Annotated in this window: 59 protein-coding genes and 1 riboswitch (1 of these 60 running past the window's edge); of the genes, 27 read left to right on the top strand and 32 right to left on the bottom strand. The window is 72.4% G+C overall.

The features are described from left to right. On the bottom strand, positions 1-805 hold the 5' portion of the coding sequence (locus ACIQMJ_RS30720) for a polyprenyl synthetase family protein (protein WP_499764492.1). Its footprint begins 278 nt before the window's first position; the window shows 805 of its 1083 coding nt (coding positions 1-805); it begins with the start codon at positions 803-805; its stop codon lies off the left edge, out of view. 424 nt (positions 806-1229) lie between these two features. On the opposite strand from ACIQMJ_RS30720, the gene ACIQMJ_RS30715 reads away from it, so the two are divergent. Next, positions 1230-1364 carry a hypothetical protein gene (locus ACIQMJ_RS30715; protein ID WP_499764491.1) on the top strand — a complete coding sequence of 45 codons (135 nt, stop codon included), beginning with the start codon at positions 1230-1232 and terminating at the stop codon, positions 1362-1364. Positions 1365-1379: 15 nt separating this feature from the next. Here the strand turns inward: ACIQMJ_RS30715 and lipB are convergent, their stop codons facing one another. The 6 genes from lipB to ACIQMJ_RS30685 are packed head-to-tail and all read right to left on the bottom strand — an operon-like array spanning position 1380 to position 5315. Continuing rightward, positions 1380-2060, bottom strand: coding sequence for a lipoyl(octanoyl) transferase LipB (gene lipB, locus ACIQMJ_RS30710; RefSeq protein ID WP_499764490.1), 681 nt, complete (start codon positions 2058-2060; stop codon positions 1380-1382). 9 nt (positions 2061-2069) lie between these two features. Next, positions 2070-2504 (bottom strand): 3-hydroxyacyl-ACP dehydratase FabZ family protein, encoded by a 435-nt coding sequence (locus ACIQMJ_RS30705; protein ID WP_499764489.1) that lies wholly within the window; start codon positions 2502-2504, stop codon positions 2070-2072. Then, on the bottom strand, positions 2504-2851 hold the full coding sequence (locus ACIQMJ_RS30700) for an ApeI family dehydratase (protein WP_499764488.1): 348 nt from the start codon (positions 2849-2851) through the stop codon (positions 2504-2506). The genes ACIQMJ_RS30705 and ACIQMJ_RS30700 overlap by 1 nt, the downstream gene beginning before the upstream one ends. A 49-nt stretch (positions 2852-2900) precedes the next feature. Beyond that, positions 2901-3863: a beta-ketoacyl-ACP synthase III gene (locus ACIQMJ_RS30695; RefSeq protein ID WP_499764487.1), complete on the bottom strand. Its 963-nt coding sequence runs from the start codon at positions 3861-3863 to the stop codon at positions 2901-2903. A gap of 10 nt (positions 3864-3873) precedes the next feature. Next, a complete protein-coding gene (locus ACIQMJ_RS30690) occupies positions 3874-5085 on the bottom strand; it encodes a beta-ketoacyl-[acyl-carrier-protein] synthase family protein (protein ID WP_499764486.1) in 1212 nt (403 codons plus the stop codon). Next, positions 5082-5315, bottom strand: a complete 234-nt coding sequence (locus ACIQMJ_RS30685; RefSeq protein ID WP_499764485.1) for an acyl carrier protein — start codon at positions 5313-5315, stop codon at positions 5082-5084. Before ACIQMJ_RS30685 ends, ACIQMJ_RS30690 begins: the two co-directional genes overlap by 4 nt. A gap of 108 nt (positions 5316-5423) precedes the next feature. Here ACIQMJ_RS30685 and ACIQMJ_RS30680 point away from each other — a divergent pair, with 108 nt between their 5' ends. Next, positions 5424-6104, top strand: coding sequence for an SDR family oxidoreductase (locus ACIQMJ_RS30680; RefSeq protein WP_499764484.1), 681 nt, complete (start codon positions 5424-5426; stop codon positions 6102-6104). 22 nt (positions 6105-6126) lie between these two features. Further along, positions 6127-6750, top strand: coding sequence for a DUF4230 domain-containing protein (locus tag ACIQMJ_RS30675; protein WP_499764483.1), 624 nt, complete (start codon positions 6127-6129; stop codon positions 6748-6750). Here the strand turns inward: ACIQMJ_RS30675 and ACIQMJ_RS30670 are convergent. Then, a complete protein-coding gene (locus ACIQMJ_RS30670) occupies positions 6734-7399 on the bottom strand; it encodes a TetR/AcrR family transcriptional regulator (RefSeq protein WP_499764482.1) in 666 nt (221 codons plus the stop codon). The genes ACIQMJ_RS30675 and ACIQMJ_RS30670 overlap by 17 nt on opposite strands. A gap of 99 nt (positions 7400-7498) precedes the next feature. Between ACIQMJ_RS30670 and ACIQMJ_RS30665 the strand changes: the two genes are divergently transcribed. Then, entirely contained in the window at positions 7499-8077 is a 579-nt protein-coding gene (locus tag ACIQMJ_RS30665; RefSeq protein ID WP_499764481.1) for a DUF4386 domain-containing protein, read from the top strand. A gap of 2 nt (positions 8078-8079) precedes the next feature. Continuing rightward, positions 8080-8982 (top strand): RluA family pseudouridine synthase, encoded by a 903-nt coding sequence (locus tag ACIQMJ_RS30660; protein WP_499764480.1) that lies wholly within the window; start codon positions 8080-8082, stop codon positions 8980-8982. Here the strand turns inward: ACIQMJ_RS30660 and ACIQMJ_RS30655 are convergent. Together ACIQMJ_RS30655 and ACIQMJ_RS30650 are read right to left on the bottom strand one after the other, a co-directional pair. Then, complete coding sequence (locus ACIQMJ_RS30655; protein ID WP_499764479.1) at positions 8979-9545, bottom strand: DUF305 domain-containing protein; 567 nt, start codon at positions 9543-9545, stop codon at positions 8979-8981. The two genes, ACIQMJ_RS30660 and ACIQMJ_RS30655, sit on opposite strands and share 4 nt — an antisense overlap. 85 nt (positions 9546-9630) lie before the next feature. Further along, on the bottom strand, positions 9631-10374 hold the full coding sequence (locus tag ACIQMJ_RS30650; protein ID WP_499764478.1) for a lytic polysaccharide monooxygenase: 744 nt from the start codon (positions 10372-10374) through the stop codon (positions 9631-9633). 270 nt (positions 10375-10644) lie between these two features. Here ACIQMJ_RS30650 and ACIQMJ_RS30645 point away from each other — a divergent pair, with 270 nt between their 5' ends. Beyond that, a complete protein-coding gene (locus ACIQMJ_RS30645) occupies positions 10645-11214 on the top strand; it encodes an alpha/beta fold hydrolase (protein WP_499764477.1) in 570 nt (189 codons plus the stop codon). Positions 11215-11254: 40 nt separating this feature from the next. Here the strand turns inward: ACIQMJ_RS30645 and ACIQMJ_RS30640 are convergent, their stop codons facing one another. Beyond that, entirely contained in the window at positions 11255-12325 is a 1071-nt protein-coding gene (locus ACIQMJ_RS30640) for a glycoside hydrolase family 19 protein (protein ID WP_499764476.1), read from the bottom strand. Positions 12326-12489: 164 nt separating this feature from the next. On the opposite strand from ACIQMJ_RS30640, the gene ACIQMJ_RS30635 reads away from it, so the two are divergent. The 3 genes from ACIQMJ_RS30635 to ACIQMJ_RS30625 all read left to right on the top strand — a co-directional run bounded on the left by ACIQMJ_RS30635 (position 12490) and on the right by ACIQMJ_RS30625 (position 14659). Next, entirely contained in the window at positions 12490-13272 is a 783-nt protein-coding gene (locus tag ACIQMJ_RS30635; RefSeq protein WP_499764475.1) for an AraC family transcriptional regulator, read from the top strand. Between the two features lie 116 nt (positions 13273-13388). Continuing rightward, positions 13389-14024 carry a hypothetical protein gene (locus ACIQMJ_RS30630; RefSeq protein WP_499764474.1) on the top strand — a complete coding sequence of 212 codons (636 nt, stop codon included), beginning with the start codon at positions 13389-13391 and terminating at the stop codon, positions 14022-14024. 125 nt (positions 14025-14149) lie between these two features. Next, the gene (locus ACIQMJ_RS30625; RefSeq protein WP_499764473.1) at positions 14150-14659 is read left to right on the top strand and encodes a carboxymuconolactone decarboxylase family protein; all 510 of its coding nucleotides are present in this window, start codon (positions 14150-14152) and stop codon (positions 14657-14659) included. On the opposite strand, the gene ACIQMJ_RS30620 is transcribed toward ACIQMJ_RS30625, so the two are convergent. Beyond that, entirely contained in the window at positions 14652-16154 is a 1503-nt protein-coding gene (locus ACIQMJ_RS30620) for an alpha/beta fold hydrolase (RefSeq protein ID WP_499764472.1), read from the bottom strand. The genes ACIQMJ_RS30625 and ACIQMJ_RS30620 overlap by 8 nt on opposite strands. Then, a complete protein-coding gene (locus tag ACIQMJ_RS30615) occupies positions 16151-17017 on the bottom strand; it encodes an LLM class flavin-dependent oxidoreductase (RefSeq protein WP_499764471.1) in 867 nt (288 codons plus the stop codon). Before ACIQMJ_RS30615 ends, ACIQMJ_RS30620 begins: the two co-directional genes overlap by 4 nt. 303 nt (positions 17018-17320) lie before the next feature. Here ACIQMJ_RS30615 and ACIQMJ_RS30610 point away from each other — a divergent pair, with 303 nt between their 5' ends. Next, positions 17321-20149, top strand: coding sequence for a glycoside hydrolase family 9 protein (locus ACIQMJ_RS30610; RefSeq protein ID WP_499764470.1), 2829 nt, complete (start codon positions 17321-17323; stop codon positions 20147-20149). 412 nt (positions 20150-20561) lie between these two features. On the opposite strand, the gene ACIQMJ_RS30605 is transcribed toward ACIQMJ_RS30610, so the two are convergent. Then, complete coding sequence (locus tag ACIQMJ_RS30605; protein ID WP_499764469.1) at positions 20562-21233, bottom strand: alpha/beta fold hydrolase; 672 nt, start codon at positions 21231-21233, stop codon at positions 20562-20564. Positions 21234-21275: 42 nt separating this feature from the next. Between ACIQMJ_RS30605 and ACIQMJ_RS30600 the strand changes: the two genes are divergently transcribed. After that, positions 21276-22232 (top strand): helix-turn-helix transcriptional regulator, encoded by a 957-nt coding sequence (locus ACIQMJ_RS30600; protein WP_499764468.1) that lies wholly within the window; start codon positions 21276-21278, stop codon positions 22230-22232. Here ACIQMJ_RS30600 and ACIQMJ_RS30595 read toward each other — a convergent pair. Further along, positions 22186-22893 (bottom strand): SDR family oxidoreductase, encoded by a 708-nt coding sequence (locus ACIQMJ_RS30595; protein WP_499764467.1) that lies wholly within the window; start codon positions 22891-22893, stop codon positions 22186-22188. The two genes, ACIQMJ_RS30600 and ACIQMJ_RS30595, sit on opposite strands and share 47 nt — an antisense overlap. 98 nt (positions 22894-22991) lie before the next feature. Here ACIQMJ_RS30595 and ACIQMJ_RS30590 point away from each other — a divergent pair, with 98 nt between their 5' ends. Beyond that, complete coding sequence (locus ACIQMJ_RS30590; protein WP_499764466.1) at positions 22992-24032, top strand: serine hydrolase; 1041 nt, start codon at positions 22992-22994, stop codon at positions 24030-24032. Between the two features lie 53 nt (positions 24033-24085). Here the strand turns inward: ACIQMJ_RS30590 and ACIQMJ_RS30585 are convergent, their stop codons facing one another. Further along, the gene (locus ACIQMJ_RS30585; RefSeq protein WP_499764465.1) at positions 24086-24271 is read right to left on the bottom strand and encodes a DUF397 domain-containing protein; all 186 of its coding nucleotides are present in this window, start codon (positions 24269-24271) and stop codon (positions 24086-24088) included. Positions 24272-24294: 23 nt separating this feature from the next. Next, positions 24295-25107, bottom strand: a complete 813-nt coding sequence (locus ACIQMJ_RS30580; RefSeq protein WP_499764464.1) for a helix-turn-helix domain-containing protein — start codon at positions 25105-25107, stop codon at positions 24295-24297. A 200-nt stretch (positions 25108-25307) separates the two neighbouring features. Between ACIQMJ_RS30580 and ACIQMJ_RS30575 the strand changes: the two genes are divergently transcribed. Continuing rightward, on the top strand, positions 25308-25574 hold the full coding sequence (locus ACIQMJ_RS30575) for a hypothetical protein (RefSeq protein ID WP_499764463.1): 267 nt from the start codon (positions 25308-25310) through the stop codon (positions 25572-25574). A 34-nt stretch (positions 25575-25608) separates the two neighbouring features. Here the strand turns inward: ACIQMJ_RS30575 and ACIQMJ_RS30570 are convergent, their stop codons facing one another. Further along, a complete protein-coding gene (locus tag ACIQMJ_RS30570; protein ID WP_499764462.1) occupies positions 25609-26433 on the bottom strand; it encodes a PP2C family protein-serine/threonine phosphatase in 825 nt (274 codons plus the stop codon). Positions 26434-26620: 187 nt separating this feature from the next. Here ACIQMJ_RS30570 and ACIQMJ_RS30565 point away from each other — a divergent pair, with 187 nt between their 5' ends. Then, positions 26621-27928 (top strand): Dyp-type peroxidase, encoded by a 1308-nt coding sequence (locus tag ACIQMJ_RS30565; RefSeq protein WP_499764461.1) that lies wholly within the window; start codon positions 26621-26623, stop codon positions 27926-27928. Positions 27929-28402: 474 nt separating this feature from the next. Next, entirely contained in the window at positions 28403-29053 is a 651-nt protein-coding gene (gntA, locus tag ACIQMJ_RS30560; RefSeq protein WP_499764460.1) for a guanitoxin biosynthesis heme-dependent pre-guanitoxin N-hydroxylase GntA, read from the top strand. 36 nt (positions 29054-29089) lie between these two features. Here gntA and ACIQMJ_RS30555 read toward each other — a convergent pair whose 3' ends face one another. The 3 genes from ACIQMJ_RS30555 to ACIQMJ_RS30545 are packed head-to-tail and all read right to left on the bottom strand — an operon-like array spanning position 29090 to position 32174. Next, on the bottom strand, positions 29090-29923 hold the full coding sequence (locus tag ACIQMJ_RS30555; RefSeq protein ID WP_499764459.1) for a sugar phosphate isomerase/epimerase family protein: 834 nt from the start codon (positions 29921-29923) through the stop codon (positions 29090-29092). Beyond that, positions 29920-31038 carry a dihydrodipicolinate synthase family protein gene (locus ACIQMJ_RS30550; protein WP_499764458.1) on the bottom strand — a complete coding sequence of 373 codons (1119 nt, stop codon included), beginning with the start codon at positions 31036-31038 and terminating at the stop codon, positions 29920-29922. Before ACIQMJ_RS30550 ends, ACIQMJ_RS30555 begins: the two co-directional genes overlap by 4 nt. Next, positions 31035-32174 carry a Gfo/Idh/MocA family protein gene (locus ACIQMJ_RS30545; protein ID WP_499764457.1) on the bottom strand — a complete coding sequence of 380 codons (1140 nt, stop codon included), beginning with the start codon at positions 32172-32174 and terminating at the stop codon, positions 31035-31037. The genes ACIQMJ_RS30550 and ACIQMJ_RS30545 overlap by 4 nt, the downstream gene beginning before the upstream one ends. Before the next feature lie 118 nt (positions 32175-32292). Here ACIQMJ_RS30545 and ACIQMJ_RS30540 point away from each other — a divergent pair, with 118 nt between their 5' ends. From ACIQMJ_RS30540 to ACIQMJ_RS30525, 4 genes are all read left to right on the top strand, one after another. After that, positions 32293-33333, top strand: coding sequence for a LacI family DNA-binding transcriptional regulator (locus ACIQMJ_RS30540; protein ID WP_499764456.1), 1041 nt, complete (start codon positions 32293-32295; stop codon positions 33331-33333). 151 nt (positions 33334-33484) lie between these two features. Further along, the gene (locus ACIQMJ_RS30535) at positions 33485-34810 is read left to right on the top strand and encodes a hemolysin family protein (RefSeq protein ID WP_499764455.1); all 1326 of its coding nucleotides are present in this window, start codon (positions 33485-33487) and stop codon (positions 34808-34810) included. Further along, positions 34807-35841, top strand: coding sequence for a hemolysin family protein (locus ACIQMJ_RS30530; protein ID WP_499764454.1), 1035 nt, complete (start codon positions 34807-34809; stop codon positions 35839-35841). Before ACIQMJ_RS30535 ends, ACIQMJ_RS30530 begins: the two co-directional genes overlap by 4 nt. Positions 35842-35894: 53 nt before the next feature. After that, positions 35895-36338 (top strand): nuclear transport factor 2 family protein, encoded by a 444-nt coding sequence (locus ACIQMJ_RS30525; RefSeq protein WP_499764453.1) that lies wholly within the window; start codon positions 35895-35897, stop codon positions 36336-36338. On the opposite strand, the gene ACIQMJ_RS30520 is transcribed toward ACIQMJ_RS30525, so the two are convergent. Beyond that, the gene (locus tag ACIQMJ_RS30520) at positions 36307-36957 is read right to left on the bottom strand and encodes an LmbU family transcriptional regulator (RefSeq protein WP_499764452.1); all 651 of its coding nucleotides are present in this window, start codon (positions 36955-36957) and stop codon (positions 36307-36309) included. The two genes, ACIQMJ_RS30525 and ACIQMJ_RS30520, sit on opposite strands and share 32 nt — an antisense overlap. 157 nt (positions 36958-37114) lie before the next feature. Between ACIQMJ_RS30520 and ACIQMJ_RS30515 the strand changes: the two genes are divergently transcribed. Genes ACIQMJ_RS30515 through ACIQMJ_RS30505 form a run of 3 tightly spaced genes read left to right on the top strand, consistent with a single transcriptional unit; the run spans position 37115 to position 38913 of the window. Continuing rightward, positions 37115-37684, top strand: coding sequence for an RNA polymerase sigma factor (locus ACIQMJ_RS30515; RefSeq protein WP_499764451.1), 570 nt, complete (start codon positions 37115-37117; stop codon positions 37682-37684). After that, on the top strand, positions 37677-38603 hold the full coding sequence (locus ACIQMJ_RS30510) for a CU044_5270 family protein (protein ID WP_499764450.1): 927 nt from the start codon (positions 37677-37679) through the stop codon (positions 38601-38603). Before ACIQMJ_RS30515 ends, ACIQMJ_RS30510 begins: the two co-directional genes overlap by 8 nt. 37 nt (positions 38604-38640) lie before the next feature. Next, the gene (locus ACIQMJ_RS30505; RefSeq protein WP_499764449.1) at positions 38641-38913 is read left to right on the top strand and encodes a hypothetical protein; all 273 of its coding nucleotides are present in this window, start codon (positions 38641-38643) and stop codon (positions 38911-38913) included. 220 nt (positions 38914-39133) lie between these two features. On the opposite strand, the gene ACIQMJ_RS30500 is transcribed toward ACIQMJ_RS30505, so the two are convergent. Further along, positions 39134-40339 carry an MFS transporter gene (locus ACIQMJ_RS30500; RefSeq protein WP_499764448.1) on the bottom strand — a complete coding sequence of 402 codons (1206 nt, stop codon included), beginning with the start codon at positions 40337-40339 and terminating at the stop codon, positions 39134-39136. A 59-nt stretch (positions 40340-40398) separates the two neighbouring features. On the opposite strand from ACIQMJ_RS30500, the gene ACIQMJ_RS30495 reads away from it, so the two are divergent. From ACIQMJ_RS30495 to ACIQMJ_RS30480, 4 genes are all read left to right on the top strand, one after another. Beyond that, positions 40399-41313: an ArsR/SmtB family transcription factor gene (locus tag ACIQMJ_RS30495; protein WP_499764447.1), complete on the top strand. Its 915-nt coding sequence runs from the start codon at positions 40399-40401 to the stop codon at positions 41311-41313. A gap of 4 nt (positions 41314-41317) precedes the next feature. Next, positions 41318-42211 (top strand): 3-methyladenine DNA glycosylase, encoded by an 894-nt coding sequence (locus tag ACIQMJ_RS30490; protein WP_499764446.1) that lies wholly within the window; start codon positions 41318-41320, stop codon positions 42209-42211. A gap of 98 nt (positions 42212-42309) precedes the next feature. Then, complete coding sequence (locus ACIQMJ_RS30485) at positions 42310-44091, top strand: substrate-binding domain-containing protein (RefSeq protein WP_499764445.1); 1782 nt, start codon at positions 42310-42312, stop codon at positions 44089-44091. A 369-nt stretch (positions 44092-44460) separates the two neighbouring features. Next, positions 44461-44991: a hypothetical protein gene (locus ACIQMJ_RS30480; RefSeq protein WP_499764444.1), complete on the top strand. Its 531-nt coding sequence runs from the start codon at positions 44461-44463 to the stop codon at positions 44989-44991. Positions 44992-45033: 42 nt separating this feature from the next. Here ACIQMJ_RS30480 and ACIQMJ_RS30475 read toward each other — a convergent pair whose 3' ends face one another. Next, positions 45034-45993, bottom strand: a complete 960-nt coding sequence (locus ACIQMJ_RS30475; RefSeq protein ID WP_499764443.1) for a helix-turn-helix transcriptional regulator — start codon at positions 45991-45993, stop codon at positions 45034-45036. A 53-nt stretch (positions 45994-46046) separates the two neighbouring features. Between ACIQMJ_RS30475 and ACIQMJ_RS30470 the strand changes: the two genes are divergently transcribed. Continuing rightward, entirely contained in the window at positions 46047-46448 is a 402-nt protein-coding gene (locus ACIQMJ_RS30470) for a DUF3224 domain-containing protein (protein WP_499764442.1), read from the top strand. A gap of 68 nt (positions 46449-46516) precedes the next feature. Here the strand turns inward: ACIQMJ_RS30470 and gcvP are convergent, their stop codons facing one another. The 8 genes from gcvP to ACIQMJ_RS30430 all read right to left on the bottom strand — a co-directional run bounded on the left by gcvP (position 46517) and on the right by ACIQMJ_RS30430 (position 54630). Continuing rightward, complete coding sequence (gcvP, locus tag ACIQMJ_RS30465; protein ID WP_499764441.1) at positions 46517-49405, bottom strand: aminomethyl-transferring glycine dehydrogenase; 2889 nt, start codon at positions 49403-49405, stop codon at positions 46517-46519. A 155-nt stretch (positions 49406-49560) separates the two neighbouring features. Further along, positions 49561-49651: riboswitch (glycine riboswitch) on the bottom strand. Positions 49652-49742: 91 nt separating this feature from the next. Then, positions 49743-50309: a MerR family transcriptional regulator gene (locus tag ACIQMJ_RS30460; protein WP_499764440.1), complete on the bottom strand. Its 567-nt coding sequence runs from the start codon at positions 50307-50309 to the stop codon at positions 49743-49745. 1094 nt (positions 50310-51403) lie between these two features. Beyond that, on the bottom strand, positions 51404-51877 hold the full coding sequence (locus ACIQMJ_RS30455; protein ID WP_053720858.1) for a bifunctional nuclease family protein: 474 nt from the start codon (positions 51875-51877) through the stop codon (positions 51404-51406). 125 nt (positions 51878-52002) lie between these two features. Further along, positions 52003-52695 carry a transcriptional regulator FtsR gene (gene ftsR / locus ACIQMJ_RS30450; protein WP_499764439.1) on the bottom strand — a complete coding sequence of 231 codons (693 nt, stop codon included), beginning with the start codon at positions 52693-52695 and terminating at the stop codon, positions 52003-52005. Positions 52696-52709: 14 nt separating this feature from the next. Continuing rightward, positions 52710-53171: a glycogen accumulation regulator GarA gene (gene garA / locus ACIQMJ_RS30445; protein ID WP_033427969.1), complete on the bottom strand. Its 462-nt coding sequence runs from the start codon at positions 53169-53171 to the stop codon at positions 52710-52712. 113 nt (positions 53172-53284) lie between these two features. Continuing rightward, a complete protein-coding gene (gene gcvH, locus ACIQMJ_RS30440; RefSeq protein ID WP_387499723.1) occupies positions 53285-53668 on the bottom strand; it encodes a glycine cleavage system protein GcvH in 384 nt (127 codons plus the stop codon). A 61-nt stretch (positions 53669-53729) separates the two neighbouring features. Beyond that, positions 53730-54317: a cardiolipin synthase ClsA gene (gene clsA, locus ACIQMJ_RS30435; protein WP_499764438.1), complete on the bottom strand. Its 588-nt coding sequence runs from the start codon at positions 54315-54317 to the stop codon at positions 53730-53732. 70 nt (positions 54318-54387) lie between these two features. Continuing rightward, a complete protein-coding gene (locus ACIQMJ_RS30430; RefSeq protein ID WP_499764437.1) occupies positions 54388-54630 on the bottom strand; it encodes a hypothetical protein in 243 nt (80 codons plus the stop codon). Positions 54631-54870: the final 240 nt, after the last annotated feature.

The following is a 54870-nucleotide window of genomic DNA, read 5'->3' as shown; positions in this document are numbered from 1 at the left end:
CGCCGCGCAGGTCGTCCAGGTCGGGTTTGCCGGTCACCTTGGGGTCGCCGAACATCCCGAGCAGGTCGTCCCGCAGCTGGTAAGCCTCGCCGACCGGCCGGCCGTAGGCCCCGCACGCCCGCATCAGCGCCGCGTCGCCGCCGGCCAGCGCCACGCCGATGCGCAGCGGCAGTTCGACCGTGTACCGGGCGGTCTTGAGCCGGATGGTCCGCCACGCCGACCGCACCGGGTCCGCCGCGGACCGCGGGTCGCCGCCCAGGTCCAGCAGCTGCCCGGCGATCAGCTCGGTGCGCATGGTGTGCACCAGCGACCGGACCGCGCGCCACCGCCGCTGGTCCACTTCCGTCCGGTCGAGCAGCTCGTCGGTCCACGTGAAGCACAGGTCGCCCGCCAGGATGCCCAGGTTCGCGCCGAACCGCTCGGCGGCGTGCCCGTCGTCGTGGCCCCGGCCCGCGAACCGCGCACCGAGCGCCCGGTGCACGGTGGGACGGCCGCGACGCCGCTCGGAGCGGTCCATGATGTCGTCGTGCACCAGCGCGAAGGTGTGGAACATCTCCAGCGCGGCGCCGGCCCAGGCCACCGCGCGGTCGTCGGGCGAGCCGCCCGCGGCGACGAAGCCGCAGTGGCAGAACAAGGGGCGCAATCGCTTGCCACCGGCCACGAACTCCCGCAGCACGTCCACCAGCGGAGGCAGGCAGGGGTCCGGCGCGGTGCGCGCCTTCTCCGCGAGGAATCGGTCGAGCGTCGCGTCCACCTCCGCGCGGACCTCGGCGAGGTCGCCGCGCACGGCGTCGATGACTGTCATGGAACCTCCACAGGCGCGAACAGGACCGGTTCCGGCGAGGACGCGGGGAGCGGGGACGCGGTGGGTGCACACGGTGACGTTCCGGCGGTCGGACGTGGTCACTTCCCGGCCGTCCGAAGCTAACACCGGTGGGGCGGGACCGGCGGCCGACGGCGGTCGCGGACCCCGTTCGGGGACGGTCGTACCGGTCCGACCTGCGCTTCTCACCCGCACATCCGCCCGTTGACGGGGGCGGAGGGGCACTCGGCGACGCTGAGGCACAGCGCTCCCCCGATTCGCGGGAACGACACGCACACGTCCGTGTGGCGCCGGGGGACCCGTTCGCGTGAAACGCGCCGGCGCGCTTGTACCGGTCGGTTCGGGTGCGGCACGTTCGCCCCATCCCCCGCCGCCGCAAGGACTTCCGCACCGCATGGAGTGGCCGATGACCGACACCACCACCCTGCCCAGGGCCGTCCGGGCACCCGCGCCGGTGATCGCCGGACCGGCCGGTGAGTTCCTCGGCTACTGGGACGAGTGGAAGTGCGATGACAACAACACCCTGTGGGTGAACAAGTGACCGAGCAGTCGGCCGTCACCGGCGATCGGCCGCGAACACCCTCGTCAGGTGACGTTCGACCACCGGCGCCACCTCGGCCGGCCCGACCCGACGGCCGAGCTCGGCGGACAGGGAGGTGACGCCCGCGTCCTCGATGCCGCACGGCACGATCGCGTCGAACGCGGTCAGGTCGGGGTCGCAGTTGAGCCCGAACCCGTGCAGGCTGGTGCACCGCTCGATGCGCACGCCGATCGCGGCGATCTTGCGGTGCTGCCCGTGCGCGCGGGCGGCGGACGGGGGCACGTCCGGTGCGGGCGGCCGGTCGCCGAGCACCCACACGCCGCTGCGCCCGGCGAGGCGGGCCGTCTCGACGCCGAACTCGGCGCACGTCCCGATCAGCGCGTCCTCCAGCCGGCGGACGTGGCCGACCGAGTCGAGCGGCACCGGCAGCTTGACCACGGGGTAGCCGACGAGCTGACCGGGACCGTGCCAGGTGATCTCACCGCCGCGGTCCACGGTCAGCACGGGCACGTCGTCGGCCGGGAACGCGGTGGCCTTGGTGCGCTTGCCCGCCGTGTACACGGGCAGGTGCTCCTGGAGCACGCAGACGTCGCCGATCTCGTCCGCGACCCGCAACGCGTGCAGCCGCCGCTGCTCGGCGTACGCCTCCTCGTACGACACCGCGTCCGGCCCGAAACCGCCGTGCAGGAACCGCACCACGACCCCCTACGAGTTCCGGAGTTCGGCGACGGCGCGCGAGGTCGTGACGACCCGACCGACGGTCATCACGACGTGGCCCTCGACCTCCGACCGACCGGTGAACGCCACCGTGGCACCGCGGGCGTCCAGGACCCGGACCGCGTGCCGCACCACGCATCCCGGCGGGACGGGCCGGTGGAACTCCACGTCCGCCATCGCGCCGAACAGGACCAGCCGGTCGGGGTCGGGTGCCTCCCACGTCGACAGCAGCACCGCGGCCTGGCACCAGGACTCCAGCAGCAACGTCGGCGGGAAGTCGTCGGGCGCGCGGTGCCAGCGCTCGTTGGCGCTGACCGCTTTGAGGGCGGTGAGCGACTCGCCGGGCGTCACCTCGACCACCCGGTCCACCAGCAGCATCGGGTGCCGGTGGGGCAGTACGCGCAGGATGTCGGACGGCAACATCACGGCTCCTCGTAGCGCAGCTTGATCCGGGCCACCACGCCGTCCGCGTCGCTGACCACCGCGGCGCACCGGGCGTCGTCCCAGGTCAGGGCGATGGTGAGGGCGGTGCCGGGGAACGTGGGGCGCAGGAACCGGGTGGACTCGATGGCGGCCAGCCGCGCTGCGCCGGGCGCGGTGGCGACGGCGGCGCGGTGCGCGAACTCGACCACGGCCACGCCGGGCAGGACGGGCAGGTCCGGGAAGTGGCCCGCGAACACGGGGTCGTCCGCGGCGACCTCCACGCGCGCGACGGCCGTCGCACCGGACCGCTCCACGACCTCGACGGGGGACGACGGAAAACTGCTCACGGAACCTCCACTGGAGACGAGCGGTGGCGGGCGACGTCGGGGTGCCAGGTCACCGGTCCTCCCCCAGCACACCGAAGTCCGCGGTCACATCCGGCCACACGAGGGTGGTCGCACCCCAGGTCAGGCCGCCCCCGAAGGCCGCGGTCAGGACGCGGTCGCCCGCCTTGAGCCGGCCGTGCGCGGCGGCGTCGGCGAGCAGCACGGGGATCGAGGCGGCGGCCGTGTTGCCGACCGCCTCCAGGTCCGCCAGCACCTTCGACTCGGGCAGGCCGAGGCGGCGGGCGACGGCGTCGCAGATGCGCCGGTTGGCCTGGTGCGGCGCGAGGTGGTCGACGTCGGCCAGGTCGAGGCCGGCGCGGGCCAGGGCGTCCAGCGACACGTCCGCCATCCGCTCGACCGCAGCCCGGAACACCTCCTTGCCGCTCATCCGGAAGTAGCGCTCGCCCGCCGGCACCTGGATGAGGTCCGCGCCCGTGCCGTCGCTGCCCAGCACGCACGGCCCGATCCCGCCCTCGCCCTCACCCACCACCACCGCGCCCGCGCCGTCGCCGAAGATCACCGCCGTGCCGCGGTCGTCCGGGTCGAGGATGGTGGAGAACGCCTCGGCCGCGACCAGCAGCACGGTCCGCGCCGTGCCGCTCGCGATCAGTCCGACGGCGTTGGCCAGGCCGTACAGGAACCCGGTGCACACCGCCGCCACGTCGTGCGCGGGCACGCCGACCATGCCCAGCCGGGCGGCCACGGCGGGCGCGATCGCCGGGCACGACCGGTCCGGCGTGGTCGTGGCCACGATGACGGCGTCCACAGCGGACCTGCCGGCCGAGCGCAGCGCCCGCGCGCCCGCGTCCACCGCCAGGTCCGACGTGGCCGTGCCCGGTTCCACCCACCTCCGCGCGCCGATGCCGGTGCGCGACCGGATCCACTCGTCGGAGGTGTCCAGCCGGGTCGCCAGGTCGTCGTTGGTCACGACCCGCGCCGGCACGCTCGCGCCCACGCCGACGATCACCGACATCGCCCCTCCTTCACGCCTTCGCGATGGCCAGCACCGCGTTCTGGCCGCCGAAGCCGAACGAGTTGCTCAGCGCCAGGTCGATCCCCCGCTCCACCGCGGCGGTCGCCACGTCCAGGTCCAGCCGCGGGTCGAGGGTCGTCAGGTTGGCGGTCGGCGGCACGATGCCCCGCTCCACCGCCAGCACGGTGAACACCGCCTCCGCCGCACCGGCCGCGCCCAGCATGTGCCCGGTCACGCCCTTGGTCGACGTCACCAGCGGCCCCGACGGCAGCAGCCCGGCCAGCACCCGACCTTCCACCAGGTCGTTGAGCTGCGTGGACGTGCCGTGCGCGTTGACGTGCCCGACGTCCCCCGGTGCCGCTCCCGCGTCCGCCAGCGCCGCCCGCGTCGCCGCGATCACGCCCCGCCCGTCGGGGTGGGGGTTGGTGATGTGGTGCGCGTCGGCGGACGCGCCGTACCCGACGACCCGCGCCCGGACCCGCCGCCCGTCGGCCCGCGCGTCCTCGGCGCGCCGCAGCACCAGCACCGCCGCGCCCTCGCCCGCGACGAACCCGTCCCGGTCCGCGTCGAACGGCCGCGACGCCGTCGCCGGGTCGTCCCGCCGCGACAGCGCTCCCATCCGCGCGAAACCCGCCATGGTCAACGGGTTGAGCAGCGCGTCGACCCCGCCCGCCAGCACCACGTCGCAGCGCCGGGCGGCGAGCAGGTCGCACGCGACGCCGATCGCGGTGGCCCCGGACGCGCACGCGGTCGACACCACGAGGTTCGGGCCGCGCAGGCCGAACTCCATCGCGAGCTGACCGGTCACCATGTTCGGCAGGTGCATCGGCAGCACCAGCGGTGACACCCCGGTCGGGCCGTCGGCCAGCAGCACGCCGTGCTGCCGCTCGAACGTCTCACCGCCACCCGCCGACGTGCCGATCACCACGCCGACCCGGGCCGCGTCCCACGCCGTGACGTCGTCCTCGGCGACCGCCTCCCGTGCCGCGACCAGCGCCAACGCCGAGAACCGGTCGAGCCGGACGGCCCGCCGCGCGCCCAGCAGCGCGTCGGCGTCGAAGTCGGGGACCCGGCACGAGATGGTCACCTCGTGGCCCGCCAGCACGGGGTCGTGCGCGGCGGTGGAGCGGCCCGCGAGCACCGCCGCCCAGCCGGCGTCCACGCCCACCCCGCCCGGTGTGACCAGGCCGAGCCCGGTGACGGCGACGTCCAGGCCGGTCACCCGTCCGTCCCGGCGCGCTCCTCCATCAGCGCCACGATGTCGCCGACGGTCTCCATGTCGAACAGCTCGTCGTCGCTGATGTGCAGGCCGTGCTCCTTGCCGAGCACCATCGACAGCTCCACGAACGCCAGCGAGTCCAGGTCGAGGTCTTCCTTGGTGGCGTCCGGGGTGACCTGCTCCGGCGCGACCTTCAACGTGTCGACGAGGATGTTCCTCAACGTCTCGTACACAGCGGTCTCCCCTCGTTCACCCGGCTCCTGCCCACCATCGAACCTCATCGCCGGGACCGGCGGTCAACCAGGGAGAATGTGCGGGGGCACTCGACTGGGGAGGCGGGCATGGCGGACGCGCCGGTGGCGGTCGTGACGGGCGGGAACCGGGGCATCGGGCTGGAGGTGTGCCGCCAGCTCGCGTCGCTCGGGCACGTGGTGGTGCTGACCGCGCGGGACGCGGCCAAGGCCCGGTCGGCGGCCGAGCGGCTGGGCGTGGAGCACCACCGGTTGGACGTGACCGACGACGCTTCGGTGGCGGAGCTGGCCGGGCACCTGACCGGTCGGCACGGGCGGGTGGACGTGCTGGTGAACAACGCGGCGATCCACTACGACACCTGGCAGCGCGCGTCGTCGGCCGATCTGGGGGTCGTGCGGGAGGCCATGGAGACCAACTTCTACGGGCCGTGGCGGGTGGTGCTGGGGCTGCTCCCGCTGCTGCGCGCGGCGCGGAGCCCGCGGGTGGTGAACGTGTCGAGCGAGGCCGGGTCGCTGGCGTCGATGGGCGGCGGGACGCCCGCTTACGGCACGTCGAAGGCGGCGCTGAACGCGTTGACCTTGATGTTGGCGGCCGAACTGCCCGCGATGAAGGTCAACGCGGTGTGCCCCGGCTGGGTCGCCACCGACATGGGCGGCCCGGGCGGGCGGCCGGTGCGGCAGGGCGCGGCGAGCGTGGTGTGGGCGGCGACGCTGCCCGAGGACGGGCCGACCGGCGGGTTCTTCCGCGACGGCGCGCGGGTTCCCTGGTAGCGGTTGCGGGTACACCGCCGCTATGAAGTGGCGCATCGGTGTGGCGGCGGCGGTGCTGGTGGCGGTCGGGGTGCTGGTCGCGGCGGTGTTGGTGGTGCCCCGGTTCTTCGCGGGCACGGACACGATCGACCGCAGCCAGCCGGCGTTGTTGCAGTCGTTGCGGGACCTGAGCCAGTACCACGCCTCGGCGGGCGACTTCCAGGTGGTGCTCGACATCGAGCGGGACGTCCGCTACGTGCCGTCGGCGCTGGCCGGGCAGCGGACGTTGTTCGTCGCGGCCGGGACCGTGAACGCCTACGTCGACTTCGGCGGGTTGGCCGAGGACGCGCTGGCGGTGTCGCCGACGAACGCCTCCGGCGAGGCGCGGAAGGTGCGGCTGGAGCTGCCGCGGGCGGTGCTGGACAAGCCGAACCTGGACCAGGGGCGGTGTTACGTGTTCGCGCAGGAGCGCGGGCTGTTCGACCGGTTGGCCTCGCTGGTGGAGACCCAGGACCAGCAGCCGTTCTACGTGGCGGCGGAGCAGAAGATCGCGGACGCGGCGCGCGAGTCCGGCCTGGTGCAGCGGGCGGAGGACAACACGCGCAAGATGCTCACCGGCATGTTCGGCGCGCTGGGCTACGAGGTCGAGTTCACGAGCCTGGACTGAGGTCGCGCTCCAGCCAGCCGGCCATGGCGTCGAGGATCACGCCCAGCCCGAACGCGAACTCGTCGGCGAAGTCGAAGCCGGGCCGCAGCACGTGCTCGGTCGCCATCTCCACGAGGTGCGGGTACTCGCCCTCCGCGAAGCGCCGCATGATGTCCGAGGTCACGTCCGTGGCGGAATCGGGGCCGTGGAACGGGAGCGCGGCCTCCTGCACGGCGAACCCGTACACGTAGCTGTCCATCAGGGCGTGGGCGTGCGCGGTGAGGGCGACGGTGAAGCCGGCGCGGCGCAGGGTGCCGATGGTCGCGTCGTGGTGCCGCAGCGTCGCGGGGCCGGGCGCGGTCCGCGACTCCAGCAGCCCGACCGCCCAGGGGTGGCGCCCGAGCACCTCCCGCGCGGAGTTCGCCCGCTTGACCATCTCCGGCCGCCAGTCGCCGCCGGGCGTGGGCAGCTCCATCCGGCTGAAGACCAGGTCCACGATGCCGTCGAGGATCTCCTCCTTGTTCGCCACGTGGTGGTACACCGACATCGGCTTGACCTCCAGCGCGTCGGCGAGCGACCGCATGGTCAACGCCCCGATGCCGCCCGCGTCGGCGATCGCGACGGCGGCGCGCAGCACGCGGTCCCGGCTGAGCGGTGCGCCCTTCGGCACGGCTGACCTCCGGCGGTGACAGGTTCGTACTTTGTACGGTACCGTCCGCCTTACTAAGTAAGGCTGGTGCGGTCCTGATCGCGGTCGAAGGGGAGATCCATGTCGTCGAGAGCCATCGCCCGGTCGGTGGGCGCGTTGTTCCTGGTGGCGTTCGTCGCGTACGGCGTCGGCAACGCCCTGGTCGACGCGGGCACGACAGCCGTCGGAGCGCTGCTCATGCTCGTGAACTCGGCCGTGGTGGTCGGCATCGGCGTGCTGGCGTTCCCGGTGCTGAGGCCGCACAGCGAGCTCACCGCGCACGCGTACCTGGTGGGCCGGGCGGTGGAAGCCGCGCTGCTGGCCGTCGGCGTCGTCTTCCTGCTGCTGCCGGCACCGATCGCGGCGGGCAACCACTACAGCTACCAGGTCGCGATGATGTCGGTGGCGACGGCGGGCGTGCTGTTCTGCCGGGTGCTGCTGCGCGCCCGCCTGGTCCCCCGCTGGCTGGCGGCGTGGGGCGGGATCGGCTACGCCGTGTTCCTGCTGGGCGCGGTCCTCGAAGTGCTCGGCCACCGCGTCGGCGTGGCGCTGTCGGTGCCGGGCGGCCTGTTCGAGGTCGCGTTCGGCGTGCTGCTGGTCGTCAAGGGCTTCGCCACGCCCGAGAGCCCGGCACCGAGGGCCGCGGCGTACGCTGCGTGACGATGAGGCGCAAGCTCCGGCCGCCGCTCGACCAGCGCCACGGCCTCGACCCGGCACGGCTGCGGCTGCCCGACGAAGGGCCGTGGACGACCGTGCGCGACCACCTGGTCGAGCGCCTGCCCCGGGTCGCGCCCGAGCGGATCGACCTGATGCTCGCCGAGGGCCGCGTCTACGACCTCACCGGGCCCATCGCGCCCGACGCGGCGTTCACCCCCGGCGGTTCGGTGTGGTTCCACCGCGACCTGCCCGACGAGGTGGCGGTGCCGTTCGAGATCCGGGTGGTGCACCGGGACGACGCGATCGTGGTGGTCGACAAGCCGCACTTCCTGGCCACCATCCCGCGGGGCAAGCACGTGGTCGAGACGGCGCTGGTCCGGCTGCGCCGCGACCTCGGGCTGCCGCACCTGAGCCCGGCCCACCGGCTGGACCGCGTCACGGCCGGGCTGGTCATGTTCGTGGTCGAACCGGCCCTGCGCGGCAAGTACCAGACGATGTTCGCCGACCGGGCGGTGCGCAAGGAGTACGAGGCCATCGCGCCGCACGACCCCGCGCTGACCCTGCCGACCCGCGTGTCCAGCCGGATCGTCAAGGTCAAGGGCGTCATCACCGCGCAGGAGGTGCCCGGACCGCCCAACGCCGAGACGCTGGTCGAGCTGGTCGAGCACCGCGACGGGTGGGGCCGGTACCGGCTCGTGCCGCTCACCGGCCGCACCCACCAGCTCCGGCTGCACATGGCCTCGCTCGGCGTGCCGATCCGCCACGACGACTTCTACCCGGTGCTGCGGGAGAAGCCGTTGGACGACTTCACCGATCCGTTGCAGCTGCTGGCGAAGGTGCTCGAGTTCACCGACCCGGTGACGGGCGAGCACCGTCGCTTCACCAGCACCCTCTCGCTCGACCTCTAGTCCAGGTAGCCGAGCATCTGCGCGATCTGCGCGGTGCGGGAGTTGAAGATCCGCTCGGCCAGGTCCTTCGCCTGCGGGTTCACCCCGCCCTCCCGCTCCAGCTTCGCCATCGCCACCGCGTTGTGCTGGTGGGCGATGAGCAGGTTCAGGAACGCCTTCTCGAACTCGCCGGGCGCGGTCGCGGCGAGCTCCGCGATGGCCTCCGGGCTGGTCGAGTGGTCGCCGCCGTGACCGGCGTGCAGCTGCGGGTTGTCGCCCGCCGACTCGGGCTGCTCCCACTCCGCGAGCCACTTCGTCATGGAGTCCACTTCGGACAGCTGGGTGACCTCGATGGCCGCCGCCAACGTCTTCACGTCGGCGCGCACCGGCCGGTCCTCGGCCAGCTTCACGATCTCCAGGCCGGCCCGGTGGTGCGGCACGGCCATCTGCAGGAACATCACGTCGGTCTCGTTGAACTCGTCGGTCTCCACCACGGTCGACACCGGCGGTGGCGGGACCGCCGCGGTGGAGCCGCAACCGGCCAGCGCGAGCAGACCGGCCACCAGGGCTGCGAGACGTCGCAAGGGTCGTCCTCCTTGGCCGGGCGGCCCGCCCGCGCCGTCACAGGGTCGGCGCGGACGGGCCGCACATCCGGTCCCCGTCAGGGGGTCAGAGCCGCTGCCACAGCGACGCGGTGTTCGGCGGTTCCCAGCCCACGAGGGACGTGTGGGCCTGGATGCAGCGGTAGCTGACGCCGCCGTAGGTCACCGTCGAGCCGACCGAGTACGCGGTGTTGGGCGCCCACGTGCCGCCCACCGGGGGCTGGGACGTGGTCGTCGTGGGCCGCGTGGTGGTGGTCGGCGGGGTGGTCGTGGTGGTCGGCGTGCCGCCACCGGAGCCCACCTGGAGGTCGACGCACGAGTAGAACGCCATGGGCGTGTCGGCGATGTTCCACACGGCCAGCAGCTTGATCCGGCCGGTGCGCCCGCCCAGGCTCACGTTGTGCGTCACGGTGGCCGCGGGCTGCCGGCCGCCGTCGTTGAACTCCGCGATCTTCGTGCCACCGACGAAGTACTGCCACGTGGTGGTGGAGTGCCGGGCGGTGAGCGTCCAGTTGAACGTCACGTTGTTGCCCACCGAGGTGGTGGGCCAGGCGCGGCTGTCGTCGTTGAGCTGGGCGAACTGGCTCAACCCGGCGTGGCAGTTGTACTGGCCCTTGGGGCCCTCCACGCTCTGCGGCTCGTAGACGATGGGCCCGCAGTTCGACATCCGCCCCTGCGCGCACATCGCCTGCCGGCTGGGCGGCGAGGAGATGTAGCCGTGCGCGCTCGCCGTTCCCGCCGACATGACGACGAAGAACGGGGTGATGCCCACGGCGGCCAGCGCCACCGCGAGCTTGCGTTTCAGGCTCATGTGTCCAGCTCCTTCGGAGGAGGTCCCGGGTCGGGATCTCCAAGGCAGGGTCCATTTCCGCGGCGGCCGGAACACGCGGTGCGTGACGATCCGGGGACCGTCCGTCACACACCGCGACGTGGTCTAGACCATAATCGTGAACGTCATCCGGGTCAAGGATCTGAACCGACTGGTCCAGCCGGCCGTTGGCCTGACTGTGAACGCACACCACGGCGACTCAATTGGCCCCGTGGGCGCACTCCGGCGCGCGGTTGACCGACACTGGTCCGCATGGAGCACGACGTCATCGCGGAGGACGGTCGCGTGGTGCGGGCGGTCGAGCTGGGTCACGGCGACCCGCCGCCGGTGCTGTGCCACGGCGGCGATGCGCCGCGGGAGGCGTTCGACGGGCTCGCCGCGCTGCCGGCCGACCGGGTGCGGGTGATCCGCTGGGACCGCGACGACCCAGGGGGTCCGATGACCCGCGCGATCAGCGACCTCGACGCCGTCCGGGCCCACTTCGGGTTGTCGGGGATGGCCCTGCTCGGCCACTCCGGGGGCGCGGACGTGGCGCTGCACTACGCGTTGGCGCACCCGGACCGGGTCTCGTCGCCGGTGTACGTCTCCGGGGCCGGGCTCGACCGCGCCCGGGGCGGGCCGGCGGCGCGCGGCCGGGGGCTGGCCGCGCCGACGCTGATCGTGGAGGGCGGGGCGGACGCACGACCGCGGTGGGGGGTGGACTCGCCGGCCGAGGCGCTGCCGGACGTGGCGCGGGTGGTGCTGCCCGGCGCGGGCCACGTGCCGTGGGTCGAGTCGCCGGGGTCGTTCGGGTGGGCGGTGCTCGCGCACCTGGCGCGGTGAGCCGGGACGGGGGCCGGCGGCGACCCCCGTCCCGACGCGGTCAGCAGTAGAGGTTGCTGCCCGCGGGCACGCCGAGGATGCCGACGAACCGCTGGTAGGCGTCGACGCGGCTCTGGACCTGCGCCGGGTTGCGCCCGCCGCACTCGAGCGACCCGTTGATGCTGCGGATCGTCTCGCCGAAGCCGTAGCCGTTGACCATCGCGTTGTGCGGGGTCATCGTGCCGGGACCGGACTGGGTGTTCCAGTACCAGAGGGCGGTCTTCCAGGCCACCGAGGCGTCGTTCTGCACCAGCCACGGGTTGGTCAGCAGCGGCAGGCCCAGCGCGTCACCGGCGGCCTTGTAGTTGAAGTTCCAGCTGAGCTGGATGGGACCGCGGCCGTAGTAGGCCGCCTGACCGGCGGGGCAGCCGTAGGGCTGGCCCGGGTCGCAGTAGTGCGGGTAGTTCGCCTGGTTCTGCTCCACGATGTGGACCAGGCCGCCGGTCTCGTGGTTGGCGTTGGCCAGGAACGCCGCCGCCTCCTGCTTGCGGACGGTGTCCGAGCCGGTCTTGGCGAAACCGGGGTACGCGCTCAGCGCCGCGGTGAGGCCCGAGTAGGTGTAGAAGGGGTTCCGGTTCGGGAACATCTGCTGGAACTGCGCCTCGCTGACCACGAAGCCGCCGGTCGCGGGCGGGGTGGTCGTGGTGGTCGGCGGGTTCGTGCCGCAGGTGTAGGGCTCCCAGTACCAGGTGCTGATGGTCGGGTCGTAGCCCGGGTTGTCGTGCTCGGCGATGTAGTAGAGGCCGTTGGTGTACTTGACGATGCTGCCCGCGGCGTAGAACTGGCCCTGCACCCAGTTGGGGTGGTCGCAGGTCGTGGGCGGCGGGGTCGTGCCGCCGCACGTGCCCTGGTCGGCCCAGACCGCGGCGGAACCGGGGGTCTCGTTCTGGGTCCACCACTGGGCTCGCCAGTTCTTGCTGTTGTAGGACGCCGTCATGCCGCCGGTGTAGACGGCCGACGGACTCCAGGCGGACGCGCAGGCGGCAGCGGCGGCGGTGTTGGCCACCGCGACGGTCAGTGCCGCCCCGACCACGACAGCGGCGATCGCCGCCACTACGCGGATTCTCGACACGTGATCACTCTTTCCCGTTGGATGCGCCCATCGGACGTGACGGGGGCCACTCAACCGGAAATGGTCTACACCAGTCAAGAGCACGGCTCGGTTTCCCGCCGCGAATCGACCGGTGAGCTGGCCGTTTTCGTGAGAGCGCGATCATCGCCGGGGAGTGCGGTTCAATGAGCGGCGTGCAGTGGGCGCGGTACTGGCGTGCGGCGGATCAGCCGGTCGAGGCGATGCACGCCCACTTCACGTCGCACCGCTACCACCGGCACAGCCACGACGCCTACTCGTTCGGCGTAACCGAGCAGGGCGCGCAGGCGTTCCGGTGCCGGGGCGGCTCGCACCTCAGCGCGGCGGGCACGGTGCTCGCCTTCAACCCGGACGAGGCGCACGACGGCCGCACCGCCACCGAGGACGGCGTCACCTACCGGATCGTCCACATCGGACCGTCACTGGTCGCCGAACTGCTGCCGCGCCTGCCGCTGTTCCGCGACCCGGTGGCGCACGCGCCGGAGCTCGCCGACGCGCTGCGCCGCCTGCACACCGCCCTGCAGGACGGCAGCCTCGCCCGGGACGAGCACCTGATGCACGCCGTGCGCGCGATGGCGGCCCACGTGATGCCGCTGCCCGCCGCGACCGGACGGTGGGGCAACGCCTCGGCCGCCCGCGACCTGATCGAGGCCCACTACGCCGACGACCTCACCACCGGCGAGCTGACCGCCGCGACGGGGCTGAGCCGGTTCGCGCTCTACCGCGCGTTCCGCGCCGAGTTCGGCCTGTCCCCCAGCGACTACCAGCGCCAGCGCCGCCTGCGCGCGGCCAGGCGGTTGCTCGCCGACGGCCGCACGGCGGCGGAGACGGCGGCGCTGACCGGTTTCGCCGACCAGGCGCACCTGACGCGCTGGTTCCGCCGCTGCTACGGCATCACCCCGGCCACCTACGCCCGATCTGTGACTTGAGTCACATGGAGGAACGCCTGTCGGCATCGGCCGTCCTCTGATCGTTGACGCGATCGCGTCGGGGGGAAACCGGTGCCACGAGGTGTCCTCGTGGTGCCCGGAAACAGGGGGAAACCATGGTGCTGAAGGCTTTCGTGCCCGCGCTCGCACTCGTCGCGGCGGTTCCGGCGACGGCCTGGGCGGGGCCCGCGGCCGGCACGGGTGACGTGACGGGCGGGGCGGACCTGAACGGCGACGGCCACGTGGACCGGGTCGCGGTCCGGCAGGTCCCGGACGTCCCGACCGCGCAGGAGCTCGTCGCCGTCGTCCGCGGCGTCCGGTTCACCGCCCGGATGCCGTTGCACAGCACGATCGGCGCGGGTCCGCTGCGCGTCGTGGACCTGGACGGCGACGGCCGCAACGAGGTGGTGGTGACCGGGTCGTTCGGCGCCAACACCGAGCTCTTCACGGTGTGGGAGCTGCGGAACGGCGGTCTGCGGGCCGTCACCACGCCCGACGGCGCCCCGCTCGCGCTCGCCGAGGGCGGCGGCGTGAGCGCGCTCAGCCGGTACGGCTGCGAGGTGGTCGACGGGCAGCGGCGCCTCGTGACCGTCAGCGGTGAGGTGGTGTGGTCGAGCGACCCGTGGGTGTACGACGGCGAGCGCGTCACCCACGCGGTCCGGGACGGCGTCGCCACGGCCACCTCCACCACGCCGGTGCTCGCCGAGCGGGACGCCCCGGCCTACCGGGTCGACCCGGCGGCCTGCGCCTGACGCGGACGGCCGCCGCCGCACGGGGGAATCGACGCGGCGATCTGGACGAGCGCTTCGCATAACGGTGTTGTGTTTTCGTCCGATCGCCGCTCGACCCGGTCCCGCGCCGTCGGGACACTGATCCCATGCCGCACATCGAGTTGGACGACGCCCTGCCCGGGATCGCCGGGCTGATGAACTACCGCCCGGAGACGGGCCGACCGCTCACCGAGCTCACCGAGGTGCTGTTACGGGGACCGAGCACCCTGTCCCGCGGCGAGCGCGAGCTGATCGCCACCCACGTCTCCGAGTTGAACCAGTGCAAGTTCCGCGCGGGCTCGCACGCCGCCTTCGCCGCCGCGCAGCTGCCCGAGGACTACCGGCACACGGCCAAGCTGATGGCGTTGATCGACATCGCGACGGCGGTCACCGAGAGCGGGCGCGCGGTGACGGCCGAGTTGATCGCCAAGGCGAAGGAGAACGGCGCCACCGACCTGGAGGTGCACGACACCGTGCTGATCGCCGCGATGTTCTGCGCGGCCAACCGCTACGTCGACGGGTTGGCCACGTGGGCGCCCGACGACCCGGAGGCGTACCAGCGGATGGCCGACAAGATCGTGCCCAACGGGTACCCCTCGATCATCGGCCTCAGCTGACCGCGCCGGAACTCGAAGCGGCCGGCCCGCGCCGGAACTCCGCCCACCACAGGGCTCCCGCGCGGTCGACCCGCACGGCGCGGAGGTCGTCGGCGGCGTACGACTCGACCTCCGCGCGCACCAACGGCCACGGCGGCCCGGTCTCGGGCTCGTCGTCCTCGCGGCCGTGGGCCAGCAGGACGAGCGTGCCGCCGGGCGCGACGAACCGGCGCACGTGCGCGATGGCCGTCGGCCGCACGCCGGCGGGGAGCGTCTGGGCGATCAGCACCTCCACCACCACGTCGAACGCGCCGGCCCAGTCGGCGGGCGGGTCCAGCAGGTCGGCGACCTCGAACCGCGCGGCCGGGAACCGCTGCCGCGCCTGCGCCACGGCGGTCGGCGAGATGTCGAAGCCGAGGGTGTCGAAGCCCAGCCCGGCCAGGAACCCGGCGTCCTGCCCATATCCCGCGCCGACGACGAGCGCGCGCTTGCCCGTGCCGTCCACGTCGGCGAAGCGTTCGAGGATCAGCCGGTGCGGCTCTTCGCGGTGCCACGGCACGTCCACCTCACCGCGCGACGCGGCGGCGTAGAGCTGCTCGAACGCCGTGCCCGAGTCCGTCGACCCGAGCCGCCGGATGCGTGACAGCACCTCGTCCCGCGACGGCTTGGCGACAGCGGAGTGCTCGATGATCGCCGGGACCACCACGTCCCACACGCCGGGCGGCAACTCGTGCCCGGTGTCCTCCAGCAGCACCAACCGCGCGCCGGGCACCTCCCGCGCCATCGCCTCGCCGTGCCCCGGTGGCAGCAGCGGGTCGGCGTCGCCGTGCAGGACCAGCGTCGGGGCGGTGATCGCGCCCAGCCGGGGCCGGGTCGGCTCGCCGCCGGAGACCCGGAAGTGGTTGGCCGCCGAGGCGATGTCCCGGGCCCGGTCGACCACCCGCCCCGCCTCGGCGCGCGCCTCGTCGTCGTCCACCGGTCGCGGCCCGGCGAACGGGCGTCGCGCCGCGACCAGGTGCTCGATCACGGCGTCCCGGTCGGTCCAGTCCGGCGCGGGCGTGCCGCCGGCGGCGAAGTGCTCCGCCAGGGCGGGCGCGATGGGCGGCAGGCCCGGCTCGTTCGGCCCGGCCGGGCTGGTGGCGATCAGCGTCAGCGACGCCACCCGGTCGGCGAAGTCGAGGGCCAGCGACTGCGCGATGCCGGCGCCCATGGAGATGCCGACGACGTTCGCGCGGGACACGGCCAAGGCGTCCAGCACGCCCACCGCGTCCGCCACCAGGTCTTCGAACCCGTAGCCCGGCTCGCCCGGCGGGTAGGTCACCGACCGCCCGGTGTCGCGGTGGTCGTACCGGATGACGTACCGCCCGCCGTCGGCCAGCCGCGCGCAGAACCCGTCCGGCCACGACAGCAGCGAGCCGGACGCGCCGGCGACGAGCAGCACGGCCGGGTCGGCGGGCGTGCCCAGGGTGTCCACGCACAGGTCCACGCCGTTGGCCCGCAAGATCCGCTCGGTCACCCCGCCACGGTAGCCTGCGCGACCAGCTCGGCCTGCCGGAACCGGTCCTCGGTGAACGGCATCGCGACGACCCGGTCCGCCCCGGCCTCGGCGAGTCGCCCGAAGTGGTCGCGCGCCCGCTCGACGGACCCGGTCACGAGCACCTCCCGCGCCTGCTCCTCGCTCAGCCCGTAGTCGGTCATGCCCCGCACCCGGTGCTCGACCACGGACGCCGGCACGTCGCCCAGGGCCACGCTCACCCCGACCGTCACCCCGCACACCGGCCGCCCGTGCCGCTGCGCCAGCTCCCACAACCGCGCCACCCCCGACGACACCGCCCGGAACGGCACGAACGCCGGGTACCAGTGGTCGCCGAAGCGCGCCGCCCGCCGCAACGCCGCCGGGCCGCCGCCACCGACGAGCACCGGCGGCACCGCCGCGCCCGGCGACAGCACGACGTCCTGCCCGTGCACTGCCGCCGCCTCGCCGCGCACCAGGGCCGGCAGCACGGCCAGCGCCTCGTCGGTCCGCCGCCCGCGTTCCGCGAACGGCACGTCGACCGCCCGCCACGCCGCCTCGCCGTGGGCGTCGCCGCCGCTGCCGACGCCGAGCAGCACGCGGTCCCCGGACAGGTGCTGGAGCGTGGCGACCTGCTTGGCCGCCCACGCGACCGGGCGCAGCGGCAGGACCATCACGCCGAACCCCAGCTTCACCCGAGTGGTGGAGGCGGCCACCGTCGCGAGCACCAACGTGGCGTCGAGGAAAGGGGTGACCGGGATCAGGTGATCGCCGTGCCACACCGACTCCAGCCCGAGCCCCTCGGCGTGCTGCGCGTGCTCCACCGCGTCGAGCCCGAACCCCGGCAGCGCGATCCCGACGTCCATCACTGCGCCTCCACGAAGGAGCCGCTCAGCTCATCGAACTTCGTCGAACGCGTCGTGCGCACCGCATCCCCCTGAGAGCGTCGGAGTTGACGCTCACACCGTGTGACCTCCAGCTAACTAGAGGTCAAATCGAGGGTTGTGAATGTAAGCCGAGTCACTCTAGAGTCCCTGGGAGCGCTCCCAGGGAGCGCTCCCAGAAGCGTCGTCAACCGTCAGAGCAGACGGAGGAGACCCAAGTCCATGAGATCGCTTCCTTCTCCCCGGTGGCGCCGCCAGGCCACCGCAGCCCTCGCACTAGTGGCGGTGAGCGGCGCGCTAGCGTCCGGAACGGCCTACGCAGCCGACTACGAACGGCTGGTCAACGGCTCGTTCAGCAACGGCTCGGCGGACCCGTGGTGGGCCAGCGCGGGCGTGTCGAACCGCGTCACGAACGGCGAGCTGTGCGCCACGGTCACCGGCGGCACGGTCAACCCGTGGGACGCGCTGATCGGCCAGAACGGCGTGCCGTTCGAGGCGGGCCAGTCGTACACGATGTCCTTCGACGCCTACGCGTCGGTGGCCCGCCCGGCCGCCGCGGTGGCCGGTGAGGGCGTCAGCCCGTACCGGCAGATCGCGAAGCAGGACGTCGCGCTGACCACGACGAAGCAGCACTTCACCTTCACGTTCACCTCGGAGCTGGACTTCCCGGACGCGGGCCCCGGCCAGGTGACGTTCCACCTGGGCGCGCAGGCGGCCGACACGACGGTCTGCGTGGACAACGTCTCGCTCATCGGCGGCGTGAAGCCGCCGGGCGGCGACGCGGGCGTGCCCGCGAAGAAGATCAACGTCAACCAGGTGGCGTACGCCCCCGGCCTGCCCAAGCAGGCGACGCTGACCTCCACCGCGACGGTCGCGCAGGCGTGGGCGCTGAAGAACTCCGCCGGCACCACCGTGGCGACCGGGCAGACCGTGCCGAAGGGCACCGTGGACCCCGAGTCGGGCGACGCCACGCACCTGATCGACTTCTCGTCGTACGACACCCCGGGCACCGGCTACACGCTGACCGTGGGCACGGAGACGAGCTTCCCGTTCGACATCGCGACGGACCAGCTCAAGAAGCTGCGCTACGACTCGCTGGCGTACTTCTACCACAACCGCAGCGGCATCCCGATCGAGGCGCAGTACGTGGGCGAGCAGTACGCGCGCCCCGCCGGCCACCTCAACGTCGCGCCGAACCAGGGTGACAACAACGTCCCCTGCCTGGCGACCATCAGCTGCGGCTACACGCTGGACGTGCGCGGCGGCTGGTACGACGCGGGCGACCACGGCAAGTACGTCGTCAACGGCGGCATCTCGGCGTGGCAGGTGCTCAACACCTACGAGCGCGCGAAGCTGATCGGCGACGCCGCGGCGCTGGGCGACGGCAAGCTCAACATCCCGGAGAAGGCCAACGGGGTGCCGGACATCCTGGACGAGGCGCGCTGGGAGGTCGAGTTCCTGCTGAAGATGCAGGCGCCCGACGGCATGGTGCACCACAAGATCCACGACCAGAACTGGACCGGTCTGCCGCTGCTCCCCCACCAGGACCCGCAGGCCCGCCGGCTGTCCGCGACCAGCACGGCCGCGACGCTGAACACGGCCGCGGTGGCGGCCCAGGCGGCCCGCATCTGGAAGACGATCGACCCGACGTTCTCGGCGAAGGCGCTCGCGGCGGCCACCAAGGCGTACGCGGCGGCGAAGGCGAACCCGAACAAGATCGCCGACCCGAACGACGGCACCGGCGGCGGCTCCTACAGCGACGCCACGCTGACCGACGAGTTCTACTGGGCCGCGGCGGAGATGTTCACCACCACCGGTGAGGCGTCCTACCGCAGCGACCTGACGTCGTCGACGCTGTACAAGGGCAAGAGCCTGACCACCCGCGGCTTCGACTGGGGCTCCACCGGCCCGCTGGGCGACATCACGCTGGCGCTCGTGCCCAACGGCCTGCCCGAGGCGGACGTCTCGGCGATCAAGTCGGCGTTCACCGCGGTGGCGGACGCGCACCTGTCCAAGATGGCGACCCAGGCTTACCCCGCGCCGTACAGCCCGACCGAGGGCTACGACTGGGGTTCCAACGGCCTGGTCGCGAACAACATCTCGGTGCTGGCGCTGGCGCACGACTTCACCGGCGCGGCCAAGTACCGCGAGGGCGTGTTCCAGGGCCTGAACTACCTGCTGGGCCGCAACCCCGTGTCGTACTCGTACGTCTCGGGCTACGGCGAGCAGCCGGTGAAGAACGTCCACCACCGGCACTGGGCCAACCAGCTCGACCCGACCCTGCCGACCGCGCCGCCCGGTGCGCTCTCGGGTGGTCCGAACAGCGCGTTGCAGGACCCGATCGCGGCGCGCCTGCTCACCGGCTGCAAGGCGCAGAAGTGCTTCGTCGACCACATCGAGGCGTACTCGGTCAACGAGGTCACGGTGAACTGGAACTCCGCGTTCGCGTGGATCTCCAACTGGGCGGCCGAGAAGATCACGACCGCGCCGCCGGTCGACACCACCGCCCCGTCGACGCCGGGCACCCCCGTGGCGTCCGACATCACCACGACGGGCGCGAAGCTGACGTGGACCGCGTCCACCGACGCGGAGAGCGGCGTCAAGGAGTACGACGTCATCTCCGTCGAGGGTGACGCGCTGCGCGTGGTCGCCACCGTCACCGGCCCGTCGGCGACGTTGACCGGGCTGCGGCCGGACACCGCGTACCAGTTCACCGTGGTGGCGAAGAACGGCGCGAACCTGCGTTCGGCGATGTCGCCGCAGGTGAGCGTGCGGACCAAGCCGGACGTGGTGGCGGGGTACTGCAAGGTGACCTGGCAGGCGTCCACCTGGTCCACCGGCATGTCGGTGAACATCACGGTGACGAACACCAGCGCCTCGGCGTGGAACGGCTGGAAGCTGGAGTTCACCATGCCGGGCAACCAGAAGATCACGCAGGGCTGGTCGGCCACGTGGGCGCAGTCGGGTCAGGCGGCCTCCGCGACGAACCTGTCGTGGAACCGCACCCTGGCCCCGGGCGCGTCGGCGGGCATCGGCTTCAACTCCTCCGGGACCGGCTCGACCGCCAAGCCGACCGACTTCCGGGTGAACGGCAACCCCTGCACCTCGGGGTGATCCCTCAACCGGGCGGTCCACCACACGGACCGCCCACCTGAACCGGGGGCGGGCTTCCCACGAAGCCCGCCCCCGCTCTTTCCCCGCGAGAGTCGAACCTCCAGGTCCCGAGAGTCGAACCTCCAGCGCCCGAGAGTCGAACGCTCAGGTACCCCGAGTTCAACGCTCAGGTCACCCGGCTCCGACCTGAGCGTTGAATTCAGGGGTCCTGAGCGTTCGACTCTCGGGTCCTGAGCGTTCGACTCTCGGGTCCTGAGCGTTCGACTCTCGGGTCCTGAGCGTTCGACTCACGAGACCAGCGGCACGCGGACGTCGTAGTCGTGCACCGTTGGCCGGGGTCCAGCCCGTCGAGGAGGTCCGCCATCCGCCGCCGCTCCTGGACGAGCACGTCGTGGACCTTCACCCGGCCACGCTAGGCCGCCCCGCCGACCGCCGCACGCTTATCCCGACTTGCGGACCTCAACACCGCCAGGAACCGCTCCGGCGCGTCACGCAGCACGTTGTGCCCGGCGTCCCACGCCTCGACCTGCCACGACGGGTCGTCGCGCAGCCGCTCGTACGTGGTGGCCAGCGGGCTGTCCGGGAAGTCGGCCATGAACAGGTACCGGCGATCGGTCACCCGGTCCACGGCCCCGCTGATGGACGCCCGTTGCAGCAGCGTCGCCACCGGGTGCGGCGTGGCCCGTTCGTCGAAGATCGGCAGCGGCGCCATGGAGAACCCGTCGCCCGCCGCGCCTTCGACGTACCACTTGCGCCAGTCGCCGTGCACGATGTCGTACGCCGACTCGCCGTCACGCGGCACGAACGCGTCCACGTACACCAGCGTCGCGACCCGGTCCGGCGCGCGGTCGGCCACGCACGTGATCACCATGCCGCCGTAGCTGTGCCCGACGAGCACGACGTCACGCAGGTCGTGCCGCTCGAACACCGCCAGCACCTCGGCCACGTGGTCGTCCAGGTTGACCCGCCCGGTGCTCAACGTGACCGCGTGCACCTCGTGGCCCTCGGCGCGCAGCCGTTCGGAGATCGGGTCGTAGTACCAGCCGCCGTGGCAGGCACCAGGGATGAGCACGTAAGTCGTCATGCCCACCACAGTAGGAAGCCTTTAGGACATACCATGTCCGTAATGACCATGCCGGGGAGAATGCTGCGCCTGCTGTCGCTGATGCAGGGCCGACGCGACTGGACGGGACCGGAGCTGGCCGAACGCCTCGGCGTCACGGACCGGACGGTGCGCCGCGACATCGAGCGGCTGCGCGAGCTGGGCTACCCGGTGGACGGCACCACCGGCACGGCGGGCGGCTACCGGCTCGCCTCGGGCCGCGACCTGCCGCCGTTGCTGCTGGACGACGACGAAGCGGTGGCGGTGGCCGTGGGCCTGCGCACGGCGGCGGGCGTGCACGGCATCGAGGAGTCGTCCACCAGGGCGTTGGCCAAGCTGGACCAGGTGCTGCCGGCACGGCTGCGGCACCGCATCGCGGCCGTGCGGGACGCGATCGCGGTGATGTCGGTGGACGGCCCGGTGTCCGACCCGGCCGCGTTGGGCGTGCTGGCGGCGGCGTGCCGGGACCACGAGGTGGTCGCGTTCACCCACCGCGGCCGGGAGCGGCGGGTGGAGCCGCGCAGCCTGGTGACCGCGTACCGGCGCTGGTACCTGCTCGCCTTCGACCCGGCGCGGGACGACTGGCGGACGTTCCGGGTCGACCGGATGGACGCCCCGCGCGCCACCGGCCGCCGCTTCACGCCCCGCGACCTGCCCGAAGACCCGGCCGCGTACGTCGCCCGCTCGCTGACCACCGCCCCGTACCGGTACACCTGCACGGCGACCGTGGACGCACCGGCGGCCGTGATCCGGTCACGCCTGGTGGTGGCGTTGCCGGGACGGGTGGAGCCGATCGACGACCGGACGTGCCGGGTCCGGTTGGGCGCGAACGAGATCCAGCCGGTCGCCGCCGACCTGCTGCTGCTCGGCGCTCCCTACACCCTCGACGCCTCGCCGGAGGTGCTGGCCGCCCTGCGGGACGCGGGGTCCGGGCTCACCGGTGGGCGTCCTGACCCACCGGGCGGATCAGGATCTCGTTGACGTCCACCGTCCGCGGCTGGCCCACCGCGTACAGCACGGCGCGGGCCACGTCCTCCGGTTCCAGCTTCGGGTCGGCCGCGCGGGACGGCGGGATGCCGCCGGTGTCGGTCAGGCCGGGCTGCACGAGCGTGACGCGGACGCCCGTGCCGACGCACTCGGCCCGGATCGCCTGGGCCAGCCCCGTCACCGCCCACTTCGTCGCCGAGTACAGGTTCCCGGGCCGCACCCCGCGCCCCGCCGCCGACCCGGTCAGCACGAGGTGACCGGAGTGCCGCATCAACGCGGGCATCGCCGCCCGCGCGGTGAACGCCGGCCCGCACACGTTGGTCAGCACCATGTCGCTCCACTCGGCGGGCGGCGCACCACCGGTCGACGTGAACGAGGTGACCACGCTCGCGCCCGCGTTGGCGAACACCACGTCGAGGCTGCCCCACTCCTCCTCGACCCGGCCCATCAACGCCGCGAGCTCGTCGTACACCCGGACGTCGCACGCGGCCACCCACACCCGGTCGGGACCGCCGAGCCGGGCCGCGAGCTCGGCGAGCCGCGTCGTGTCCCGCGCCGTCAGGACCAGCCGGTACCCCGCCTCCGCCGCCAGCCTCGCGGTCGCCGCGCCGATACCCCGGCTGGCCCCGGTCACCAGGAACACCCCATGCGCCATGCCCGCACGTTACCGCTGGTTAGATCCCAATCACCGGATCGGAGCAACAGTTGAGCCGTCCGTGGCGTCTTATGGGGTATCCACTTGATTGGGGGCACATGAACATCAACCGCAGGTTCGCGCTGGGGCTCGGCTCGGTGGCGGCGGCGAGCGCCGTGCTCGGGTCGACCGCCGGGACGGCCCAGGCGCAGACCACCGAGGCGGAGTGGGACGCGGTGATCCCGACGACGGCCGAGCAGGCGCGCCGCAAGATCTCGCTGAAGTACGCGTGGGAGACCGGGCGGGCGCGCGGCACGTGGTCCTCCTACATCGGCGTGGCCGACCCGGACGGCACCGTGAAGCCCGCCGTCGAAGCCGAGGCGGACCGCGTGGTCGAGGCTTACAGCGTGAACAAGATCGCCGTCGCGCTCGCCGTGCTGGACAAGGTCGACCGCGGGCTGATCCGGCTGGACCAGCGCGTCGAGGTCACCTCGGACATCGTCATCCGGGACACCGACGGCATCTTCCACCTCGACGGCGGCTACCCGAGCTCGGTGACCGTGGGCCACGCCCTGGCGAACCTGCTCACGGTGTCGGACAACACCGCCGTGCGCCTGTGCGGCCTGGTCGTGCCCGCGCTGGAGCTGAACGAGATCCTGCGCAACAAGGGATTCGTGCACACGCAGGTCGTGCCGGTGGCCAACCCGAACCGGTTCTACCTCGGCACCACCACGGCCCGCGAGACGTTCACGATGCTGCGCAAGCTGGCGGCGGGTGAGCTGCTGTCGGCGGCCTCGACGCAGCACCTGTTCACGGTGCTGCGGTCGCTGACGTCGTTCACCGACGGGATCAGGCTCAACCTGACCTCGGCGGAGCGCCTGAACGTGGCGACGAAGGCCGGCTGGGAGGCCGACGGCCGCAACGAGGCGGGCATCGTCTTCGACGTGAACGGCAAGCCGATCATCACCTACGCGCTGTTCGCGTCCGGCCAGTACAGCGGCGACCAGGCGGTGAACGCGGACAACTACGGGGCCACCCACCCGGCCCTGCGCGCCCGCGCCGCCCTCGGCCGCACGCTGTACGACTCGGTCCTGCGCATCACCGCGAACACCCCGCGCACCTACCGCACCCCGCAGTACCACCCGGGCAACGGCGGCTGACGGCCCGCTGGAGCCCGCCCCTGGCCCGAAGGCCGGGGCGGGCTCCGGCGTGGTCAGGAATCCTTGAGCCCGGCCAGGAACTGCTGCCACTCCCCCGCCGGGAAGGACAGCGTCGGCCCCGTCGGGTTCTTCGAGTCCCGCGTGGCCACACCCTCGTCCACCGGCATCACCTCGACGCAGGACTGGCCCTCTCCGCTGAAGCTGCTCTTGCGCCAGGCCGCGCTCGACGAACCACCCATAGCTGCCCCGACTCCCTTCGTCCTTAGCGGTTGGCGATCTCGGCGATCATCTTTACCGAGTCGTCGGGGCTCTTGGCCACCGCCACGAGCCGGTCGAAGTCGGCCCGGAACCGCTCGATGTCGGCCTCCGCCTCCAGGAAGATCTCGCCGGCCTGGCTGTCGACGTAGATCAGATCGGTGTCGAGGGGGTCCTCGAAGTCCATGACGACGAACTCGCCCGGCATGCCGGGGTGAGCGCCCGCGCTGAACGGGACGACTTGGATCGTCGTGTTCGGTGCCGCTGCCGCTTCCCCCAACCGGTTCAGCTGCGCCCGCATGACCTCCCAACCACCGACTTCGTGGCGCAGCGCGGCTTCGTCGATGATCGCCCAGAGCTTGATCGGCCGTTCTTCCCGCAGCACGGCCTGTCGCTCCATTCTGGTGCGCACCCGATCTTCGACTTGCTCAGGGGATGCTGCATACGAAATCCCCCGGACCACCGCTCGGGCGTAGTCCTCGGTCTGGAGCAGCCCGGGAACGAACATCCCGGCGTAATTGCGGATGCCGTGCGCCTCGCGTTCGAAGCTGATGTAGGTCGTGTACTCCTCGCGCAGGCTTTCGTGCCAGGGCTGGATCCAGCCTTCTCCCGCCGACTGCTTGTGGAGGGTCTTCAGCCGGAGCTGCTCGTCCGTCGGGACGCCGTAGAACTTCAGCAGCATGTCGAGGGTGCGGTACTGGGGACGGGACCGGGCCGTCTCGATCCGGTAGAGGGTGGTGGCGTGCAGGCCGGTCCGCTCCTCCACGTCCTCCCGCCGCAGGCCGGTGCCGTCGCGGAGCCTTCTGAGCTGCCCGGCCAACCTGCGCAACCGGATGGTGGGCGTGCTCTTCTTCCCGGCCAAGGTGTCGGTCCTCCTCAATCCTGCACGGCGAATGCAAGGCACCTCATTGCGTTTTTTGCGATCCAACCCGGATATCGGCAACCTTGCGGGCAGTCACGATATCTGCGACGGACCGTAATCACCACCGGCTGGGCCAGTGGGGCGAAAGGGGAACCGGCATGACCGAGCAGGAGTTCACCGAATTGGTGCGCGAAGTGGCGCAGGAGGAAGCGCCGCGGATGTTCGCCATCGTGGAGGAGTACGGCGAACGGGAAAGCGTGCGCGTGGCCGGTTACGGCGTCGCGTTCGAGGACCGGGCCGAGGTCAGCGCGGTGGAAGGCGGGTTCCGCCTCAGCTCCCAGAGCCCGGAGAACGCCCGTGCCCTGTTCGAGATCAGCTCGCGCTCGGCGGGCACGCGTCGGGCCCACCTGGTGTGGCTCCGGTAGGGGCCGGGTGGCGGGGTCGCGCCACCCGGCCGACTCAGTCGACTACTCCGACGGGACCTTGGGCAGTTTCTGGGTCGGGCTCTCGTCCGCCGGCGGGTTCTGCGGGTCGGGCGGGTTCTTCTGGTCGGCGTTCGCCATGGTCGTTCCTCTCAGTCGTGACATGGGTGATCGCAGGGCGGTCGGGGTGGGGGATGACCAGGACCGTGACGTCGTCACGGCTGCCGTGCGCGCGGGCCGCGGCGACCAGCTCCTCCGCGCAGCGCTGCGGGTGGTGGCCGTGGGTGGCGAGCAGGCGTTCGAGCTCCTCGTGGGGCACCTTGAGGCCGTCGGACGCGAGGACGAGCAGGTCGGCTATCGCCTCGAAGCCCTCGACGCCGTAGAGCGGGACGCGGCCCAGGTCGTGCCGCAGCTTGTGGTCGTGGGCGGCGGCTTCGGCGTCGGGCACGCCTTGGTGCCGCATCTCCTCGCCGAGGGTGTGCGGGGTGGTGAAGCGGCGCAACGTGCCGTCGCCCTTGAGGCCGTAGGCGGTGCTGTCCCCGGCGTGGGCGATCCGCCAGTAGCCGTTGCGGCGCACCGAGGCCACGACGATCGCTCCGCTGGGACCGTCCTCCTCCTCGTCCTCCGCGTAGGGGGCCGCCGCCGCGACGACACCGAGAACAGGTGTCCCCCGGGCCGCCACCCGCGCGGCGACGGACGCGGCGACGTGGGCGAAGTCGGCGACCTCCGGCGTCGAGCCGGTCCCGTCCACCACGGCCGCGGCGAACGTGCCGCGGTAGGAGTGCTGGGCGTGCGCGTCGGCGTTGAGCGGGCGGTTCGGGCCTCGGGAGGTCGCCACTCCCACCTGGACTGGCGTGGTCATGGTCGGGACCGTAGGGCCGCCGCACGCCCGAAGCCGCCGGAACCACCCTTCGGGTCATGCCCACCACACGGCCGGGCGAAGTGGGCGCGCGGCTTGACCGGCGGGGGGTGTGATTCCACGTCGCATTGAACGCAGAGCGACGTATCCAGCGCCCTCCGTGACGCTCCTGTCAGTGAGGAGGTGAACGATGACCGACCTGCTGCACCTGCGCGCGGAGGGGCCGGAGGTGCGCCCGGCGCTGCGCGAGTCCCAGGAGGTCCAGGGCAACGTGCTGGCCGCGTTCAACAAGGACCACCAGGTGTTCCGGTTCGTCCGCTTCACCGACGAGAAGCTGGGCCGCACGTGGCTGGCCGCCATGCTCGGGCACGTCGCCACCACCGCCGACGTCGAGGACTTCAACGAGGTGTTCTCCCTCGGCCGCACGATGTTCGGCGGCGACCCCGCCGGGTTGAAGGCCACCTGGGCGAACGTGTCGCTCACGCCCGACGGCCTGGTCGAGCTGAGCATCAACCCCGACGCGACCCGGGAAGACCTCCGCGAGCACTTCCCGCACACCGCCGAGCAGGCCGCGCCGGCCAACGGCGACACCGGCGACTCGGCACCCGTCCACTGGCGGTTCGGCCGGGCGGACCAGCACGTGCACGCCGTGGTCACGGTCGCCTCGGACGACGAGGGCCGCCTGGAGGTCACCACGCGCAACCTGGACGTCCTCGACACCCTCCTGGGCGTCACGGTGGTCCACGAGCAGCGGGCCGCCACGCTCCCCGGCGAACGGCGCGGGCGCGAGCACTTCGGCTACAAGGACGGCGTCTCCCAGCCGGCCGTGCGCGGCTTCCACCACGAGGACCGCGACCGGCCCGGGCACCGCGCGGCACGGCCCGGGGAACTGCTGGTGAACGCGGGCGAGTTCGTGTTCGGCCACCCGACCGAGTCGCCGCGACCGCCCGTCGCCGCGTGGCTCGCCGACGGCTCGATCCAGGTGATCCGCCGCCTCACGCAGGACGTCGAGGGGTGGCACGACGCCGTGGAACGCCACGGCCGCGGGCCGGAGCTGATCGGCAGGCACCCCGACGGCCGCCCGCTGGGCGGGGTGCGCACCAACGACTTCGACTACTCCGACGACCCCACCGGCGCGGTCACGCCGTGCCCGGCGCACATCCGCAAGACCAACCCGCGCGCCTTCGCGCACCGGACGCCCCGGCAGCACCGCATCCTGCGCCGGGGCATCCCGTTCGGCCCGGCGCGGGACGGCGCCGACGACGAGCGCGGTCTGGTCTTCGTCGCCCACTGCACGTCGTTGGCCGAGCAGTTCGAGTTCATCCAGCAGACCCGGGCCCGCAACCCGGACTTCACGCCGGGCGAGCGCGGCGCGCCCACCGGTGTGGACCCCGTCCTCGGCGGCGGGTTCGTGCGGACGACCGGCGCGCTGTACGCGCTGGTGCCGTCGGTGAGCACGCTGCGCCTGCTCGCCGCGGGCCGGGAACTGCCCCGCTGAGGGGTGACGGGTAGCCGGTCGTGGCCGCCGTCCACGACCGGCTCCCACCCGGCCGCGAATTCGACGCCGGCGCCGGTTCCCCAAACCTCCTATATTTCTCTTATACCGCGCATATATTGCGGCGTATCAACAGGCTGTGGGCCGCGGAAGTTGACGCGTGGCGATTCCTGTGAACGGCTCGCCGACCCGGCCCGCACTTTCGTCGCGGCCAGGCTGGCCACCCTCACCGGACGTTCCCGCCCCTCCGACACAAGCCCCTGAACTGGGACAATGTCCGCCCGGGCGCGATGTCACGCGTATCGGCGTGACGAGCGGAGACCCTTCGCACCAGGGGAAAGGCGGAGCGCTTCTCCGCGATCCGGCACGGGTTGGCGATTCCGAAGTGAGCGCCCATCGAGTCGGCACCGGGGTGGACCCGCCGGTGTAGCGTCGCCGACGACAGGTCCTGCCCTGATGACCCAGAGGGTAACCCGCATGTTCGAGACCGTTGAGAAAGAAGTGCGCGACGCGCTCACCGATTTCATCTCGGAGGAGGACTTCGTGTGCCTCGGCGCGCGGGCCGCCCTGCGCCGGAACACGATCGTCCACCACCACTACCGGGCGCTCGGTCCCGCCTCCGTGCTCGACCACCACCAGGACCTGCTGACGTTCCTCAAGGGCTTCGAGCCGACCGACCGCAGCTTCACCTCGTTCGTCGCCACGTTCGACGAGCCCGCCCGCACCACCGAGCACGAGTTCGAGGCACTGGTCTGGGAGTACCTCCAGGACATGCACGAGGAGGACGGCAAGCAGCACCCGTGGAGCGACATCTACGACTCCGACCCGGGGTCGTCGAACTTCGCCTACTCGGTCGGGTCGCACCCCTTCTTCATCGTCGGGCTCCACCCCGGCGCCTCGCGCCCCAGCCGCCGCTTCGCCAAGCCCGCGCTGGTGTTCAACTCGCACATCCAGTTCAACGCGCTGGGCATGAAGTTCCTCAAGCTGAAGAGCAAGATCCGCAAGCGCGAGCGCGAGTTCCACGGCGCGGTGAACCCGAGCTTCGTGAAGTACCGCGACGAGGCGCGGCACTACGCGGGCAGGTTCACCGAGCCCGACTGGGAGTGCCCGTTCACCCCGCGCACCTAGTGCCGCGACCGGCGACCCCCGCCGCCGGCCACGGCGCTAGGGCGTGACCGGGAGCCGGTCGTTCCCGCCGTCGACGACCGGCTCCCACCCGGTCGCGTGCCGCCGCACCAGTTCCGCCGCGACCGCGTCGAACGGCCGCGCCCACACCTCCTCGTTGAACACCTCGACCTCCACGTACCCGGCGTACCCGGTGCCGGCGACCAGCGCCGTCAGCCCGACCAGGTCGATGTGCCCGTCACCGGGCAGCCCGCGCCCGAGCAGCACGTCCGCGGGCAGCGGCGTGATCCAGTCGCACACCTGGTAGGAGTGGATGCGCGGACCGGCCCGCCGCACGTCGACCGCCAGCGCCGGGTCCCACCACACGTGCAGGGCGTCCACCACGACCCCGACCACGTCCGCCGGGTACGGCGCGGCCAGCTCCAGCGCCTGCGCCAACGTCGACACCACGCCCCGATCGGCGCAGAACACCGGGTGCATCGGTTCCAGCGCCAGCCGCACCCCGGCCGAGGCCGCGTAGGGGGCCAGCACCTCCAGCGCCGACGCGACCCGCCACCGGGCCTTCACCAGGTCGCGGTCCGGCACGCCGCCGGGCACCAGCACCAGGCACTGCGCGCCCAGCGCGGCGGTCTCGTCGATGGCCCGGCGGTTGTCGTCCAGCCGCTGGTCCGGGCCGGTGAAGAAACCGCCGCGGCACAGCGACGACACCTCCAGCCCGGCCGAGGCCACCAGCGCCGCGGTCCGCTCCAGCCCGTACTCGGCCACCGGGTCGCGCCACAGCCCGACCCCGTCGATCCCGTGGCGCACGCACACGTCGACCACCTCGGGCACGGACGCCCGCTTCACTGTGGCCTGGTTCAGCGACAGCTTCACGTCAGCACGTCCATCAGTCGTCCCCACCGCCGCGCGGCGAGGTCCGGGTCGGGCAGCAGCCCGGCCAGGTCCGCCAACCTCAGCGCCTCGCCGAGGTGCACCACGTCCCGGGCCGACTGCAAGCCGCCGACCATGCCGAACGCGTCCTGGAAACCGCCCAGCCACGCCAGGAACACCACACCGGTCTTGTAGTGGTACGTCGGCGCGCCGAAGATGTGCCGCGACAACGCGACCGTCGGCTCCAGCACCTCGTCGTACCGGGCCCGGTCGCCCGCGTCCAACGCCCGCAACGCGGTCGACGCGGCCGGCGCGATGGCGTCGAAGATGCCCAGCAGCGCGTCGCTGTGCCCCTCCGAGTCGCCCGCGATCAGCTCCGGGTAGTGGAAGTCGTCGCCGGTGTAGCACCGGACGCCCTCCGGCAGCGCCCGCCGCAACCCCACCTCGTGCGAGGCGTCCAGCAGCGACACCTTCACCCCGTCGACCTTGTCCGGGTAGGCGTTGATCAGGTCGAGGAAGTGCCCGGTGGCGGTGGGGACGTCCGACGAGCCCCAGTAGCCCTCCAGCGCCGGGTCGAACGCCGTGCCCAGCCAGTGCAGCACCACCGGCTGGTCGACCTCCTCCAGCAGCGCCCCGTACACCTTCTGGTAGTCCTCGGGCCCGCGCGCCTGCGCGGCCAGCTTCCGGCTGCACATCAGGATCGGCTGCGCGCCCGCCTCCACCACGGCGGCCAACTGCTCGCGGTAGGCCGTCAACGGGTCGGCGGTGTCGTGGTCGGTGCCCACGCCCGCCGCCAGCCGGCCGGTCGCGATCGACGCGCTGCGCCGGATCAGCTCCAGCGCCGTGTCCCAGTCCAGGCCCATGCCGCGCTGCGCGGTGTCCATCGCCTCGGCGACGCCGAAACCGTGCTCCCACAACCGGACCCGGTACGCCAGCGTGGCGTCCCAGTCGAGCGCGGCGGGCGCGCCGGGGACGTTGCCGCCGAACGGGTCCGCCACCACGTGCGCCGCCGCGAACGCGACCCGCGACCCGAACGGCCCGGTCTCCCAGGCCCGCGGCGGGGACAGCCGGTGCTCGCGCAGCGACCCGTCCCGGCCGGGCAGCACCACCGTCGTCACGCCGGCACCTCGATCCGGCGGCCGGTGGCGGAGGACTCCAGGCCCAGCGCGGCCAGCCGCACCGTGCGCACCCCGGAGTGGAAGTCGTGCGCGAAGGGCGCGTCGACCGCGACGTGCCTGAGGAACTCCTCCCACTGCACCATGAACCCGTTGTCGAACACCTCGTTGTCCGGCACGTCCTGCCACAGCGAGCGGAAGTCGATGGACTGCGGCACGTCCGGGTCCCACACCGGCTTCGGCGTGATCGCCCGCGACTGCACCTTGCAGTTGCGCAGCCCGGCCACCGCGCTGCCGTGCGTGCCGTCCACGTGGAACTCCACCAGCTCGTCGCGGTTGACCCGGGTCGCCCAGGACGAGTTCACCTGCGCCACCACGCCGCCCGCCATCTCGAAGATCGCGTACGCGGCGTCGTCGGCCGTCGCGGCGTACGGCGCGCCGTTCTCGTCCCAGCGGGTCGGGATGTGCGTGACGGCCCGCGCGGTCACCGCCTCCACCGGTCCGAGCAGCCCTTCGAGCAGGTAGCTCCAGTGGCAGAACATGTCCACGACGATCCCGCCGCCGTCCTCGGCGCGGTAGTTCCACGACGGCCGCTGCGCGGCCTGCCAGTCGCCCTCGAACACCCAGTAGCCGAACTCGCCGCGCACCGACAGCACCCGGCCGAAGAACCCGCCGTCCAGCAGGCGCTTGAGCTTGCGGATGCCGGGCAGGTACAGCTTGTCCGCCACCACGCCGTGCTTCACGCCCGCCGCGTCGGCGTGCCGGGCCAGCGCCAGCACCTCCTCGGGGGTGGCCGCGACCGGCTTCTCGCTGTAGACGTGCTTGCCCGCGTCGATCGCGGCGGTCAGCGAGGCGGCGTGCGCCGAGGTGACCTGGCCCTCGAAGTAGACCGAGACGTCCGGGTCGCCCAGGGCCGCGTCGAGGTCGGTCGTCCAGCGCGGGAGGTCGTGCCGCTCGGCGATCTCCTTGAGCTTCGCGGCGTTGCGGCCGACCAGCAGCGGTTCGGGGACCAGCACGTCGTCACCGATCCGGACACCGCCGCGTTCGCGGAGGGCCAGGATCGACCGGACGAGGTGCTGCCGGTACCCCATCCGCCCCGTGACCCCGTTCAACGCGACGCCGATCGTGCGCACCGCCATGCGTACACCCCGCTCAAGTCCGTGGAAAGCGCTTTCCAACACGCTACGGTCGGCTCCTCTCGGACGTCAACCTCCCGGACGGCTAGTCTCGGCCGTCCAGGACGCGAAGGAGGCGGCGTTGACGTCGCGGCAGGTCACGCTGGCGGAAGTGGCGAAGGAGGCGGGCGTCTCGCTCGCGACCGCGTCACGCGTGCTCAACGGCAGCACCCGGCAGGTCAGCGAGGAGCTGCGGGAACGGGTGCTCGGCACCGCGCGCGGGCTCGGCTACCTGCCCAACGCCTCGGCGCAGGCGCTCGCGCGCAACTCCAGCGTGCTGGTCGGTCTCGTGGTGCACGACATCGCCGACCCCTACTTCTCCAGCATCGCCGCCGGTGTGACGAGGGTCGCCGAGGACGCCGGCCTGGTCGTGGTGCTCGGCACCACCGGCCGCGACCCGCGCCGCGAGGTGGAGCTGGTCAACACGCTGCGCGCGCACCGCGCCCGCGCCCTGGTCGTCGCGGGCAGCCGCACGACCGACCGGTCCGCGTCCCGGCAGCTGGCCGAGGAGATCACCGCGTTCACCGCGCAGGGCGGCCGGGTGGCGTGCGTCTCCCAGGCCAAGCTCGGCACCGACACCGTGGTGCCCGCGAACCGGTCCGGCGCCCGCGCGCTGGCCCGCCGGCTCGCCGCGCTCGGCCACCGCCGGTTCGCCGTGCTGGCGGGCCCGCCGGACCTGCTGGTGGCGCGCGACCGGCTGGCCGGGTTCAAGGCGGGCCTGGCCGACGAAGGGCTCGACCTGCCCGACGCCAACGTCATCACCAGCGGCTTCACCCGCGACGGCGGGCACGCCGCGGTGGCCGACCTGATCGCCGCCCGCACCGGCGCCACCTGCGTGTTCGCCGTGAACGACGTGATGGCGATGGGCGCGATGGCGGGCCTGCGCGAGCACGGGCTGCGGGTGCCGGAGGACGTCTCGGTGGCCGGGTTCGACGACATCCCCACCCTGCGCGACCTGGTCCCGGCGCTGAGCACGGTCCGGCTGCCGCTGGAGGAGATGGGCGAGCGGGCGGCCCGGCTGGTGCTGGACGACGTGGTCGCCGCGCCGCGCACGGTCCGGGTGGCCGGTGAGGTCGTGCTGCGCGCGTCCACGTCACCGCCCAGCGGTATCGGACTGCGCTGACCGGCGGTTACGCTCTACTCTGGACACCGTTCGACCACCCCTCACGAGGAGTGATCCCTTCCGTGCGCGACGCGCAGTCCCCGGGTAGCAGTACCGAGCCGGGTCCGATACCCGGCTGCCAGCCCCGTCCGGCCCTCCCCGGGTGGGCCGCATGACCATCCTGCTCAGCCTGCTCGGCCTCGCCGCCGTGGTGGTCCTCACCGTCGGCACGTTCATCGCGGTCGCCGCCGAGTTCTCCCTGACCGCCCTGGAGCGCAGCACCATCGAGGCGCACGTCGCCCAGGTGGGTGACGCCAAGGCGCGGACCGTCGACAAGGCGCACCGGTCGCTGTCGTTCCAGCTCTCCGGCGCCCAGCTGGCGATCACCATCACCACCCTGATCACCGGCTACATCGCCGAACCGGCCATCGCCCAGCTGATCTCGCCCGCCCTGACCGGCGTCGGCGTGCCGCCGGCGGTGGCCGGGCCGATCGCGTTGACCCTGGCGCTGGCGCTGGCCACGTCGTTGTCGATGGTGTTCGGCGAGCTGGTGCCGAAGAACCTGGCCATCGCCAAGCCGCTGGAGACCGCACGCGCGGTCGCGGGCGTGCAGGCCGGGTTCTCCGCCGTGTTCAAGTGGCTGATCACCTGCCTGAACGGCACCGCGAACTGGCTGGTGCGCAGGCTCGGCGTGGAGCCCGCGGAGGAGCTGGCGTCGGCCCGCTCGCCGCAGGAGCTGGGCGCGCTGATCCGCTCCAGCGCCGAGCAGGGCACCCTCGACCCCGGCACGGCGACCCTGCTGGACCGCTCGCTGCGGTTCGGCGACCGCACGGCCGAGGAGCTGATGACGCCGCGCGTGCGGGTCGAGTCGCTGCGCTCCGACGCGACCGTGCTCGACCTGGTGGCGAAGGCGCGCGAGACGGGGTTCTCCCGCTTCCCCGTCTACACCGGCGACCTGGACGAGGTGCGCGGGATCGTGCACGTCAAGCAGGCGTTCGGGGTGCCCCGGTCGCAGCGGGCGACCACGCCGCTGTCGGCGCTGACCCGCCCGGTGCAGACGGTGCCCGCGACGCTGGAGGGCGACGCGCTGCTGGACCGGCTGCGCGCGTCCGGCCTCCAGACCGCGCTGGTCGTGGACGAGTACGGCGGCACGGCCGGCCTGGTCACGCTGGAGGACGTGGTCGAGGAGATCGTCGGCGACGTGCGCGACGAGCACGACCGGCGGGAGACCTCGCCGGTGCGCAGGCTCGGCGGCGAGGCGTGGCTGGTGTCGGGGCTGCTGCGGGACGACGAGATCGCCGAGGCGACCGGCTTCCGGATGCCCGAGGGCGACTACGAGACCGTGGCGGGCCTGGTGCTGGCCCGGCTGGGCCGCATCCCCGACGCCGGTGACGAGATCCGGGTGGACGACTGGCGGATCACCGTGGTGGAGATGGACCGGCACCGGGTGGCCGAGCTGCGGGTGGCCCGGATCGAGGAGTCGGGGGTGTCGTCGTGATCGCGCTGGTGGTCGTGCTGCTGCTGGCGGGCAACGCGTTCTTCGTCGGCGCCGAGTTCGCGATCATCACCGCCCGGCGCGACCGGCTGGAGGCGTTGGCCGAGCAGGGCAGCAGCCGGGCTCGCACGGTGATCAAGGCGGGCCGCGAGCTGCCGCTGCTCATCGCGGGTGCGCAGCTCGGCATCACTCTGTGCTCGCTGGGGCTGGGCGCGCTCGGCGAACCCGCCGTGGCGGCCCTGCTGGAGGCACCGTTCCACGGCGTCGGCGTGCCCGACGCGGTGCGGCACGGGGTGGCGTTCGCGCTGGCGCTGATCATCGTCGTGGCGCTGCACACCGTGCTGGGCGAGATGGTGCCGAAGAACCTGGCCATCGCGGGCCCCGAGCGGACCGCGCTGCTGCTGGTTCCGGCGCACCTGTGGTTCTGCCGGCTGGTCGCGCCGCTGCTGCGCGGGTTCACCGTGGTGTCGACGGCGGTGCTCAAGCTGGTGGGCGTGACGCCGCGCGACGAGCTGGAGTCGGCCTACACCCGCGACGAGCTGGCCCTGCTGATCGGGCAGTCGCGGCAGGAGGGCCTGCTGGAGGACTCCGAGCACCGGCGGCTGACCCAGACGCTGTCCTCGGCGGAGCGGACCGTGGCCGACGTGCTGGTGCCGCTGGACCGGATCACGTCGGTGCCCGTGCGGCCCACGATGGAGCAGGTGGAGGCCGCCGTGTCGGCCACCGGCTTCTCCCGGTTCCCGGTGCGCGACGGCGACCGGCTGATGGGCTACCTGCACGTGAAGGACGTGCTGGACCTGGCCGACGCCGACCCGGCCACGCGGGTGCCGCCGAGCCGGGTGCGCGGCCTGCCGCGGGTGCCGGTGGACGCGAGCCTGGACGACGCGGTCGCGTCGCTGCGGCGCTCGCAGAGCCACCTGGCGCAGGCCGTGTCGGCCGACGGCGTCGTGCGGGGCCTGGTGGCGTTGGAGGACCTGGTCGAGGAGTACGTCGGCACCGTCCGCGACGGCACCCACGTGCGGCGCGAGCTGTGACGGGTGACGCGGGTCCCGTCCATCCGGGACCCGCGTCCGCTTAAGGTCGAGCCGTGATCAACGAGATCGTCGACGTGACCACCCGGATGGCGTGGTTCGCCGACCGCCGCGACTGGGACGCCCTGCTCACCGTGTTCGCCGACGAGGTGGACCTGGACTACACGAGCCTGACCGGCGGCGAGCCCGCCCGGCTCAAGGCCGCCGACATCGTCGCCGGGTGGCGCGCCGGGCTCGGCGGCCTCGACGCGACCCAGCACCTCGTCTCGAACCACCTGGTCGACGTCGACGGCGACCGGGCCGTGGTGACCGCCCAGTTCCAGGCCGTGCACGTGCTGGCGAACCCGCACGGCGAACCGACCTGGACCCTGGGCGGCCACTACCGCTTCGGCGTCGTGCGCACCGACGCCGGGTGGCGCATCGACGCGGTCACCATGACCACGACGTGGGCCACCGGCAACCAGCACATCATGACGCTGGCCGCACAGCGGGCAGGCTGACGTACTCCCGCTCCTCCAGGGGCGGCACGCTGACCAGCTCCAGGTCCCGGTCGGCGGCGCGGTCGAGGGCCGCCACGATCCACGCCTCGAAGTCGGCGTTGGCGGCCATCGCCGCGCGCCGCCACCGGTCCACCACCTCGCCGGCCGCGCTGACCCGCGGCATCACCGCCCGCGTCGACCTCGACCCGGGGTCGCGGCTCTCCCGCAGCGCCCGGCGCAGCGCCGTGCGCGACCAGCCCTCCCGCTCGGCGCGGTCGAGCCACTGGTCCTGCTCGGCCTGCGGCAGCGCCGCGACCTCGGCGTGGTGCTGGAACGGCAGCCCGGGGCGGCGCCGCGACGGCTCGAACTTGCGCGCGATCCACGCGTAGTTGCGCAGCGTCTGGTAGTCGAGCCCCACGGCTTCGACCGCCCGCCGGTACCTGCCGGTGTACTTGTCCTGGCCGTAGACCAGCCAGTCACCCAGGTACCACGCCGACGAGCTGGCGATGCGGGAGATGCGCTGCCCCGCCTGCTCCCAGGACTCGAACGTGACGTCCCGCGGGAACGCCAGCCCCACCGGCGTGGTGAGGATCCGGCCTTCGACCGCACCGCCGGGACGACGGCGCGGAACTGCGTTCACCTTGTCCACTTGCTCCCCCTGATCCGCTGTGAGCGTCCTTGCTACTCCAGGGGTCCTCACACACCGGTCAACTTCCGCTCACACCGTGAACCCGATCGGGCCGAACGGCGGACAACAGGTGACCGCCCTTCACCGGGAACCAGCCGGAAAGGCCACCATGACACCCACCGACGCCGAGATCATCGAACGGTCGCGGCACGAGCCGGACGCGTTCGCGGCGATCTTCGACCGGCACGCGCCGCACATCCGGCGCTACCTCGCGCGCAGGCTCGGGGCCCAGGTCGCGGACGACCTCGTCGCCGAGACGTTCCTCGCCGCGTTCGACAAGCGACGGCGCTACGACCGGTCCCGACCGGACGCCCGCCCGTGGCTGTACGGCATCGCCACCAACCTCGTCGGCCGACACCGCAGGCAGGAGGCCCGCCGCTACCGCACGGTCCCGGCGGACACCTCCGACCTGGACCACGCCGACCGCGTCGCCGCCGAGGTGACCGCGCACGCCGCCCGGTCGCTGCTGGTCGGCGCGCTGGGCGGGCTGTCCGCCGACGACCGGGACGTGCTGCTGCTCGTGGCGTGGGAACAGCTCGCCTACGAAGAGGTCGCCGCCGCGCTGGCGATCCCGGTCGGCACGGTCCGGTCCCGCCTGCACCGGGCCCGGCGCAAGGTCAAGGAGGCGTTGGGCGGCCAGAACCCCACCGAAGTCGAGGAGTTGCTGAACAATGGATGACCTCCAGCTCTTGCGCGAACTGGGCGACGAGACCCCCTTGCCCGACCACGCCGCACTGGCCCCCGCGCGGGCCGCGTTCCTGGCCGGCGTGCCGGTGCGCCTGCGCAGGCGCCGCACCCGCTACACCCTGGTCGGCGCCTCGACCATCGGCCTGGCCGCCGCCGTGGCCGCCACCATCACCCTCCTGCCGGCCACCGCACCGGCACCGGGCGGCCAGGCCGCGACCACCCCCACCCCCACCTCCACCTCGGCCGTCGAACCGGTCACCGACCCCGTCCGCCTGCTGTCCTTCGCCGCCAGGGCCGCCCGCGCCGAACCGGCCACGACACCCCGCCCGGACCAGTTCGTCTACACCCGCAGCGGCGTCGACTCCAACGGCGGCGCACCCCGGGAGATCTGGCTGTCGGTCGACGGCACCCGCGACGGCGTCCTGCACGACCACGGCCTGCAGATCCCCATGCCGGGCTGCGAGAACGGCCTGCGGGACGTCATCAAGGGCACCCAGGTCCTCGGCAGCGAACCGTGCGAACCACGACCCGCCTACCGGTCCGACCTGCCGACCGACGTGGACGGCATGCTCGCCTACCTGGACGCGAACGCGAGCGGTGAACCGGGCAGCGTCAACTCGCGCGGCAAGGACGTCCTGAGGCTGATCAACGAGTCCATGCTGTCCCCGCTGACCAGGGCCGCCCTCTACGAAGCCGCCGCCCGCGTGCCGGGACTGTCCGTGGTGCCGGACGCCCGTGACGCGGCGGGCCGGCCGGGTCTGGGCATCACCTGGCCCGTCCCGCCGGGCTCGTCCCCCGACTCCAAGCCCGTCCTGATCGTCTTCGACGCCGAGACCTACGCGCTGCTCGGCACCAACTTCCACTCGATCGAGGCACAGGCCGTCGTGGACGAACCGGGCCGCCGCCCCTGACCACCGGCCGCGACCGCGCCCGACTACGGTTGGTCACGTGGACCCGCGCGACGAGGACGACGAAGAGGACGACTTCGACCCCGAAGAGGACGAAGACGGTTTCGACGATGACGACGTCGAGGACGAGGACGACCTGTTCGGCGTGACCTCGGAACCCCGCACCATCTGCCACCTGTGCGGTGGTGCGGGGTTCATCGCCAACCCGACCTCCGCCGTGATCGGCGGCACCCCCCGAACCGTCGACAACGGCCGCGAGTGCCCCCACTGCACGGGCGCGCGGAAATTCCCGGGCCTCATCCCCCCGCTCTGACAACACAGCCGCGAATCGTCCACTGACACGCCCTTCCCAAAGGAAGGGCTTCGTGTCGTCCCGCCGACCTGGCTGTGCCCTGCCGCACGTGTCAAGGGGTGTCAAGGGGGCGTAGTCCACTGATGACGACCCACTGCTTCTGATTGATCTGCCCGTCCGGCGAGGACTCTTTGGTTTCTGTTTTTATTTACCCCTCCTCTTCCTCCTCCCCCCTTCCCCCTCACCTCCCCGCCGCCACCACCTCCGCCTCCTTGAACGCCCGCGGCGACAACCCGAGCCAAGCCGTCACCAACGCCCCGACCTGGATCACCGCCGCCATCACCCACACCGCCCGCAACCCGAACCCCGCCGCCACGAACCCGCCCGCCAGCGCACCCAACGGCGTCAACCCCCAGGCCAACGCCCGGTGGCTGGTCAACACCCGCCCCAACAACGCGGGCGGTGTGAAGCGCTGGCGGCTCGACTGCGAGCACACGTTCCACACCATCACGATCGCCGACTGCACGAACACCACCGCCGCGATCACCCACGCCCGAGCCGGCAGCACGCCGAGCAGCGCGATGGTCACCACCATCCCCACCTGGGCCAGCCGCATCGACCACGCGTAACCCAGCCGGTCGACCACCCGCGAGACCACGAACGACGACGCCACCCACCCGGCCGCCATCACCGCCAGCATCACGCCGTACCCGACCGACCCCAACCGCAGCAGCTCCTTCACGTACAGCACGAACATCGCCATCGTCGCGGCCGCCGCGAACGACCCGAGCGCCACCGCCACCGTGATCGACAGCAGCAGCCGCGTGCCGACCAGGAACCGCACCCCCTCCGCGATGTCGCGCAACGGGTGCTCGGTCGACGGCGTCGCCGGAGCCGAACGCAGCCCCCGCACCATGAACAACGCCACCACCGCCGCCGCCACGGCCACCCACGCGGGCGTGCCGAGCCCGAACGCCACCAGGAAACCGGCCGCCGGCGGCACCACGAACTGCACCACGCCCCGGTCGATCACGATCAGCCGCGCGTTCGCCGTCGCCAGCCGGTCCGGCTCCACCACCTCGGGCACCAGCGCGCCCGTCGCACCGTCACCGAGCACCTGCGCCGACGTCACCACGAACGCCAGCACCACCAGCAACGGCAGGCTCAACGCGTCCGCCAGCCCCGCCACCGCGAGCACCAGCGCCGCGCACCCCTGCACCAGGTACGCCGACGCGAGCACGGCACTGCGCCGCACCCGGTCGATCAGCACACCCGCGAACAGCGAGAACAACAGCCACGGCGACTGACCCACCACGTTGACCAGCGACAGCTGCCGCGGGTCCGCGGTGATCGTCGCCGCGATCCACGGCAACACCGCCAACATCAGACCTTCGGCCACCGAACCGGACACCGCGACGGCTTGCAGCCGCACCCACCCCCTGGACATGGTCGACACCCTGCCAACCGGGACTGGCGAAGGCCCACGTTTTAGCGTGGAGTGAACTCATGGCCCTCCGCTTCGCCGTCTCACCGCTGTGGGAGACGATCGCCGGCCTGCGCGTGCCGGCCGCGCCCGGCCTCTCCCCGGTGCACCAGCGCTGGATCGCGTGTGCCGAGAACCGCCTGCTTCCCCTCGGCGCGGACGCCTCGCCCCCGCACCACCTCGTCACGAGACCGGTCGTGCCGGAGTTCCTCATCCCGACCCCGGGCGTGCGGTCCGATCGCGTCGAGGTCGAGATCGACGCGATCGCCGAGGCCACCCCCGAGCGGATCGCCGCCGCTGTGGACGACCCCCGGCTCCGGTCCGACCCGGCGACGGCCATCACCGCCATGCAGGAACGGCTGCACGCCGTGCACGACGCGATCATCGCGCCGGTCTGGTCACGGCTGGAGGGCGTGCTCCGGGGCGACGTGGAGCGGCGCGGGCGGCGGCTGGTCGAGGCGGGCGGGCCGACCGTGCCGGCCGAGCTGCACCCCGAGGTGTCGTACCGCGTGCCGCACCTGACCGTGGCGGAGCGGACCGTCGACATCGGCGAGCGGGACCTGGTGCTGGTGCCCTCCGCGTTCACTGGATCCCGAACACCAGGGCACGCACGCCTACCTCCGCGACAGTCCCGTCCGCTTGGCGCTGTGCTACCCGGCGCACGGCTTCGGCTCGCTCTGGGAGCGGTCGGACGCGCCCACCCACGACGCCCTGGCCGCCTGGTCGGCCCCACCCGCGCCCGCCTGCTGTGCGAGCTGGAACGCCCCAGCACCGTCACCGAGCTCGCGACCAGGCTGGGCGTCACGGTCGGCGCGGTGTCGCAGCACCCGGGCGTGCTGCGGGCGGCGGGTCTCGCGGTCAGCCGCCGCGAGGGGCGTGAGGTGGTGTCGCTGCGCACCGGGCTCGGGCTGGCCCTGGTCCAGGGCGAAGTACCCTGATGCGGTGGGGGTCGTCCTGTCCGAAGCCGAGTGGACCGCGCGGCGTGACGCGCACGCGGAGCGGGTGCGCCGGTGGACCGGACCGCACCACGAGCGCAAGGCCGCCGGCCGCAAGCACCCGGTGCTGGACTTCCTGTTCTCCTACTACTCGCACCGCCCGTCACGCCTGGAGCGCTGGCACCCCGGCCCCGGTGTGGTCCTCGAAGGCGACGCGGCGTCGGCCTACCTGAAGTGGCCCGTCTACCGGCGCACCGACGCCGGCGTGACGCTCGACGTCGAGGCGTTCGCGCGCGAGCGGGCCAACACGATCGCGTTCGCCGGCCGGCTGCTCACCGCCACCGCGGGCCGCGCGCCCCGGCTGGGCTGCTTCGGCCTGCACGAGTGGGCGATGGTCTACCGGCAGCGGCCGGAGCAGGTGCGGCACAACGCGTGGCCGCTGCGGCTGGGCAGCGACGGCACCGACCGGGTGGTGGAGTCGCACCGCGTGCAGTGCGGCCACTTCGACGCGTTCCGCTTCTTCACCCCGGACGCACGGCCGCGCAACGCGCTCCAGCCGACCCGGGAGACCCAGGTCGACCTCGAACAGCCCGGGTGCCTGCACGCGAACATGGACCTGTTCAAGTGGGCCTACAAGCTCGACCCGGCGACGCCGTCCGAGCTGGTCGCGGACTGCTTCGAGCTGGCGGCGCGGGTCCGCGAGCTGGACATGCGGGCCAGCCCGTACGACCTGGCGGACCTCGGCTACGAGCCGGTGCGGATCGAGACCGCCGAGGGCCGCGCCGAGTACGTGCGGCAGCAGAGCGCGTTCGCCGAGGCCGCCGGGCCGCTGAGAGCCCGGCTGATCGAGCTGACCCGGGTCCTCACGCGCGCGGCCACCGCGCCCGTCGCCGCTCGATGACCTGGAGTAACTTCACCCGATCCGCAGACGTCACCTGTTAGCGTGACGCCGGTCGGGATTCGCCAGCCGTATCCGGTCGGACGCTGAGAGGGAAGACGATGTCTCGACACCGCGCGCTGCGGACGAAGGTGCGGCGCGGCATCGCGACGTGGCCCGTGGCCATCGTCGGCTTGGTGGTCCTCCTCGTGCTCGGGTGGCTCGGCTGGAGCTGGGTCGGCGGCCTCGTCGAACGGCGCGCCGCGGCGCAGGCGGGCGACTGCGACGAGGGCGACGCGCTGCTGCGGATCGCCTCCACGCCCAGCATCGCCGAGGCGGTCAAGCAGGTCGCCGAGGCGTGGAGCGGGACGCGTCCCGTCGTCTACGACCACTGCATCCGGATCGAGGTGCAGTCCATCGACTCCGAGGTGGTCCTCGGCGGCCTCACCCAGGGCTGGGACACCGCGACCATCGGCGAGCGCCCGCACGCGTGGGTCACCGACTCGATGCTGTGGGCCAACCGGCTCGGCGCGCAGAACGCCGCCCTGCTCGGCGGCGTCCCCGAGTCGATCGCGGCCAGCCCCGTGCTGCTGGCCCTGCACCAGGACCAGGCGCAGGCGGTGCAGTCCGGTTCCGGGTTCCGCTGGACCGACCTGCCGGACCTGGCGGGCGCGGCGGACGGCTGGGGCCGGTTCGCCCACCCCGAGTGGGGCCGGTTCACCGTCGCCATGCCCGACCCGGCGACGAACGCGGCCACCGCGATGGCCGTGCAGTCGGCGCTGGCCGGCGCGAGCCCCGAGGGCAAGGGGCCGGTCACCGTCGAGATGCTGGCGCTGGACCCGGTGAAGAGCACGATGGGGCGGCTGTCGTCGTCCAAGCCCGAGCGGACGCCCGCGACCACGTGGGAGGCGATGAAGCTGCTCGCCGACGACACCGCGGTCAACGCGGCCGGGTTCAGCGCGGTGCCCGTGTTCGAGGTGGACCTGTACCGGCACAACACCGGCAAGGACAGCGGCACGCCGCCGTCGCAGCCGCTGTACGGGGTCGCGGCGGGCGGTCCGACGCCGATCGCCGACTTCCCGTTCGTGCCGCTCGCGGGCGACTGGGTCGGCGAGGCGCAGGTGCGCGCGGCGCAGGCGTTCCGCGAGTTCCTGCGCGAACCGGACCAGCAGAAGATCCTGGCCGCCGCCGGCCTGCGCGTGGAGGCCACGACCGAGCGGCCCAAGCCGTCGCCGGGCATCCGGTGGGCCGCCGTCACCGACACGCTCACGCCCGCCGACGCCAACACCACCCAGCAGATCTCGGCCGCGTGGGCGACCGCCGGCGACGCCCAGGTCGTCACGGTGCTGGTGGACACGTCGAAGTCGATGGAGGAACCCGGCGGCGACGGCCGCAGCCGGATGGACTGGGTCAAGCGGGCGCTGTCCGGGCAGGTCAACCGGTCGGTGTCGGGGTCGCTGGGACTGTGGGAGTTCTCCCGCCAGCTCGACGGGGACAAGCCGTACCGGCAGGTCGTGCCGACCGGCCCGGTCGCCGCGCAGCGGCAGGCGCTGCTGGACGGCGTGGCGGAGCTGGAGCCGCGCAGCGCGACCCAGCTCTACACCAGCGTGCTCGCGCTGTACGAGCGGATGCTCGCCAACCACCAGGACGGCAAGCGCAACCGGATCGTGGTGCTCACCGACGGCGTGAACGACGGCGGGCTGACGTTCCAGGAGCTGACGTCGCGGCTGGCCTCGATCAAGCAGCCGGGCAAGGACATCGCGATCAGCGTCATCGCGCTCGGCCCGGACCCGGAACGCGCGCCGCTGTCCGAACTGGCCCGCTCCACCGGCGGCACCCTGTCCGTGGTCGAGGACGGCCGCGGGGTGGACGCCGCCCTGGGCCAACTCCTGTCCGCCGACTGACCTCCCCTCGACCAACCGCCCTCCTCCGCACCGGCCGGCTGTCCCTCCGAACCGGCCAACCGCCCTCCGCCCGGCCGGCCGTCCCTGCGCCCGGCCGGCACCCGGTCACAGCCCGTGGCACCACCGCGGTCGAATTGCGCCGATCGAAGGAGAAATGCGCGGCATTCGACTCGTTAAATAAACACCGCCCGATTCACCGCCGATCTTCCCGGCACCGGATTTTTCCTGGCCGACGGCCACCTCGTGATCGTCTTCGCTGGTCAACCGCGCGCCGAAGCCGGTTGATAGGCATCGAATGGTCTCGTAACTTCGAGTGCTTCGACGTCCCTGCACAACGTCGAACCCCCTGCACACGAAAGGACGATCACCGTGAGGAAGTTATTCCTGGCGCCTGCCCTGCTGGCGCTCGTGCTCGCCGTCCTCGTCGCACCGAACTCCCAGGGCTCCCTCGGCGAGGCCCACGCGACCACCGTTCTCGACCTGGCCTCCGCGCCCGCCGACGTGCTGACCACCCCGCCCTCCGTGGCCGCGTGGCCGGTGCCGAACGCCCGGACCTACCGCATCCTCAGCTCCTGCTCGCCGTACGCGTCGGCGATCCGCGCCGGCGCGCGGGCGTGGGCCGGGCTGACCGAGAGCTCCAGCGGCACCCCCGTCGAGTGCCGCAACGGCTACATCACCGACTGCGGCGGCGGCAGCCGCGTGGTGGGCTGCAACTGGGGCGCGGGCCAGCGGATCGCGCTCTACATGGGCGGCGTGAACGACGACGCCCTCCTGGCCGCCCACGAGTTCGGCCACGACTGGTACGGCCACTCCTCGTACCAGTGCGCCGGCTGGGGCAGCCCGGCCGAGGTGATGGCGCCGTCCATCTGCAACTACAGCAACGCCACCACGATCGACTGACGACCCGGGGAGGCGCGTCCCCGGGGCGCGCCTCCCTCCCGGTCACCGCGCGTACACCGCCGCCATCGCCGCGATCCGGGCGATGACCCGCTCACGCAGCTCCGGCGGCTCCACCACGTCCACCTCGGGTCCGAGGCGCAGCAGGTCGACCAGCGCGTGCTCCAGCGACTCCACCGGCACCCGGACCGTCGTCCACTCCCCCTCCGGCTCGACGTCCCTCAACTCACGCGCCGCGACGAGCCCCAGCAGCACCTGCGCGCTGCGCAACCCGTTCGGCGTCAGCCGGACCGTCACGCGCATCGGGTACATGCGCTGCTCGAACCGCTCCGACCAGCCCGCCCAGTACTCGGCCAGGTCGAACCCCTCGGGCCGGTCGAACGACTCGTCCAGCGCGGACAGCTCCAGCACCCGTGACACGCGGTAGGTGCGCAGGTCGTCGGTCCGGGCGACGAGGTACCAGTTGCCCGCCTTGAGCACGAGCCCCAGCGGCTCCACCGTCCGCTCCACCTCGACCTGCGCCCACCGCACGTACCGGATGCGCAGCCGCCGCTGCTGCCACACCGCCTCCGCGATCGCGGCCACGTGCGGCGTGCCCTCGTTGCCGCGGAACCAGCCGGGCGCGTCCAGGTGGAACCTCTCCCGGATCCGCGCCGCCCGCGACCGCAGCTCCGGCGGCAGCGCCGCGAGCACCTTGAGCTGCGCCGCCGCCACCACCGCGCCCAACCCGAGCTCGGCCGCCGGCCCCGGCATGCCCGCCAGGAACAACGAGTCGGCCTCCTCGGTCGTCAGCCCGGTGAGCCGGGTGCGGTACCCGTCGACCAGCCGGTACCCACCCGCCGGCCCGCGGTCGGCGTACACGGGCACGCCGGACGCCCCGAGCGCCTCGACGTCCCGGTACACCGTGCGGACCGACACCTCCAGCTCGTCCGCCAGCTCCTGCGCCGTCATCCGGCCGCGCGACTGGAGCAGCAGGAGCAGGGACAACAACCGACTGGCGCGCATGTCCCCATCCTTCCTGACACGACCTGTCAGGTATGCCCGGCAAGCTGACTCCCATGAGCACCGCACAGGCCAACGCCGAGATGAAGAGCTGGGACGAGCACACGTGGGACGGCAAGCGCTACGACGAAGTCACCGGCCCGAAGCAGACGGTCGGCGGCATGACCACCGCCTACACCGGTGACCTGGAAGCCACGGGCGACCTGCGCTTCGTCATGTCCTACACCGACGACGACTCCTGCGCCTCCACCGGCTACGAGGTCGTCACGGGCACCCTGAACGGCCGCCAGGGCAGCTTCGTCCTCCACCACACCGGCGGCTACCACGACGGCGTCGCCACCGGCACCTTCACCGTCACCTCCGCCACCGGCGACCTCGCCGGCCTGACCGGCACGGGCCGCCTCACCTGGCCGCAGGGCGAACCGGGCCGGTTCGAGCTGGACTACGAGCTCGCCTGACCGGAAGACGACGGCGGGCCACCCGATCAAGCCGGGTGGCCCGCCGTGCGGAACGCGAGACCCTGCGGTCAGCCGCCGTAGGCCGAGACCGGCGGGCAGGAGCAGACCAGGTTGCGGTCGCCCTTGGCGCCGTCGATGCGGCGCACCGGGGGCCAGATCTTCGGGGCCGAGGTGCCCGCCGGGAACACCGCCACCTCGCGGCTGTACGGGTGGTCCCACTCCGTCGCGATGGAGGCGGCCGTGTGGGGGGCGTTGCGCAGCGGGTTGTCGTCGGCCGGCCACTCGCCCGAGCCGACGCGGTCGATCTCGTGCTTGATGGCGATCATCGCGTCGATGAACCGGTCGATCTCGCCGAGGTCCTCGCTCTCGGTCGGCTCCACCATCAGCGTGCCCGCCACCGGGAACGACATGGTCGGCGCGTGCAGGCCGTAGTCGGCCAGCCGCTTCGCCACGTCGTCCACCGTCACGCCGGTCGCCTTGGTGATCGGCCGCAGGTCGAGGATGCACTCGTGGGCCACGAAACCGCCCTCGCCGGTGTAGAGCACGGGGAAGTGCTCGTCCAGCCGGCGCGCCACGTAGTTCGCCGCCGCCACCGCGGTCAACGTCGCCCGGCGCAGGCCGTCCGCGCCCATCATCCGCACGTACGCCCACGAGATCGGCAGGATCGACGCCGAACCCCACGGCGCGGCGCTGATCGGGCCGACACCGGTCTCCGGACCGGCCGTCGGCTGCAACGGGTGGTTCGGCAGGAACGGCGCCAGGTGCGACCGCACGCCGATCGGGCCGACGCCCGGACCACCGCCGCCGTGCGGGATGCAGAACGTCTTGTGCAGGTTCAGGTGCGACACGTCCGACCCGAACTTGCCGTACTGCGCCAGCCCGATCAGCGCGTTGAGGTTCGCGCCGTCCACGTAGACCTGGCCGCCGGCGTCGTGCACCAGCCCGCACACCTCGCGCACGGTGTCCTCGTACACGCCGTGCGTCGACGGGTAGGTGATCATGATCGCGGCGAGCGAGTCGCGGTGCGCGTCGATCGTGGAGCGCAGGTGCTCGACATCCACGTTGCCGTGGTCGTCGCACTTGACGACCACGACCCGCATGCCGGCCATCACGGCGGACGCGGCGTTGGTGCCGTGCGCGCTGGACGGGATCAGGCACACGTCGCGGTGGTCGTCGCCGTTGGCCCGGTGGTAGGCGCGGATCGCGAGCAGGCCCGCGAACTCGCCCTGGCTGCCCGCGTTCGGCTGCAACGACACCGCGTCGTACCCGGTGACCTCGGCCAGCCACCGCTCCAGGTCACCGACGATGGTCAGCAGCCCCTCGGCGTCCGACGCGGGCGCGAACGGGTGCAGGTCGGCGAACTCCGGCCACGTCACGGGCTCCATCTCGGCCGTGGCGTTGAGCTTCATCGTGCACGAGCCCAGCGGGATCATGCTGCGGTCCAGCGCCACGTCCTTGTCCGACAACGACCGCAGGTAGCGCAGCAGCGCGGTCTCGGAGCGGTGCGCGTGGAACACCGGGTGGGTCAGGTAGTCGCTGGTGCGGCGCAGGTCGGCGGGGATGCCGTCGGCGGTGTCGGCGTCCAGGCCGTCCACGTCGGAGACGGTCACCCCGAACGCCTTCCACACCAGTTCCAGGTGCTCGCGCGTGGTCGTCTCGTCGCACGCGATGGACACCACGTCCGCGTCCACCTGCCACAGGTTCACGCCCAGGTCGCGCGCGGCCGACACGACGGCGGCGGCACGGCCCTCGACGCGGGCCCGCACGGTGTCGAAGAACTCGCCGTGCACGATCTCGACGCCGCCCTCCAGCAGGCCGGCGGCCAGCACGGTCGCCATCCGGTGCGCCCGGGTCGCGATCGCCTTCAGGCCCTCCGGACCGTGGTACACCGCGTACATCGAGGCCATCACCGCGAGCAGGACCTGCGCGGTGCAGATGTTGCTGGTGGCCTTCTCCCGGCGGATGTGCTGCTCGCGGGTCTGCAACGCGAGGCGGTAGGCGAGCGAGCCGTCCGCGTCCACGGACACGCCGACCAGCCGGCCGGGCAACTGCCGCTCCAGGCCCTGGCGCACGGCCATGTAGCCGGCGTGCGGCCCGCCGAACCCGATCGGCACGCCGAAGCGCTGCGTGGTGCCGATGACGACGTCCGCGCCGATCTCGCCGGGCGGGCGCAGCAGCGTCAGCGCCAGCAGGTCCGCGGCGACCACCGCCTGCGCGCCCGCCTTGTGGATCTCCTCGATCACCGACGCGTGGTCGCGCACCACGCCGGACGCGCCGGGGTAGGACAGCAGCACGCCGAAGAAGTCGCCGCCCAGGCCGAGCCCCTCGATGCCCTGCGACAGGTCGGCGGTGACGATCTCGATGCCCAGCGGCTCGGCGCGCGTCTCGATGACGGCCAGCGTCTGCGGCAGCGTGTCGGCGTCCACCACGAACTTGTTCGACTTGGCCCGGCCCGCGCGGCGGACCAGCGTCATCGCCTCGGCGGCGGCCGTGGACTCGTCCAGCATCGAGGCGTTGGCCAGCGGCAGACCGGTCAGGTCGGCGACCATCGTCTGGAAGTTCAGCAGCGCTTCGAGGCGGCCCTGGGAGATCTCCGGCTGGTACGGCGTGTACGCCGTGTACCAGGCGGGGCTCTCCAGCACGTTGCGGCGGATCACCGGCGGGGTGGTCGTGCCGTAGTAGCCGAGCCCGATCATCTGCGTCATCGGGCGGTTGCGCGCGGCGAGGGCGCGCAGCTCGGCCAGCGCCTCGGTCTCGGTGGCGGGCGCGGGCAGGTCCAGCACCAGGTCGCGCTCGCGGATCGACTCGGGGACGGCGTGCTGCGCCAGTTCCTCCAGCGAGCCGACACCGATCACGTCGAGGATGCGGGCCAGCTCGGCGGGCCGCGGGCCCACGTGCCGGTCGGCGAACGGGGTGCCGTGCTCGAGTGCGGCGAGGGGGATGCGGTCCTGCGTCATCGGTGCTGGCCTCCAGGGCTCCGGACAGACTTCTGCCGTTGCCCTCCCCCTCTGTCTTCTGCCCGGTCTCGGGCGCCTGAGAGCTTCACCCGGCTGTCGGGCTTGCACCGTCGGCGGGGTCGGTCGGTCGTGCCCGACCCGCTTTCCAGAGGCGTCTCACCCGCACGGTCCTTGCGCCTGAGAGGTTCCGGGGAGGATTTGCTCCTTCGGCGCCGAGACGGGCTCGGACTCTCCCGCACGGGATAAAGCGACTACGCGCGGAATCGTACCCGTCGGAGGGGTGAACGGTACCGCCGGCGCGACGTGGATCTCAGTGCGCGCCGGTCGACCCACCCGGTCAGCCGATGGCCCTCGTCCGACGGCGACGGGACAGCTCGTCGTCGGACGGCTCCACGATCTCGGCCCCGTCCGCCCGTTCGGCGGGGAAGTCGTGGATCGTGCCGCTGATCTCCCGCATCGCTCCGGAGACCGCGATGCCGAACACCCCCTGGCCGCCCTGGAGCAGGTCGACCACCTCTTCCGGCGACGTGCACTCGTAGACGGTGGTGCCGTCGCTGAACAGCGTGATGCGGGCCAGGTCCTGCACGCCGCGGCGGCGCAGGTGGTCCACGGCGACCCGGATGTTCTGCAACGAGACGCCGGTGTCCAGCAGTCTCTTCACGACCTTGAGGACCAGGATGTCCTTGAACGAGTAGAGCCGTTGGCTGCCCGAGCCGTGCGCACTCCTTATCGTGGGGTTGACCAACCCCGTGCGCGCCCAGTAGTCCAGCTGGCGGTAGGTGATGCCCGCGATCTGGCACGCGGCGGGGCCGCGGTACCCGACCAGTTCGTCCGGCAGCGAGGAGTCCGGGAACAGCTCACCCTGTTCGCCGGATCCGGCCCGGATGGGCGCTTCCTCGACCACGCCTGCCTCCCCTCGGTCCGGTCACGACGACCGGCGACCAACGTGAAGCCGCCGCGGTGCCCGAATCACACCGTGGCAATTCACCTGAGTTCGACGGTAAGACCGGCTAGGGGGCAGGTCAACGCGACGCGCGGGACGTGTCTGACCTCAACGTGAGGTAGAGGTTGAGAGAGTCGCCCGTCGTAAGCCATTCGGGTGACGTTTAGTGATCGTTTAGCCGATCAACGTTGACGTTGTGTAATTCAGGGGTGTGACGCCTGATGGTGGCACGCGGGGTTGATCCACAACGCACCGCGCACGCTCGCGAAGGGCCGTTCACGGTGTGGGGCCGGGGGTGCGCCCTTCGTGGGCGGGTTCGGGTAGGGGTGTCGTTGTCAAGCACCCGACTCGTCGGTACTTGGGGTGGGTTGGTGTACCCCCGCGGGGCGATTTGGGGTCCAAGAGCCCAAAAGCGTCCTCGCCGGACGGGCAGATCAGCAGGATGACCCCAACCCCCGCTGATGGCCCCTGTTTCGTCGTGGGTCCGGGTTTCGTGTCGTCCCACCGACCTCCCGAAGGGCTACCACACGCGTCAGGGGGGCGACATCAGTAGACGCCGTAGCCCGCAGTGGACCACGCCCCCCTTGACACGTGCGGTAGGGCTGCGCCAGGTCGGCGGGATGACACGAAGCCCTACTTGTGCAGCAAAGACGTCCAGCGAGGTGGGTCGGGGGTCGCGAGTCGCAACCGGGGTGCGGACGGGTCGGGCGCGGTCGGCCGCGTTGGGTTTGCCCTTCCCATGGGAGGGGTTCGTGTCGTCCCGCCGACCTGGCCTTGCCCTACCGCACGTGTCAAGGGGGGCGAAGTCCAGCAATGCCCGCGGCGCTTACTGATGTCGCCCCCTTGACGCGTGTGGTAGCCCGGAGGGAGGTCGGTGGGATGACACGGAACCCGACCCACGACGAAACAGGAGATCCCGGAGGTGGTCGGGGTCATCCTGCTGATCTGCCCGTCCGGCGAGGACGCTTGTGATCTCTCGGTCTTGGGTCTTCCCAGCGCAGCTCACCGCAACTACCGATGACCGCAAGGGCCGGCCACCTCGGGCGCAGATCGGCCTACGTGTCCGCCCCGCGGAAGTCCTCCGGCGAGACCGAGTCGAGGAACTCGCGGAACTTCTCGACCTCGTCCTCCTGCTCGTCCGGGATGATCAAACCGGCCTCGGCCAGCACGGACTCCTCCGCGTGGATCGGCACGCCGATCCGCAGGGCCAGCGCCACCGAGTCGCTCGGCCGCGCCGAGACGCGGATGTCGCCGTCGAAGACGAGCTCCGCGAAGTACGTGCCCTCCTGCAGGTCGGTGATCCGCACCTGCTCCAGCTGCCGACCGAGGGCTCCGATGACGTCCTTGAGCAGGTCGTGCGTCAACGGCCGGGCAGGACGGACACCTTGCTGCTCCAACGCGATCGCCGTGGCCTCGACCGATCCGATCCAGATCGGCAGGTACCGTTCGCCCTCGGTTTCGCGCAGCAGCAGGATCGGCTGGTTGGCGGGCAACTCCACCCGCACGCCGACGACGCGCATCTCGCTCATCGGGTCTCGCCTCCCTCAGCGCGCTGAAATTCTGGCGTCCCCGCTACCTAACGAGGATCCCCCACGTACAGTTTCGACGCTACCCGCCAAGCGGGCTCTGTGCGCAACCGCCCGGCCGCTTCGGATCACGATGCGGACACACCCTCACCTCGGTGAAACGGGTTGCCCTGACCCTCGCGCAGCCCCACCTTCACCAACAGTGTGTGCAGCGTTACGGAGAGCGCGGCCAGCTCCCGCACGACCTCGTCGCGGTCGCGCTGCCGGGGCGCCGCGCCCGCGGCCTGCTCCACCAGCCCGACCTCGCGGTCGGCCGCCACGCGGAACGGCCGCAGGTGGCGCGCCTCCAGCCCGTGCTCGGCCATGGCCCGCACGGTGGAGGCGATCTGCACGGCCTCGTGGTCGTAGAACCCGCCCGCACCGGCCCTGATCAAACCGTGCTGCTCCAGGTCGGCCAGCACGCCCGGCTCGATGCCCGCGCGGGCCAGCAGGTCCTCGCGGGTGACGCGGTGCCCGGCGGCCGGGGAGAGGTCGACCGCGCGCACCGCCTTCGACGCGCCCTGGTCGGCCGCGTCCAACTGCTCCTTGATGACCTTCAGCGGCAGGTACCGGTCCCGTTGCGCGGACAGCACGTACCGCAGGCGGTCCACGTCCGCGGACGTGAACTGCCGGTACCCCGACGCCGTGCGCGCCGGGCGGACCAACCCCTCCGACTCCAGGAATCGGATCTTGGAGATGGTGACGTCGGGGAAGTCGGGTCGCAGCTGCGCCAGCACCGCCCCGATGCTCAACCCCCCGCGTGGCCGCCCGGCCGCCGTCACCGGAGCCCCATCGCTCAGGCCCCCTGGCCCCCGGCGCCCGGACCGGTCAGGAACACCAGGCGGAACTTGCCGATCTGCACCTCGTCGCCGTTCGCCAGCACCGCCTGGTCGACGGGCTCGCGGTTGACGTAGGTGCCGTTGAGGCTGCCCACGTCGATCACCACGAACTCGCCGCCCTCACGGCGGAACTCGGCGTGGCGACGGGAGACCGTCACGTCGTCGAGGAAGATGTCGCTGTCGGGGTGCCGCCCCGCGCTCGTCGTGTCGCGGTCCAGCAGGAACCTCGACCCCGCGTTGGGGCCGCGCTTGACCACGAGCAGCGCCGACCCGGCGGGCAGCGCGTCGACACCCGCGACGGCAGGCTCCTGGGCGGGCGCCTCGGCGCCCTCGACCTCGGCGAGGAAGTCGGCCCGGAACACGGAGGTCCGCTCCGGGGACTGCTCTGGCGGAACGCCTGGCCCGTCGTTCGTGCTCACCTGAGCTCTCCTCCTGCTGCTGGAACCGTCGAGACCGCTAGAACCTATCGTGCCCGAACCCTGGTCTGAGGAGCGGCTCCCCCACCGACCGAAGAGCCGCCGGAAGATCGACGTCACCCCTGTGCCACCAGCTCCTGGTACGCGGCGGCGTCGAGCAGGTCGTCGACCGCGGACGGGTCCTCCAGCCGCAACTCCACCATCCACCCCTCGCCGTAGGGGTCGGAGTTCACCAGGTCGGGCTGCTGGTCGAGCGAGTCGTTGCGGGCGACGACCTCGCCCGCGAGCGGCGCGTAGATGTCGGACACGCTCTTGGTCGACTCCACCTCGCCGAGCGTCTGCCCTGCCGCGACCTGCTCGCCGAGCTCCGGGAGCTGGACGAACACCACGTCGCCGAGCTGCTCCTGGGCGTAGTCGGTGATGCCCACGCGCACGGTGTCCTCACCTGTGCGCAGCACCCACTCATGTTCCTCGGTGTACTTGAGCTCCTCGGGAATCACCGCGGTGTGCTCCTTCAATGACGGTGGATCAACGCTCCGCCGGATCTTCCCACGTCGGCGTTCACGCCGGCGCGACACCCGGCCGTCGCCGCATCGCGAGGGTGAACTGGTACACGTACAGCACCCCGGACCACAGGTACAAGGCCCCGCCCCAGACCATGAACGCGTAGGCGACCGGACGGGCGACCTGCGCGGCCGTCGAGGTGCCCTGGGCGAGCAGGAGCATGGGGAACGCGTAGAGCAGGTTGAACGTGGCCGCCTTGCCCAGGTAGTTCACCTCGAACGGGCCGTAGCCGCGGGCCCGGAGCACGGGCAGGCAGAGGCCGACGACGAGTTCGCGGCCGACCAGCACCACCGCCACCCACCAGGGCACGATGCCGCGCACGACGAACGCCACGAGCGTGGCGAGGATGTAGAGCCGGTCGGCGGCGGGGTCGAGCAGGGCGCCGAGCCTGCTGGCCTGGTCGAGCCAGCGGGCGATCTTGCCGTCCAGCCAGTCGGACAGGCCCGCCGCGACGAGCACGACCAGCGCCCAGCCGTCGGCGTGCGGGCCGAGCAGCAGGTAGAGGAACAGGGGCACGCCGAGCAGCCGCAACACGCTCAGCGCGTTCGGGATGGTCAGCAGCCGGTCGGCGGGATCGTGCGACACGTCCGCACTGTAGAGGGCCGCCCGGCGTGCCCCGGTGGTCGACTCGCGGTGCGAGGCCCGCGTGCCCGGCTCAGTTGGTCGAACGGGTGCGGCTCCAGCCGCGTCGTTGCAGCTCGGCGCCGCTGAGCGCCTGCGGACGACCGCGGTCGTCGACGCCTACCCAGCGGGCCTGGAAACCTTCGAGCACGTACGCGTGGCCCTTGCTCCAGACCACGCTGCAGGGGGCTGTGGGCAGCGCCGCCGCGCCTGTGGTGCCGGCACGCGCTGCCCTCGGCTTCGCCGGCTCGGACTCGGTTTCCGTTCTGGTGCTCATCTGAAAATCCCTCCACCAGGGTTGTCGCCCACGGCTCTCGTGGCGTTATCCCCGTCACCCGATTCTGCTCGACTGTGGTCGAGACCACCTCCGCATTCGTGCCCGATCGCGGCCGGCGGCCGGTTGCGTCGCCGAGCTGCGCCCGGCGGGCGGGAACGCTTCCCCCGAGGCGTATCCCGTCCCGGCGGTACCAAACCGTTCACCGTCCATCGTCCGCCGCACACCGAACAGCGCACTACA

This window comes from Actinosynnema sp. NPDC091369, assembly GCF_044757065.1.
Lineage (GTDB): Bacteria > Actinomycetota > Actinomycetes > Mycobacteriales > Pseudonocardiaceae > Actinosynnema.
This window is presented reverse-complemented; position numbering and strand designations above follow the sequence as displayed.

Coding starts and splice junctions, on each gene's coding strand:
- ACIQMJ_RS30715 (WP_499764491.1), top strand. CDS start 1,230: ATGACCGACACCACCACCCTGCCCAGGGCCGTCCGGGCACCCGCGCCG.
- ACIQMJ_RS30705 (WP_499764489.1), bottom strand. CDS start 2,504: ATGTTGCCGTCCGACATCCTGCGCGTACTGCCCCACCGGCACCCGATG.
- ACIQMJ_RS30695 (WP_499764487.1), bottom strand. CDS start 3,863: ATGTCGGTGATCGTCGGCGTGGGCGCGAGCGTGCCGGCGCGGGTCGTG.
- ACIQMJ_RS30680 (WP_499764484.1), top strand. CDS start 5,424: ATGGCGGACGCGCCGGTGGCGGTCGTGACGGGCGGGAACCGGGGCATC.
- ACIQMJ_RS30675 (WP_499764483.1), top strand. CDS start 6,127: ATGAAGTGGCGCATCGGTGTGGCGGCGGCGGTGCTGGTGGCGGTCGGG.
- ACIQMJ_RS30665 (WP_499764481.1), top strand. CDS start 7,499: ATGTCGTCGAGAGCCATCGCCCGGTCGGTGGGCGCGTTGTTCCTGGTG.
- ACIQMJ_RS30660 (WP_499764480.1), top strand. CDS start 8,080: ATGAGGCGCAAGCTCCGGCCGCCGCTCGACCAGCGCCACGGCCTCGAC.
- ACIQMJ_RS30650 (WP_499764478.1), bottom strand. CDS start 10,374: ATGAGCCTGAAACGCAAGCTCGCGGTGGCGCTGGCCGCCGTGGGCATC.
- ACIQMJ_RS30645 (WP_499764477.1), top strand. CDS start 10,645: ATGGAGCACGACGTCATCGCGGAGGACGGTCGCGTGGTGCGGGCGGTC.
- ACIQMJ_RS30635 (WP_499764475.1), top strand. CDS start 12,490: ATGAGCGGCGTGCAGTGGGCGCGGTACTGGCGTGCGGCGGATCAGCCG.
- ACIQMJ_RS30630 (WP_499764474.1), top strand. CDS start 13,389: ATGGTGCTGAAGGCTTTCGTGCCCGCGCTCGCACTCGTCGCGGCGGTT.
- ACIQMJ_RS30625 (WP_499764473.1), top strand. CDS start 14,150: ATGCCGCACATCGAGTTGGACGACGCCCTGCCCGGGATCGCCGGGCTG.
- ACIQMJ_RS30615 (WP_499764471.1), bottom strand. CDS start 17,017: ATGGACGTCGGGATCGCGCTGCCGGGGTTCGGGCTCGACGCGGTGGAG.
- ACIQMJ_RS30605 (WP_499764469.1), bottom strand. CDS start 21,233: ATGACGACTTACGTGCTCATCCCTGGTGCCTGCCACGGCGGCTGGTAC.
- ACIQMJ_RS30600 (WP_499764468.1), top strand. CDS start 21,276: ATGACCATGCCGGGGAGAATGCTGCGCCTGCTGTCGCTGATGCAGGGC.
- ACIQMJ_RS30595 (WP_499764467.1), bottom strand. CDS start 22,893: ATGGCGCATGGGGTGTTCCTGGTGACCGGGGCCAGCCGGGGTATCGGC.
- ACIQMJ_RS30590 (WP_499764466.1), top strand. CDS start 22,992: ATGAACATCAACCGCAGGTTCGCGCTGGGGCTCGGCTCGGTGGCGGCG.
- ACIQMJ_RS30585 (WP_499764465.1), bottom strand. CDS start 24,271: ATGGGTGGTTCGTCGAGCGCGGCCTGGCGCAAGAGCAGCTTCAGCGGA.
- ACIQMJ_RS30575 (WP_499764463.1), top strand. CDS start 25,308: ATGACCGAGCAGGAGTTCACCGAATTGGTGCGCGAAGTGGCGCAGGAG.
- ACIQMJ_RS30570 (WP_499764462.1), bottom strand. CDS start 26,433: ATGACCACGCCAGTCCAGGTGGGAGTGGCGACCTCCCGAGGCCCGAAC.
- ACIQMJ_RS30565 (WP_499764461.1), top strand. CDS start 26,621: ATGACCGACCTGCTGCACCTGCGCGCGGAGGGGCCGGAGGTGCGCCCG.
- gntA (WP_499764460.1), top strand. CDS start 28,403: ATGTTCGAGACCGTTGAGAAAGAAGTGCGCGACGCGCTCACCGATTTC.
- ACIQMJ_RS30545 (WP_499764457.1), bottom strand. CDS start 32,174: ATGGCGGTGCGCACGATCGGCGTCGCGTTGAACGGGGTCACGGGGCGG.
- ACIQMJ_RS30535 (WP_499764455.1), top strand. CDS start 33,485: ATGACCATCCTGCTCAGCCTGCTCGGCCTCGCCGCCGTGGTGGTCCTC.
- ACIQMJ_RS30515 (WP_499764451.1), top strand. CDS start 37,115: ATGACACCCACCGACGCCGAGATCATCGAACGGTCGCGGCACGAGCCG.
- ACIQMJ_RS30510 (WP_499764450.1), top strand. CDS start 37,677: ATGGATGACCTCCAGCTCTTGCGCGAACTGGGCGACGAGACCCCCTTG.
- ACIQMJ_RS30500 (WP_499764448.1), bottom strand. CDS start 40,339: ATGTCCAGGGGGTGGGTGCGGCTGCAAGCCGTCGCGGTGTCCGGTTCG.
- ACIQMJ_RS30495 (WP_499764447.1), top strand. CDS start 40,399: ATGGCCCTCCGCTTCGCCGTCTCACCGCTGTGGGAGACGATCGCCGGC.
- ACIQMJ_RS30485 (WP_499764445.1), top strand. CDS start 42,310: ATGTCTCGACACCGCGCGCTGCGGACGAAGGTGCGGCGCGGCATCGCG.
- ACIQMJ_RS30475 (WP_499764443.1), bottom strand. CDS start 45,993: ATGCGCGCCAGTCGGTTGTTGTCCCTGCTCCTGCTGCTCCAGTCGCGC.
- ACIQMJ_RS30470 (WP_499764442.1), top strand. CDS start 46,047: ATGAGCACCGCACAGGCCAACGCCGAGATGAAGAGCTGGGACGAGCAC.
- gcvP (WP_499764441.1), bottom strand. CDS start 49,405: ATGACGCAGGACCGCATCCCCCTCGCCGCACTCGAGCACGGCACCCCG.
- ACIQMJ_RS30455 (WP_053720858.1), bottom strand. CDS start 51,877: ATGAGCGAGATGCGCGTCGTCGGCGTGCGGGTGGAGTTGCCCGCCAAC.
- ACIQMJ_RS30430 (WP_499764437.1), bottom strand. CDS start 54,630: ATGAGCACCAGAACGGAAACCGAGTCCGAGCCGGCGAAGCCGAGGGCA.